Below are 56,953 nucleotides of genomic sequence, written 5' to 3'. Positions count from 1 at the left end.
CAGGATGGTGGACGGACCGCGGCCGGCGCGGGCGTAGACATGGGCCGCCATTTGGAAATCCCCTTTGCGCAGGCGCGATATATAGGCGGCCTCGGACATTTCGACGATATTCACCTTCAGGCCGATGTCGCGCAGCGCGCTTTGCAGCATCTGCGCCATGGCGCCAATCTGCGGCTCGGACTGACTGCGCGACATCAGCGATATTTCCGCCCCGGCGGCGCCCGCCTGCTGGATCAGCTGTTTAGCCTGGGCCAGATCGAAGGTACAGGCGTTTTCATGCCCCGCCGCCTCGCGCTGGCTAAAATGCGGCCAGGGCAGGCATTTCACCCGGGCGTCCGGGCCGGCGATATCATGGGCGATACGCGCGCGATCCAGCGCCAGGCCGATGGCGCGCCGCACTTCGGGCTTATCCAGCGGCGGGGTTCGGGTATTCAGCGTAATATCCAGCACCCGTCCCTCCACGGTGGCGGCGCCGGTGGCGAAACCGGCCGCGGCCAGCTGTTCGGCGGCTTCCCGGTCCAAAGACGGCAAAAAATCCACCGTGCCGGCGCGCAGCTGCATCACCCCGGACTGCTGATCGGGAATCACTTTCAGGGTGATTTTCTTTAGCGCCGGACGCGGCCCCCAGTAGGCCTCGTTACGCACAAACACCGCGTCCTCGCCCGGCAGGTAGCGGCTCAGTTTAAACGGACCGGTGCCGTTGCCGCCGGTTTTGATTTTTTTAGGCGCGCTGCCGTCGATAATAAACGCCAGATCCAGTAAATCGAAGATTGCGTCCGAGGCGCCGGCAAAATGCAGTATCACGGTGCGATCGTCGGGCGTATCGATACTGCCGATCATTTTGGCCAGCGGCAGGATATTGGCGCCGTTAACCGGATCGCGGGCATAGTTCAGGCTGAACGCCACATCCCTGGCGGTAAACGGCCGGCCGTCATGGAACGTCACGCCGTCCGCCAGTTTAAGCGTCAGCGTTTTGCCGTCGTCGGAGCGGGTCCAGGACCGCGCCAGCTCCGGCTGCGGACGGCCGTCGGCATCCAGGCGGATCAGCGTGTTATACAGCAGATGCGTCAGCACAAAGGTGCCCATGCGCAGTTCCGTCGGATCAAAGGAGGTGATATCGGCGCTTTGTCCAATCACCAGGGTATCGCGCGCCGCCGCCAGGGCCTTGCCGCCCGCCAATGCCAAGCTTAACAGCAGCGCCAGCAGCAGGCCGCCGGCGCGGGCACGGCCGCTGAACATCTTTAACGTCATACTATCCCTCATACTCGCTTCAACGATGGACCAACCAACGGCAATGCGTTATTTGATCAAATTATTGTCTGTTGTTGTCCGAATACTATTGAATAAAGCCGATTTATAACAGAAAATAACTCCACATCTCATATGATTTGATCAAATATCGTTATGCGAAAAATAGATAAGCCCATCCACGACGGCGAACCGGACATTACCGACCGGCTCCGGGACGCCATCATCAACCGGCAGGAGTTCGACGCCGGGGCGCCGCTGCGCATCGACGCGCTGGCCACGCGTTTCGGCGTGTCCCATATGCCGATACGGGCGGCGCTGCAGCGGCTGGAAAGCGAAGGGCTGATCGTCGCCCAGCCCAATAAGGGCGCGCGGGTGGCGGCGGTGGATGAGACCTTCGTGGCCGAATTGCTGGATGTGCGCATGTTGATTGAAAGCTACCTGGCGCGCCGCGCCGCCGGGCGCATGACGCCGCAGTGGCTGGAACAATTGGAAACGCTGCGGGCGCGGCACGAAGAGGCGGTTGCCCGCGGCGACGCCGCCGAGGCGCTTACCGCCAATCGCGATTTTCACGCCGCCATTCATCACATTGCCGCCAACCGCGACGCCAGCCTGATTCTCGAGCGGCATTGGCGGCTGATCCGCGCCCTGTGGAAACGCTACGGTTATCAAGCCGACCGTTTTGCCGGCGTGGTGGCCGATCACCGGCTCTTGCTGGCGGCCTTCGCCGCCGGCGACGGTGAAGCGGCGGCGGCCGTAACCGCCGCCCATACCGCGCGCGCAAAGCTGGTGCTGCTCAACCGGATGCGTGAGCATGCCCCGCATGCGGACGGGTCGCAAACCTTTGACGCCGCCACGAAGGAACCCCATGAATAATTCGCGCATCGCCGCGCTGGAACTGGTGCATTGTCCGGTCACGACCAAAACCACCTGGTCATTTATCCGCCTGGCGCGGGCGGACGGCGCATGCGGCTGGGGCGAGGCCAGCTGGGTGCGCGAGCCGGGGGCGCTCGACGCCTGCCATGACGCCGCCCGGCGATATCTGCTGGGACAGCCCTGGGAGGCGCTTGCCGCCTATATTGCCCGGGAAACCCGCGGCGTACCCCAGGCGGCGATGGCCAGCGCCCTGGAACAGGCGATGTGGGATATCCGGGGCAAAGATAGGGGCGACTACGCGGCATCGCTGGCGGGCGGCGGCTACCGCACCCGCATCCCGTTGTATGCCAATATCAATCGCAGCATCGTCCAGCGCGACGGGGCGGGTTTCGCCCGGGCGGCGCAACGTGCGCGCGCGGCGGGATTTAACCGTATCAAGATAGCGCCTTTCGACGGCCTGACCCCCGATATCCGCCTGACGCCGCTGGGCCGGCGGCGGCTGGACGATGGGCTGGCGCGCGTGGCGGCCACCCGCGCGGCCATCGGACCCGCCGCCGAGCTGTATGTGGATTGCCACTGGCGCTTCGACCCGCCGGGCGCGTCGGCGGTATTACCGGAACTGGCGGCGCTTGGCGTCAGCTGGTTCGAGTGCCCGCTGGCGGAAACGCCGGAAAATATCCCCGCCCTGAAACACCTGCGCGGCGCAGCCAATACCCTGGGCATGCGCCTGGCCGGCCTGGAGGAACTGACGCATCCCGCCGCGTTTCTTCCCTGGCTCGCCGCCGGCGCTTACGATGTGGTGATGCCGGATGTCAAATATGCGCGCGGCATCACCGGCGTGCTGGAGGTGGCAACGCTTGCGGCCGCCCACGGCGCCGGCTGCGCGCCGCATAACCCCAGCGGACCGATTGCGCATGCCGCCAGCCTGGTGGCCTGCGCCATCAGCGAGGGCATTGAGCAGTTGGAGCATCAATTTGATGAAACGCCGGCCTTCTGGCGCCTGGCGGCCGCCGATTTCCCGCGCCCGGCGAACGGGGCCAGCCTGACGCCCACGCTTGCGGGGCTGGGCACGGCGCTCAGGCGGTAAATGGCGGGCCGGGTGCCGTATCACCGGCGGCCCGCCCCGTTCAGGAGGCGATGCCCAGGCCGACGATATTGGCCGCCAGGATAATCACCATCGCGCCGAGGCTCAGCACCCGCACCGGTTTTTTGCCCACGGCCAGCCACTCCTTGAGCAGCAGGCCGACGATGCCGCCGCACAGCACATAAAAGCTCATATGCAGCATCCAGCTGACATAACGGTATTGTTCCGGAATATTGGCGTGTCCCCAGGCATAGAAGAAAAATTGCAGATACCACATGACGCCGCCGAGGATGGCGAACAGCGCATTGGCTATCAGCAGGGATTTCCCCACGGATAAATCCGCTTTTATCGACAGTTCGGGCCTGGTGGCCAACCGGAAAAAACAGTAGGCCAGATTGACGATAGCCCCGCCGCCCATGATGATCACATAGCTGGGCAGCGCCACGTACAGCGGGCTGATGCCGATATTTTTGGCGGCGATATGCATCGGCACCGCGGCATCCATGGCAAAGGACATGCCGGCGGAGAAGATCCCGCACAGCACGGCCAGGATCAGGCCCTTCTTAAGACTGAACTCCTGGGCGCTGACGCCGAGCGCTTTTTCCTTCATTACCCCGGCATAGCTGACGATGCCGACGCCTATCAGGGCGACGAATACGCCCAGCAAGGTGATCTGGCCGCCGGTCGAGCCGGCCATGGCGCCGAACTTCCCTTGCAGGATAGGCGTCATCAGCGTGCCGACAATCAGGGTGATGCCGATGGCAATGCCGATCCCCATGGACATGCCGAGATAGCGCATCGTCAGGCCGTAATTAACATTTCCCACGCCCCACATGGCGCCAAACAGAAATACCGGCAGCAATGTCGACCAGGAAAACGCGCCGAAATAGCCCCAGAAATCGGGGAGCAGGATGGCGCTGACGGTCCAGGGCAACACCACCCAGGAAAAGAACCCGCCCAGCGACCACATGGTCTCCCAGCTCCAGCGCCGGACCTGCTTGAACGGCGCGTAAAAACAGGCGGCGGAAGCGGCGCCGACGAAATGCCATAATATACCGAGGAAAATTGAGCTGCCCATTTACAATTCCTTAGAAAATAATTTGCATAAAGTGATAGGGACACATGCCGGAAAATGAATGCCAATGTAATTTTGTATTCTAAGCATCGGACTGAGCCTTACCTTCATATCCACGCCATTCAGATCGTCACCCTGGCACGCATATAAAGAGGGATGTGATGAGTATCACAAAAACATAATTGATTTATTTGCGGCAGGTTCTCATAAGCTTATTTCTATCGCTCAAAAAAAATGTATTATTAATAAAAAAAATCGGCACGACGTTTCATTTTTTTTATTATTCGCGCTCATTTATCGACAATAGTCTTAATTATCGTAAAATAAAGTATATAATTTATGCCATGCTCATTTAAATTAATGCGTTGTTTTTAAATCTAAAAAAGATAAAAGCATTCTTTTTTAAGGCTGAATTTTTCACACCTATAACCGATTTTTACCACTCCCGCGGCATCTTTACATGATTGCCATCTTTTGTCCGGTACTGGCAATGGGCGGAAGGTCCTGGGGCGGCGCTTGCGTTACGATACCGGCAAAGATCAATCCACAGGCGATATTTCGCCTGTTATTACGCCATGCGCATAAAACAAGACGTGTTACTTCTTACTAACAATTCTGAAATCAACCGAAGGTTATCATTATGACTAATCGTATGATCTTAAATCAAACCGCCTATTTTGGCCGGGGCGCTATTTCGCATATTATCGATGAAGCAAAGGCCCACGGTTATAAAAAGGCGCTGATTGTTACCGACCAGGAGTTAATCCGCGTTAAGGTGGCCACCCGGGTATTCGCGTTACTTGATCAGGCGGGTTTTGCCTTCGACGTTTTTGATGAAGTGATGCCAAACCCCACGGTCTCCGTCGTCAAACGCGGCGTAAGCGCCTTTAAAGAGGCCCAGGCGGATTTTCTTATCGCCATCGGCGGCGGTTCGCCGCAGGATACCAGCAAGGCCATCGGCATTATCATCACTAATCCCGGCTTCGCCGATGTGCTTAGCCTGGAAGGCGTGGCCGCCACCACCGCGGCCAGCGTACCGGTGATCGCCATACCCACCACGGCCGGCACCGCGGCCGAAGTGACGATTAACTACGTGATTACCGATGAGGACAAACGGCGTAAATTCGTCTGTGTCGATCCCCACGATATTCCGCTGGTGGCGATTATCGACCCGGACATGATGTCCAGCATGCCCGCGTCCCTGAAAGCCGCCACGGGCGTAGACGCCTTGACGCACGCCATTGAGGGCTACACCACCCGGGCGGCCTGGGAACTCACCGATATGTTTCACCTGAAGGCCATTGAAATCATCGCCCGCTCGCTGCGCGCGTCGGTTCAGGGCGATGCCAGGGGCGTGGACGACATGGCGTTGGGGCAATATATCGCCGGCATGGGATTTTCCAACGTCGGCCTGGGGCTGGTGCACGGCATGGCGCATCCGCTGGGGGCGTATTACAACACTCCGCACGGCGTCGCCAATGCCATTCTTCTGCCGCATATTATGGTATACAACGCGGCGCAAACCGGTGAAAAATTCCGGGCGATCGCCGTGGCGATGGGCGTTGAAAACGCGGCCGCCATGCCGCTTGAGCAGGCGAGGACGGCGGCCATCGACGCGGTGAAGGCGCTTTGCCGCGAGGTGGGCATTCCCGCGCGGCTGCGCGAAGTCGGCCTGAGGGAACAGGACATCCCGGCGCTGGCGCAGGCGGCGCTTGACGACGTCTGTACCGGCGGCAACCCCCGGCAAACCAGCCTGGAGGATATCAAGGCGTTATATCAGGCCATCTTCTAATCTCCCTCCGTCCCGGTAAAGACCTTGCCGGCGCGGCGGGAAGACATCCCCGCCGCCCGGTTTCCCCACTCCCCCGGGTCGTTTCTACCGGCTGAAAATCATTTTTGCGCCCTGGATCACATTATGGTTTCGCAGTGAGAATCTAACATTAGGTAATCGATTACCTAATGCGAATAAACATGCAAAAACCCATAGCTATCCGTGATGTCGCCCAGGCGGCGGGCGTCTCCACCGCCACGGTATCACGTTATATGAACGGCAAGTTTCATGCGATGAGCGCGGACACCCGATTGCGCATTGAAAGCGTGATTGACGCTATGGGCTATAAACCGAACGATGTGGCGCGCACGCTGCGCAGCACCAAAAGCAACACCATCGCGGTGATCGTGTCCGATATCCTCAATCCCTATTCCATCGCCATCCTGCAAGGGATCGAGGAAGCCTGCGCGGCGTTCGGCTATACCATATTCGTCTGCAATTCCAGGGAACTGCCGGTAAAGGAGAAAGAATTTATCGAGATGATGCTGGCGAAACGGGTCGATGGTTTTGTGATAAATACCACCGGCGGCAATGATGGTCTTATCGCCAGCCTGGCCGAGCGGACCCCCGTGGTGCTGGTCGGACGTAAAATCAGCCAGGGGGCGGTGCAGGCCATTACCGTGAATAACGCGCAGGGCATGGCCCTGGCGGTGGACCATTTGCGGGCGCAGGGCTGCCGTTCCCTGGCATTGCTCAGCCCGCCCACCACCGGGATCAGCCCGCGCATGGAACGCGTTGAGGCTTTCCGCGCGCACGCCGCCCGCGCCGGGGCCGACGGCATCATCAGCGCTATCCAGATTATCGGCCGTGTCCAGGTCGAGCCGGTCGCCGACGCCCTGCAACATATCATGGCGCGGCGCGACCCGCGGCAACGGCTGGGCATTATCGCCACCAACGGCATGCTGGCGCTGGCGGTGCTCAAGGCCGCCAAGGTCCTGGGATACGCCATTCCCGCCGATTTCCTGTTTATCGGTTTTGACGATACCGAATGGGCCTCGGTCAGTTATCCCAGCCTGACGGTGGTCGCGCAACCGACCTACGAGGTCGGCGCCGCCGCGGCGAAAAGACTGATCGCCCATTTGATTAAAAAAGAACCGCAAAATGGACCGGACGCCATTGAATTACCGGTGAAACTGATCCCGAGAGACTCAACCCTGACTTAATTTTTACCGCCAGGGTAATCGGTTACCCTGCTGGACCGGAGGCAGCGATGCACATTCAAGATATCAAGACTTACGTGGTGGTACAAAAACTGGATACACAGTTCGGCATGTCCCAGTGGTTATGGGATAGCCGGGCCAGCTGCCTGTTGGAAATCATCACCGACGAGGGCGTGATCGGCTGGGGCGAGTGTTTTGGCCCGGCCAGGGCCAATGCCGCGCTGATCAATGAATTATTCGCCCCGCTGCTGATCGGGCAGGATCCGCTGCAGCGCGCGCCGTTATGGGAAACCCTCTACAACCGCACCCGAGAATTCGGCCGCAAAGGCATCGCGGTTTCCGCGCTGTCCGGTATCGATATCGCCCTATGGGATATCGCCGGCAAAATCATGGGGCAGCCTATCGCGGCATTGCTGGGCGGCGCCGCCGCGGTGCCGGTCACCGCCTATGCGTCGTCTTTTTATTATTCCGGCGACGCGCGCTATACGCTGGAAAAAGACGCTGAAGAGGCGCTGAACCAGGGATTCCGGGCCTTTAAAATGAAAGTGGGCGGCCTGGGGCTTCGCCAGGATGCGCAACGGGTGGCGCGGGTGCGGCAGTTGATCGGCCCCGATGCCGGCCTGGCGGTGGATGCCAATCGAGCCTATACCGCGCGCGAGGCCATCCAGTTGGGCAGGATGATTGAAGAACAGGACATCTCCTGGTTCGAGGAGCCGGTGCTGCCGGATGATTTCACCGGCTATCGCGAGGTGAGAAGCGCGTTGCATATGCGCATCGCCGGCGGCGAATCGGAATTTACCCGCTTTGGCTTCCGGCCGTTCCTGGAACAACGCTGCGTGGACATCGCCCAGCCGGATGTCGCCGCCTGCGGCGGCTTGGGCGAAGCGTGGCATATCGCCGTGATGGCCACCGCCTTCGGCGTCGATTGTTATCCCCATCTATGGGGTTCCGCCATCTCCTTGGCCGCCACGCTGCATTTAATCTCCGCCATTCCGGTGGCGGTGCCCTCGATGGTAAAGGCGCGGCCGCTGCTGGAGCTGGATCGGGCGCCCAACGTCTTTCGCGAACAGCTTTCCGACTTAGTCATCGGGCCGTCGATGCCGGTGCCGGATAAACCGGGGCTGGGCATTGAAATCGACCGGAGCCTTATCCGGCGCTACGCGCAATAACACGGCCGGCACGTTCGCCAGGCCACGTCACCCTACGATGGAATCATTAAAATAAACACAGAATGGGACAGGATATGAGTCATGCAAAATGGTACCGGATTGGCGGCACATTGATGATTGGGCTATTTGTCGCTTATCTCGATCGTTCAAACCTCTCCATTGCGCTGCCCGGCATGGAACGCGATCTGGGTTTTTCCGGCGCGGCGACCAAAAGCCTGGCCTTGACCGGCTTTCTTATCGGCTATGCGGTGGCGAATTTTTTCGGCGGCTTCCTTACCTACAAACTGAACCCCAAAACCACCATCGTCAGCATGGTGCTGATCTGGTCGCTGGCCCAGGTGATGACCGCCTGGGTCACCTCGCCCACGCTGTTGATTATCTACCGCATTATTCTCGGCATCGCGGAAGGCATTTACTGGCCGCAGCAATTCCGTTTCGCCCGCGCCTGGTTTACCAAAGATGAAATCACGCGCGGCACCAATCTTATCCAGTTTTACGGCCAGTTCCTGGCGCTGGCGCTGGGGTTCCTGATCCTGACGCCCATTTACGACGCCCTGGGCTGGGAATGGATTTTTTATATCACCGGCGGGCTGGGCCTGGCGATCGTGGTGCCGTTATTTTTGCTTTTCCTGAAAAACGCACCGGATGGCGGCAGCGGGGCGGCGGCCGAAGAGGCGCGTCCCGCCGGGAAACTGACTTTCCAGGCGCTCGGCGGTTATCCCTTCCTGTTATTGATATTCAGTTATTTCGCCAACGGCATGCTGTTTTGGGGCATTACGCTGTTTATTCCGATGCTGGTTCATTCGCTGGGCTTTACCGGCCTGTGGCAGGGGTTTGCCAGTTCCCTGCCCTATATGCTGGCGATTGTGTTCGCCATTCCGATGGCCTATATCAGCGATCGTACCCAGAAACGCGGGCTGATCGCCGCCTCGGGACTGGCCGTCGCCGGCATACTGCTGGTCATGTTGCCCGTTATTGATAATCCGGTGGCGAAAATGGCGTTGATTACCCTGGCCATCGCTTATTTCACCAGTAGCTACACCACCAATATCTGGTCGATTATCACCTCAAGCGTCCAGCCCGAAGCGGTAGGCCCGGCGGCCGGGGTGATTAACGGCATCGGCGCGGGCGGCGGCGGCACCACCGCCGGTTTTGTCGTTGGCGTGCTGTACAGCAACACCGGCTCCTATCTGGCGGGATTCAGCGTTATCGGCGCGGTAGCCATCCTGGGCGGGCTGGCCGTCTATCTTTATACCAAAATCCAGCGCACGGACGTGAGCGCGCAATAACGTGGCCGCGCCCCCAGCCTTTGCCGCGGTCAATGCGCCGGGGGCGCCGCCGCCGGCTTGGTTATTTTCTTCATCAGCGGCACCATGGCGGTGGCGATGATAAAGCACCACATGATCGCCATAAACGTATCGCTGAAGGTTAACGTGCGCGCCTCGCGGTAAGCCAGCGACCACAGCTGGCGCAACGCGGCGGCGGCGGCGGAGGACGGATCGTAGCCGAGCCGGGTAAATTGCCCGGCCAGCGTATCCAGCATGGCGTTCATCGCCTCGTTGGACGCCGTCAGGGATTCCGCCAGGCGGGAATAATGCAGGTTGGTGCGATCGTTGAGCAACGTCGCGCACCAGGCAATGCCGATGGCGCCGCCCAGGTTGCGCATCAGGTTGAAGAGCCCCGAGGCCATTTTCAGTCGTTCCGGCGCCAGGCTGCCCAGGGTCAGCGTGACGACCGGGGCGACGGAAAACTGCTGCGCCATGCCGCGGAACGCCTGGGGTATCAGCAGTTCCCGCGCCCCCCAGTCATGGGTAATCGGCATAAAATTCCACATGGAGAAAGCAAAGCAGGCAAGGCCGAACATCAGCAGCCAGCGCAGATCGATACGGTTGGCAAAAAAGGAATAAACCGGAATGGACAAGACCTGGAAGATGCCGGTGGAAAATACCGCCATACCGATCTGCAGCGCGCTGAATCCCCGGACCTGGCCGAGGAACAGCGGCGTCAGGTAGATAGTGGCGAAGATGCCGACGCCGGTGATAAAGGAGAAAAAACAGCCAAGGGCGAAGTTGCGCTCTTTTAACGCGCGCAGATCGACAATCGGCCGGGCAAAGGTTAGCGAGCGCCAGAGAAACAATACGCCCGCCACGGCGGAAATCCAGGCGGTGGCCAGGATAACGCCATCACCAAACCAATCCCAGCGCGGCCCCTCCTCCAAAGTGTACTCAAGGCAGCCCAGGCAGAGCGCCAGCAGCACAATGCCAAGGTAATCGGCGCCGCGCAGCAGCGCCAGGTTGGCGCGGTCAATCCTGACCATAAGCGGCACGGCGACGGCAACAAAAATCCCCGGCACTAAATTGATAAAAAAGAGCCAGTGCCAGGAATAGTTTTCGGTAATCCAGCCGCCCACCGTCGGCCCAAGCGTCGGCGCCAGCGACGCGATGCCGCCGACGGTGGCGGCGGCGAACACCCGCTGCGGCCCGGCAAAAAAGATAAAGGCGGTGGTAAACACCAGCGGGATCATCGAACCGCCGAGAAAACCCTGCATCGCCCGGAACAGGATCATGCTCTGGATATTCCACGCCCAGCCGCACAGCAGGCTCGATAAGGTAAAGCCAATGGCGGAAACGCAGAACAGCCAGCGGGTCGACATCACATGCGCCAGCCAGCCCGAAAGCGGTATGACGATGATCTCGGCGATCAGATAGGCGGTCTGGACCCAGACGGTTTCATCGGTGCCCGCCGACAGGCCGCCGCCGATATCCTTTAACGACGCCGAGACAATTTGTATATCCAGCAAGGCGATGAACATGCCGACGCACATGGTGGCAAAGGCGAAGATACGGGTGGGCAGCGTCATGCCGGCCGGCAGGGCCGCCACCGATGAATGCGCGGCCGGCGCGGCGGCGGCGCTCACGGGCGTTCCGCTTCGCGGCTGTCGATGGCGGCGGTTACCGACAGCCCCGGGCGCAGCAGGCCCAGCGTGCCGTCGTCGCGATCAAGATTGATGCGCACCGGGACGCGCTGGACGATTTTGGTGAAATTGCCGGTGGCGTTTTCCGTCGGCAGCACGCTGAACTGCGCGCCGGTCGCCGGCGCCAGGCTGCTGACCGTACCGTGGAACACCCGCCCGGGCTGGATATCGGCCCGCACCGTGGCGCGCTGTCCCGGCCGCATATCCGCCAGCTGATCTTCTTTAAAATTGGCGTCCACCCACAAGCCCGTGGCCGGGATAATGACCAACAGCTGGCTGCCGGCGCCGGCCCAGGCGCCCAACCTGGCCCGCCGGTTGCCCACCACGCCGTTAATCGGCGCGCGGATCTGGCTGTACTCCACATTAAGCCGCGCGAGATCGCGCCCGGCAACGGCCTGATCCAGCGCGGCCTTGATCTGGCCTTTTTCGCTATCGGTGACCGCCAACTGACGCTGTGCCGCCAGGAGCGCCGCGCGGGCCTGCTGGCCATCGGCCACCGCCTGCCGGTAGTCGGCCTCGGCTTTTTGCAGGCTTTGCACGGAGACGGCGGCGGACATCTGCAGTTTTTGGTAGCGATCCAGGTCATGGCGGGTGCGTTCCGTTTGCGCGTCGTAACCGGCGATGGCGGCCTTGGCCTGCTCGATCAGCGCTTCCTTTAAACTGCGCGTCGAGGCCAGATTGACCAGCGCGGCCTGCTGCGCGGCGATTTCGCTTTCCGTTTTCGCCAGTTCGGCCCGGTAATCCCGATCGTCAAGGCGCACCAGCACATCGCCGGCATGCACCGCCTGGTTATCGGTGACCTCGACGCTTGCGACATATCCCGCCACTTTGGCGCTGATGGTGGTGATGTCGCCGCCGATATACGCATCGTCGGTGGTCTGCATAAAGCGGCTTTGAGTCCACCAAAAATAGCCGTAACCGGTAAGTATCGCCGCGCCGGCCGTCAAGGCCATAAGCATCAGGACGCGGCTTTTTTTCATGCCGCGCGGCGGCGCGTCGCTTGCGCTGAGAGGCGTGTTCATCGGGCTATCCTGTTAAGCACATTTTTTAGCGGGCGGGTTAAAACGCAGGTTGTCATCCCCGGTCGTTTCTTTTAGCTGCAAAAATGCCATGCGGTAGCGCATTTGCTCGCTGGCCATCGGTCCCGGGCCTACCCGATAGGCCGCGTCGGTCATTTTTTCACCGGTTACGGCATCCACCAGTATCGGCTGCGCCGGCACGTTAGTTTCCCGGTTGACCAGCTGTGTCGCGATGCCTTCGGGGGCGAAATGGGCGTTGCCCCAGGCCAGCAACGCCCATAATACCGGCTGGAAATCGCGTCCGGCCTCGGTCAAGTGATATTCGTGGCGGGGAGGCTTATCGCTGTACTGCCTGCGCTCCAGCAGGCCGTTTTCCACCAGTTCGGTTAACCGGCGCGTCAGCATATTGGGGGCGATCTTCAGACTGGCCTCGAATTCATAAAACCGCGTCAGGCCGTAGAAGGCGTCGCGCAGGATCAGCATGCTCCACCATTCCCCTACCCGTCCCAGGCTGCGGGCGATGGGACAGGGCATGGCGCTGAAATCGGTCTTGGTCATGGGCGGGCGCTCCGGCTGGTAACTATCAAGTTGAAAGTAGCATACCGCCAGTGACTATCATTATGCAAGTCTATGCCTAAAAAAAGGCCCATAGGGTATAGTCAAAGCGGGCACTCTCGCGCCGCATGCCGCGCGTAGGGTTTTTGACCGGCCGCCGGCGCGGCATTCTCAATCAAGGCAGGTGTTGCATGTCAGATCATCAGCATAGCGTTTCCCAGGCCGCCACCCTGCGCGTCTGCCGCCCCTGGCCCGGGATCATGGCCTTTTACGACGGGCGCATCCCCCATAAGAGACTTTACGGCGCGCAAGCTAACTGGCTCGATGACGGCGCCTTCTCTCTCGGCACCGCCACCTACGCCATCATCGCGGGCCACGAGGCGGTGGTGTACGATACCCACATGACGCTCGATCACGCCGCGGCGATCCGCGCCATCCTGGAAGAAGAGGGCGTCACCGCCATCAGGGTGATCATGAGCCATTGGCATACCGATCATGTCGCGGGCAACGCGGCGTTCGCCGATTGCGAAATCATCGCCTGCGACCTGACCCGGCAATTGCTGATAGAACACCGCGAAGAGCTGGAAAACGGCGCCCCGCCCATTACGCCGCTGGTCCTGCCCACCACCACCTTTACCGATCGCCTGGACCTGACCGTCGGCGCCCTCTCCCTGGAGCTGCGCCAGTACGATATCCACAGCGCGGACGGCCTGGTGGTGCGCATCCCTTCGCTGGGGCTGTTGTTGGCCGGCGACACGCTGGAGGATACCCTGACCTATGTCGCCGAACCCGGACGGCTCGCGATACACCTGCGCGAGCTGGCCCGCCTCGGGCAGTGGGATTTCCAGCGGATCCTGCCGAACCACGGCCGCTTAGAGATGATTGCCGCCGGCGGCTACCCGCGCGACCTGATCGCCGCCACGCAGCGGTATGTGGAACAGCTGCTCCGGCTGCCGGCACACCCGGAATTAGCCGCTTTGCCGCTGGTGGAGTTTGCCGCCGCCTCGCTGGCGACCGGCGCGGTGGCCTGGTTCGAGCCCTATGAGGCGGTGCACCGGCATAATATCGCCAGCGTGCTGAAGGCGGCCGGCGCCGATTGCCGGCCACAGCCTGGCTGAGTGAGGATCAGCCGCGCGGGCGTTCGCCGCGATTTTCGCGGCAAGGGGGCTGCGGCGCGCGGCTGGACTGCTGCGGGTGGACGTCACGCCGGTTTGCCCGCCGCCATCAGACCAGGGCGATCAGTTCGCGCCGCTGCCGCGGCGTCAGCGCCGGTCCGGTCGCCGCCGCCGCGTTTTCCGCCATGTACCTGGGATTGCCCGTGCCCGGTATGGCGCAGGTGACGGCGGAATTGGCGAGCACGAACTTCAGCGCCAGCTGCGCCCAGGACGCGGCGCCGGCGTCTGCGGCCCAGCCGGGCAGCGGCGTCGCCCCCAGGCGCCTGAGCAGCCCGCCGCCGCCAAACGGCGTGTTGCAGATAACGGCCACCCCTTTGTCACGCGCCAGGGGGAGCAGCCGTTGTTCGGCCGCGCGATCGTCCAGGGCATAGTTAATCTGCAGGAAATCCAGCGGCGTGGCGTTGATGAGGCTCTCCAGCGCATCGTACGCCGCAGGGGTATAGTGCGTGACGCCGATATAGCGAATGCGTCCCGCCGCTTTCATCGCGCGCAGGGTGGGCAGGTGCGTTTGCCAGTCCAGCAGATTATGGATTTGCATCAGATCGATGCGATCGGTTTGCAGTAAACGGAACGACGCCTCCATTTGCCGGATGCCGGCCTCGCGTCCGGAGGTCCATACCTTGGTGGCGAGAAAGGCCCGGGGCCGCAGCCGCCGCGCCCCCAGCAGTTCGCCGGTGGTGCGCTCCGCCCGGCCGTACATGGGCGAACTGTCGATAACCGTGCCGCCGGCGGCAAACAACGCATCCAGCACCGCGGGAAGCCGCGCATACTGACTGTCGCCGGGCGCGACATCAAAGCCGCGATAGGTGCCAAGGCCGATAACCGGCAGCGCTTCGCGCGAGGAAGGGATAGGACGGGTCGGCATAGGCGATGCTCCTGGCGCAGGCGGCCGCGGGGATACCGGCGGCGCGCCGAATGAAACCCTGGCGCCCAGGGTGCTCCAGGCCGCCCATCCGGCGCCGAGGCGCAAGAGCCGGCGGCGGGATAACGGCGCCATCGTCAGCCCGCCAGGCCGGGATACCGCCCGGGCGCGATAGACGGCGCACGCCGCAAGGCGCGGCAGGCCCCGGGGTAGCCTGGTGATAGAGATTGACCGCCGATACCCAGGTCGAGCCGTTTTTGCATCCCACGATCCCCCCGTACTGTTTGGTCGCCGTTATTACCGAATATAGCTTATCGTATTACTATAAGCCGGCGCCAGCCGACATAACGGCAATAGCGGGTGCATCATCCCTTTAGACTTACCGGCAATTGTAATATATTCAGCTAAGCTATTTGATAAAACGGTCAATATCCTATGTCGCTCACCCATATCCTCCATGCCGGTCAGCCGGTAAATCAGCAGATTTACCGTTTCCTGCGCCAGGAGATTGTCACCTGCATAATCCCGCCGGGTTCGCTGCTTTCCGAAAAAGAAATCTCCGCGCGGTTTAATGTCTCGCGCCAACCCGTGCGCGAAGCTTTCATTAAACTGGCGGAAACCGGGCTGGTCCAGGTATTGCCCCAGCGCGGCACCTTTGTGCGTAAAATCTCCGCCAGGCTGGTGGAGGACGGGCGTTTTATCCGTGAATCGCTGGAAAGCGCCGTGGTACGCCGCGCCGCCAGGCAGGCCCGCCCGGAGTATCTGGAGCGGCTGGAATATAATCTGGAGCTGCAATCGCGCTCGGCGCAAAAACACGATAGCTTTGAGTTCCTGCGGCTTGATGATGATTTTCACCGGCTTATCGCCGGCAGCATTGATTGCGCCCTGGCCTGGGAAACGGTGGAAAATATCAAGGCGGCGATGGACCGGGTGCGTTTTCTGACCTTAAGCGAAGTATCGCCGCCGGACCGGCTTATCGAACAGCATCATCATATTCTCCGCGCCATTAAAGCCCAAGACGCCGACGCCGCCGAACAGGCGATGCGTCTCCATTTGCAGGAAATGATTTTCTCCATTACGCCTATTAGCGAGCGCAACGGCGAATGGTTTGAGGATGACTGAATAGCGCGTCATGGGCGTACGGAACGCGGCCGGTGCTACCGGCCGCGGGGATGGCGGAGTGAGAAACAGCGGCGCGCGGCGCCGGGAAGCCGTCCGGCCGCCGCGGCGCATTAGCCCTTTACGCCGTCTCCGGCGCGGCCGCCGGCGCCACTTCCGGCACGGTATCAGGCCAGACCCTATCATAACTATAGCCGGTCAGGTCTTCGACGACGGCCCGGGTGCGCGGGTCGACCTGGCGTTTATCGCCGTTGTTCTTCAGCCGCTCGATGTCCTGCACCAGAATGGTATGGGTGCGTTTATTCAGTCTGAACGTCAGCGCGACGCACAGCGCCAGCACCAGCAGGCCGCCGGTGCCGATAAACAGCAGCATGGCGATGGTCGTTACCGCCTGCGGGGACTGCACGGCGCTGCCGGTAATAAACCCCCCTTCCTGCAAAATCACGCCGACAAAAAAGGTGGCGATGGCAACACTTGTCTTGCGGGAAAAGGTCATCACCGCGGCAAACAGCCCTTCGCGGCGTTTTTTGGTCACCATCTCGTCGATATCGGGAATAAACGGAAAGACGTTCCAGGGGGTAAATTCCAACAGGCAGCGTCCTATCTGGTAGGTGATGGCGATAGCGTAAAGCATCAGGACCTTGGCCGGCGGATTATTCAGGTACACCGCAAGCAGCGCCCCCAGGCAAACCAGCATAATGGTATAGCCGCAAATATACAGGCGGGAGGGACCGTATTTAATAATCGCCATGCCCGCCAATAATGTCACCGGCAGGCCGATAATACTCAGGGAAAGCAGGCCCGCGGCAAATGACGCGGAGACGCTCAGGCAATACACGCAGAAAAAGACAAAGACGGTATTAAAGATATCCTTGGCGGTAAAAGACAGCAGGTAAATGGCGATATGTTTACGAAAAGCGCGTATTTTCAGCGTCGAGCCATACTCTATCCATAGCCGGCCAAAGCGCTTTAATTGATCGCCAACGCTGTGTTTATCGGTGGATTTAGCGCGATCCAGATCCGCCAGCATGGCCGGCGTCAGCGCCCGCTCCCAGGTCACGCTATACGAGACCATGATGCATACCGCGAACAGCACGGCAAAAAACAGGCCGTTAACCAAATAGGCCGTAGGGTTGTTTTCCCCGAAATGGCCAATCAGCAATCCCGGAATGAAGGTTGCCAGGAACGTGCCCATCGCCGAGAGGAACATGCGGCAGGTCGATAATTTGGTGCGCTGGTTAAAGTCCTTGGTCATTTCCGACGGCAGGGTTTCCCAGGGGATCAGCACCATCGCGGCAATGATTTCAAATAATAAATACACCGACAGATAAAACCAATAATTCATGCCGTTAAGCCACAATAAGGCATAGACCAGCATGAGCGGCGAACCGATTAATAAAAAGAAGCGCCGGCGGCCAAATTTTTTACCAAAATAGTTTTTGTAAAAATGGTCGGTAAAACTTCCCATAAACAGGCTGACGATAGCATCGACAATACGCGCGATACCCACAATCGACGCCGCCTGTATCGGCGACAGGCCGACAAAGGTCGTATAGTAGAACAACAGCCAGGCGCCGATAACGGTAAACGCCCCCCCGCCCATGATATCGGTAAGGCCATAGCCGATACCGATAGGTATTGTGACTTTCCTCGACATAACGTTAAGCCTCTATTTTAAATTTTATGCGGCGAGACAATAGATAATTATTCGCTGCATTTAAAAAATGACGATAAAGTCAAAAATAATATTATGTCTCAAATATTAAATCTGACTCATGCAATAACAGCGATCGCTAAAAATCAAAATAAACCTTGGCATTCTGATAACAAATATTACCGATAAGTTTTTCCAGCAAGGCCTGGTCGGCGGGAATATGTCCCGCCGTGACCCACTCGCCAATCAGATCACATAAAATGCGGCGAAAATAATCATGCCGGGTGTAGGAAATAAAGCTGCGCGAGTCGGTAAGCATACCGACAAAATTCATTAACAGTCCGTGGTCGGCCAGCGTGGTCAGCTGGCGGATCATGCCGCGCCGGGTATCGTTAAACCACCAGCCGGCGCCGAACTGCATGTTCGATTTAACCCCGCCCCCGGTTTGGAAATTGGCCAGCGTGGAGGCCACCACGTCATTGAGCGACGGATCCAGGTTATAAACGATGATTTTCGGCAGGGCGTCCCGTTGCGCCATGGCGTCGAACAGCCGGTTAAGATGCGGCGCGATGTCGGACTGATCGCAAATGGAATCGTAACCGACATTCGCGCCGAGCTGCTGAAACATGCGGGTATTGGCGTTACGCAGCGCGCCAAAATGGATCTGCATGGTCCAGCCGCGTTTGGCGTAAAAGCCGGCCAGCGCCAGCAGCACCGCGGATTGGTAACGGACCTGGTCGTCGCCCGCGAGCGCGTCGCCCGCCCTTTTCCGCTGGAACAGCGCTTCCTGTTCCATTGGCGTGGACGGTAAATAGGCAATACGCGTCAGGCCGTGATCGGAAAGCCTGCCGCCATGCTGGTGGAAATAGCCGACGCGGGCATCCAGCGCCGCCAGGTAGTCGTCAAAACGGTGAATGGCGGCGCCGTTGAGTTGCTCAAGACGGGCGATAAAGCGCCGGAAGACGTCGCCGTCGGCCTCCAGCGCCTCGTCGGGCCTGAACGTCGGCAGCACCCGGGTGGCAAAATCCGCGTCATCGCGCAACGCCTGATGGTATTCCAGGGAATCGGTCGGGGCATCGGTGGTACAAATGACCTCGACATTGGATTGACGTATCAATCCGCGCGGTGAAAACGATGGCTGTTGCAATAGCGGATTGACCCGATCCCAAACGCCCCGCCAGTTTTGACCGTTCAGGGGCTCGGTGATACCGAAATAGAATTTAAGCTCCAGATGGGTCCAGTGGTAGAGCGGATTGCCGACACAAGCCTCGACGGTCTGCGCCCAGGCCTGGAATTTTTCCATCGCACAGGCGTTGCCGGTAATGAATTCCTCGGGTATGCCGTTGGCGCGCATGGCGCGCCATTTATAATGATCCCCGGCCAGCCAGAGTTCGGTCAGGTTGGCAAAAGGACGATCCTCGGCGATAACCCGGGGATCAAGATGGCAGTGGTAGTCGATAATAGGCGCAAGCGCGGCGACCTGATGATAAAGCTCGCGCGCGCAATCGCTCTTTAACAAAAAATCCCGGTCGATAAATGCCATTTCACACCTGCTGATGATAAACAATGCGCACTACCATACTAGATGGTTCAACATGGTGTTTTGAACGCAGTCACACTTCTTGGGCAGGCGGCAAAATATCCCTATCGCGGCGCCGGTTATGACGAAACCTCTCTTAGCGCGCGCATTACGATAAGCCCCCGCCGGCGCTGCGGCGCAGGCCGTCCCGGGGCTGTTTTGTTAGCCAAATGCCATTATTCAGGCGCTTTTTAAGCTAAAATAGCGTCATCAGGGCAGTGAATGCCCGGCTGGCCCTGCGCTGACATGGGCTGAATCTTGTGCCTTTCTCCTCCACCTCTCCAGGGAGTTTTCATCATGACCACAAAAAAGATTTTGCTGCTGGTCGGCGATTACGTCGAAGATTATGAAGCCATGGTGCCGTTCCAGGCATTGCAGATGCTGGGCCATCGCGTGGACGCCGTCTGCCCCGATAAAGGCAAGGGCGAATACGTGCTGACCGCGATCCATGATTTTGACGGCGCGCAGACCTATAGCGAGAAACCGGGCCATCGCTTTGTGCTTAACGCCGATTTTGCCGCCGCGCGGGCGCAGGACTATGACGCCCTGGTGATCCCGGGCGGCCGGGCGCCGGAATATCTGCGGCTCAATCCCGCGGTGATCGCCTTGGTGCAGGAATTTGACGCCGCCGATAAACCCATTGCCGCCGTATGCCACGGACCGCAGATCCTGGCGGCGGCCGGCGTGCTGAAGGGCCGCACCTGCAGCGCCTACCCGGCCTGCGCGCCCGAGATTCGCCTAGGGGGCGGCCAGTATGCCGATATCGGCGTCGATCAGGCCTGGGTGGACGATAACCTGGTCACCGCGCCGGCCTGGCCCGCCCACCCGCAATGGCTGGCAAAATTCGTCGAGCTGCTCGGCCGCTAGCCCTAGCCCCTGAGGCGCTACCGGCGCCATGCCGGCCGCGCCTCAGTCGATTTCTCCGCGGATAATTTCGGCCAGCAGCGCGGCCCGCAGCGGGATATCGGCGATAATGATATGTTCATGGCGGGCATGGATGCCGGCCCCGGTGGCGCCCAGGCCGTCAAGGGTGGCGATGCCCAGCGCGGAGGTGAAATTGCCGTCGCTGCCGCCGCCCACCGCCTTGCCCGCCAGCGCGACGCCCAGCCGTTGCGCGGCGCGTTGCGCCTGGCTAAACAAGGCCATGTTTTGCGGCGTTTGTTCCATCGGCGGCCGGGACATGCCGCCGGTTATCTCGATGCTGATCCCCGGCAGTGTCGCGCAGATGCCGTGAATCGCCGCCAGCAGGCGTTCCGCCTCCGCCATATGCGTGACGCGCAAATCCACGCCAAGGTAGGCCTGGTCGGCCACCACGTTGATTTTGCCGCCGCCCTGCGCCGCCCCGACGTTAACCGTGGTGCCCATCTGCGGCGCGTTCAGGCTGTGCAGATACAGGATTTGATGCGCCATTTCCTGGATGGCGCTGACGCCCTCCTCCGGATTATTGCCGGCATGGGCGGCGCGTCCGGTAATTCTGATATCAAAGCGGCCCACGCCCTTGCGGGCGATTTTCGCCTCATGGGTATGGGCAACGGCTGGTTCCGCCACCAGCACGCGATCGGCGCCGGCCGCCTGCCGCTCTATCCATTGACGCGAGCTGGGGCTGCCCAGCTCCTCATCCGACGGGCATATAAAGACGACCCGTTGGCCGTGCAGCAACCCGCATTGTTGCAAGGCGCGCACCGCCCAGATCGCCTGGACCAGTCCCGCTTTCATATCCAGCACGCCAGGACCGAAAAGCTTGCCGTCCCGTTCAGCCATCTCCAGTTCGTCGAGTTCCCACACGGTATCGAAGTGGCCGAGAATGCAGGTCAGCCCGGGCCCCTCGCCGACGGAAAAGGACAGGTGATCGCCCAGCGTCTCCTGCCGGTATACCTGCGCGTCCGCGCCCAGGCGCTCGACCGCCATGCTTTGCAGCACCGCGCCGCACCGGTCCACCGCGGTTTTATTTAACGACGGCGACTGCGCCTGTACCAGGCGCTTGATATCGCCAAGGAGTTCGCAAGCGTGTCGTTGCAGGTAGTCATAGGGAGTTGGCATGGGTCGGTTTCCTGTCCGGGAGAGCGGGTGGGTGATGACGGATATCTATAACGTACTCTGCATCACATTTCCATACCGGTGTGAGTGAGAACGGCGCAAGCGCCCGCGCGATGGCGGCGACGGCATGGCCAAGACCGCCGCCGCTGACCCGTACGGCTTTGCCGCTGGGTTTTATCGTCCTCTTCTCCAGGGCTAATGATGGCGCAGGCCGCTGCGCAGGGTTTCGCCATAGGCCAGCGCGGCGATGAGCGACGCGCCGGCGGCGGCGATGACAAACCAGGCGGGCGACTGCAAATCCCCGGTGGCGCTCACCAGCCAGGTGGCGATAAAAGGCGCGGTACCCCCCAGCAGAGTGACGGGAATATTCAGGCTGACGGACAGCCCGGTATAGCGGATGCGGGTAGGCATGATTTCCGCCATGGCGCAGAGCGCGGTGGCCGAATGCGGGGCAAACGCCAGGCTCATCAGGCACAGCCCCAGCACCGTCTGGTTAAAATTGCCGGCGTTAAGCAGATGAAACGCCGGATAAGTGACCAGCGCAATGGCCAGCGAACTGGCGATCATCAGCGGGCGCCGGCCGATGATATCGCTCAGCCAGGCGAACCCGGGCAGCAGGCAGCAATAGAACGCCAGACTGTACAGATTGGCGCGCTGCGCCTGCGCCAGGGAGAACCCCAGCACCACCGACAGATAGGTGGGCGAATAAATATAATAGATATAAATACAGGCGGAAGGCGCCGCGATCAGCCCCATGCCGATCAGGATGGCGCGCCATTCCTGGCGTAATCCCGTCAGCAGCGGGGCTTTTTCCACCCCGGCGGATTTTTTCACCTTGGCGAAATGCGGCGTTTCCTCCAGCTTCAGGCGCAGATAAAGCCCGACGAACCCCAGGGGCAGCCCCGCCAGGAACGGCAGGCGCCAGCCCCAGGCATGCAGGTCTTCGGCGGACAGCAGGGCGGTCAGCGCCGTCGCCACCCCGCCGCCGGCCAGCAGCGCCAGGCCGATGGTGAAGGTTTGCCAGCCGGTATATAACCCCCGCCGGTGCGGCGGCGCGTATTCGGAAATAAACGACGTGGCGCCGCCGTATTCGCCGCCCACCGAGATTCCCTGGATCAAGCGGGCCAGCGTCAGGATCACCGGCGCGGCCAGGCCGATGGTGTCGTAGGTCGGCATTAAACCGATGACCGTGGTGGAGCCGGCTATCAGCATAATCGCAATCGACAGCGGTATTTTGCGGCCGTAGCGATCGCCCAGATGGCCGAAGATAATACCGCCCAGGGGACGGGAGGCGTAGCTGATGGCAAACACCGCAAAGGTGAGCAGCAGGCTGGCGGCCTGGTTTTCCGCCGGGAAAAACAGCCGGGCGATCACCGAGGCGAAATAGCCGTAAATCACAAAGTCAAAATACTCGATGAAATTACCGATGCAGGCGGCGACCAGCGCCCGTTTATGCTGCGCGGTCACCCGCGGCGCATACTGCGCCGTGATAATTTTTGAACTCATGGTGCATCTCCTCCAGGGGGATGGGATCAGGCCACGGTGCCGCCGCCGTCTACGACCAGCGACGCGCCGTTGATATGACTGGACGCCGGTGACAGTAAAAACGACACCATCTGCGCCACATCGTCGGGGGTGCCGTACGGCGCCGTCGTCGCCCGTTTGATGCCGCCGCCCGGCGCCTGTTCGGCCGCCATGCGATCGATGGCCTCGATCATGGCGGTTTGCGTGGGACCGGGCAGTACGGCGTTGACCCGCACTTGGCTGCCGACGCATTCCAGCGCGCTGCTCCTGACCAGGCCCAGCACCGCGTGTTTACTGGCGACATAACCGGCCATGTTGGCACGGCCGCGTATCGCCGACGTGGAGGCGATGGCCACGAAACTGCCGCCCTGCCGGCGCAGCAGCGGCAACGCGTACTTCAGGCAATAAAAGGTGCCGCAGGTATTTACCGCCAGCACCTGGCGAAACATGTCGCCGGGGTAGTCGCTTATCTCCCGCACGGCGCCCGCCATGCCCGCGCAGCTGACAAACCCCTGGCATCCGCCGTAGAGACGGGCGGCGGCGCCGGCCAGCGCCGCCACATCGCGCTCGCTGCCGATATCGCCGGCCACAGCCGTCGTTTCGGCGCCGAGCGACGCGCACGCGCGCCGGCACGCCTCAAGCGCCTGCGCCTCCTGTTCCGCCAGCACCAGGCGCCATCCCTGCCGCGCCAGGGTTAACGCCACCGCGCGGCCGATGCCGCCGCCCGCGCCGGTAATAATCGCCACCGGATCTGTCATCATGGTGCTCTCCGCGATCAGGGATAAAGACGCGCCAGCAGGCGGCGATCTTCCACGGCGAACCCGCCGCCATACACATCCGAGGTCATGAAATGCGCGCTCAGCACCTCAGGCTCCAGCGCCGCGATGGGATCAAACGGGCTGGCGTGCAATGTCCAGTCGATATGGCCGCGTACCGGCGCCGAATAGCGCAGCGGCGTGCGGCGATAGACCACATCGGCATAGGCGGTGGCCGGTTTTTCCGGATCGGGCAGGCGGCGCACATGAATTTCGCCCGCCGGCTGTTCCGCCTCGTCGGTGAGCAGCACCAGCGGCGCCGCGGCGTCGGGAGTAAAATGGAAATCCGCCAGCGGCACGTTGCGCCGCCGCACCCAGCCGCTGATTCGGCCGTCGTCGGTTTCACGGAAGGCGTAGTGGGTATCCTTTTTGGTGTAGCCGAACAGCTCGCGGCCGGCGCAGATGCCCATCGGGTCGCTGCAATACATGAAGATATGGGTTTGGGTAAACAACGACTGGTAACGCACCGGCACCGTGACCATCAAATCAAACATTTCCCCGCTGTGTAGTGCCAGGGTATGGCCGGGCGAAAGCATAAAACGGAACGCCACCCGGTCGTTGACCAGTTCGAAAGGGGTATCGCGCAGCAACGCCTCTACCTTGCGCCGTTCGACCCGGGTCACCACTTCCAGCGTGCGCAGCGGACATTCCCATTCCACGGGGTAGGCCGGCGCGTAGGGAGGATTGACGCCGCTGTCGGGATGCATTTTGTAATCGCCAAACATATAACACTCCTTTCCAGGATCCAGGGTTGATGTTCAGGGCGCCTCGGCGATGGACCGAAGCGCGGGGGTACGCGGCGCCGGCGCCGAGGCGACGGCAGGCCAGGGATAATCGACAATGGCGTCCGGACCAAGCTGCTCGAGGGCGGTGACGCCGCACAGCGCCATGGTCGCTTCCAGCTCCTTGCGCAGTATGTCAAGGCACAGGGCCACGCCCTGCTCGCCCAAGGCGCCGAGACCGTACAGAAAAGCGCGTCCGATCATCACGCTGTCCGCCCCCAATGCCAGGGCGCGCAGCATGTCCTGGCCGCTGCGGATGCCGCCGTCCATGATGATTTCGCCGGCATCCCCGACGCTGTCGGCAATCGCCCGCAGCGCGCTGATGCTGGACGGCGCGCCGTCCAGTTGCCTGCCGCCGTGGTTGGAAACGACAATGGCGTCGGCGCCGGCGCCGAACGCCCGGCGGGCGTCGCCGGCGTCCATGATGCCTTTAACAATCAGCCTGCCGCCCCAGCGCTGCTTCACCCAGTCGATATCGTCCCAGGTAACGGTACGGTCGAACTGACGGCTGACCCACTCGGCAAAACCCAGGGTATCGGTGACTCCCCGCGCATGGCCGACGATATTGCCGAACGTCCGGCGCGGCGTTCTGAGCATGGCGGCGCACCAGCGCGGGCGCGACAGCATGGACAGGATGCCGGACGCGGTCAGCGCCGGCGGCACCGACAGGCCGTTGCGGATATCCTTATGGCGCTGCCCCTGGATCGGCAAATCCAGCGTCAGCACCAGGGCGGAACAGCTTGCCGCGCGGGCGCGGGCGATCAGATCGGCGATAAACCCCCGATCCTTCATCATATACAGCTGTAGCCAGAACGGCTGCGCGAGCCGGGCGGCCAGATCCTCGATGCTGCAGATGCTGACGGTGGACAGGGTGTAGGGCACGCCGGCCGCCGCCGCCGCGCGGGCGGCCAGAATTTCGCCATCCGGCCAGATCATGCCGGTCAGGCCGGCGGGCGCCAGCGCCAGCGGCAGCGCAGCCGGCTGACCCAAAATAGTGGCGCGGGTACTGATATCGGCGACATTGCGCCCGACCTGCTGGCGGAAATGCAGCCGCGCCAGATCGAGGCTATTGGCGCGGTAGGTGGACTCGGTCCAGGATCCGCTGTCGACATAATCGTAAAATAATCCCGGCACGCGCCGCCGTGCCAGGCGGCGGAGATCGTCCACGCAGGTGATGACCGGCTTCATAAGCCCGCCCCGGCCGCGACGACGGGATTATCCTGCTCGCCCAGCCCGCCGATGCCCGCCCTTACCCGCTGGCCGGGCGCCAGATAGACCGGCGGCCGTAATCCCATGCCCACGCCCGCCGGGGTGCCGGTGGCGATAATATCCCCCGCCTGCAGGCTCATAAACCGGCTGACATAGGCCAGCAGTTCCGCCACGCCGAAAATCATATCGCGGGTGGAGCCGTCTTGGCGGCGCACGCCGTCCACCTCCAGCCACAGCGGGAGATCCTGCACGTCGGTAATCTCATCCGGCGTCACCAGATACGGCCCGAGGGGCGCAAAAGTATCGGCGCATTTGCCTTTATCCCACTGGCCGCCGCGCTCCAGCTGATAGGCGCGCTCCGACACATCGTTGAACAGGCAGTAGCCCGCCACGTGTTCCATCACCCGCCCCGGCTCCAGGTAACGTCCGTCCTGGCCGATAACAATCCCCAGCTCCACTTCCCAGTCGACCTTGGCCGCCCCGGGAGGAATTTCGATCGCGTCAAAAGGACCGGTGATGGCGCTGGCCGCTTTTAAAAACAGGATAGGCTCGGTGGGCAACGCCATCCCGGCCTCCCGGGCGTGGTCGCGATAATTCAGTCCGACGCAAATGATTTTACCCACCCCGGCGATACAGGGCCCCAAACGCGCCTGCGCCGGAACCCGCGGCAATGTGCGCGCATCCAGGCCGTGCAGCCGCCGCAGCTGGCCGGAGGAAAGCGCGGCCCCGCGCCAGTCGTCGATTACGCCGCCCAGATCGCGCCGCTCTCCCTGACGGTCAATCATGCCGGGCCGTTCCCGCCCGGCGTCTCCCCACCGAAATATCTTCATCCGTCTTCCCCTTGCCCGGCCATCACCGGCTGGCGACGGCGCAGGCATTAATATGTACTTTGCATACAAAACACATTTATTTAAGGCGAAATGCATCAACATGTCAAAAAAAAGTAAACGAAATGATAAATCCGTCACTTTTTATGCCCTGGATGTGAGAGCGCTCACGTAAGGAGTTTGATGCGTTGGGACGGCATAATGAAAAACGATGCCGCTAGCCGATGGCGGCGATTTGATTGTGATATGCTGATAAACAGGTACTCATTGAAATGATTAAGCTATGTCGGAATCTACGGATAAACACTCTATTCAGCATCGCGCCTATCAGCTGTTGAAATCCATGATCGACGACGGCCGGCTCTCTCCGGGCGAAAGACTGCTGGAGGTGCATGTGGCCAAGGCGTTCGGCATCAGCCGTTCCCCGGCGCGCCATGCGCTGAAAAGACTCTGCGAGCAACAGCTTATCCAGGAAGTCGAGGGACGCGGTTATGAAGTGGCCGGCGCGCGCGCGACGGACGGCGTGGCGCACCATGCCAATCTGGATATGATCAAAATCCCGGCCGTAGCGCGCTGGGAAAGCATGTACGGCCAGCTGGAACAGGCGCTGTGCGCCAGTATTATTTTCACGTCCGTGCGTATTATCGAAGAACGCGTGGCGGAACATTTTAACGTTAGCCGCACGGTGGTAAGGGATGTGCTGGCCCGGATGCACAGCGTCGGGCTGGTCAGCAAAGACGCGCCCGGCCGCTGGATTGCGCCCCAGGTGACGCCGGAACGAACGCATCATCTCTACGAAATCCGCTGGCTGCTCGAGCCGCCGGCCCTGCTGCAGGCCGCGCCCCGGGCGCCAAGGCTTCATATGGAGCAGGCGCGCAACCGGGTAAAACAATCGCTGGGCGGCTTTCCGCGCGACGGGTTTAACATGGATGTGGTCGAAAACGATTTGCACGACATTTTATTGTCGTATTGCCCCAATAAAGAAATCCTGCAGACGCTGGCGCGCACACGGATTTTATTTGTTCCCACCCGCTATTTATTTGATCCGGTGCTGCAAATCCCGCTATCGTTAATCGAGGATGCCCTGCACGAGCACCTGCACATCTACGATCTGCTGCTGGCCCATGACCATCAGGGGGCGGCGGATACCCTGTGCCGCCATCTCCAGCGTGCGGATGAACGCTGGCTGCAGCGGTTCAGCAGCGCTTTCGGGCTGCCCAAGGTGCAAATACCCGCCTATCTGGTGCCGCTGTGACGTCCGGGCCCCTTTTCGCTGACCTCCCGGCCGCGGCGCCGGGACGTCGGTACGGGGATCTCTTTTTATCACGGCCTACACCGTGGCAACCGGCGTGACGGGCGAGCCTACCGCGCCCGGCAGCCGCAATGGCGGCGCGGTCAGCAAGAACGCGTGGCGTTGATGGGCGCAAAGCCAATCGGCGAGTTCGCTTAAATGCCACAGCTCGCCCAGGTAAACGCCCAGCCGGAACAGGCACAGATCGTGCAGGGGATGCGAGGGATAAAAATCCTGGTGCAACGGGCGCGCCGGCAATATTTCCACGGCCGGATTGTCGGCGATTAACGCTACCACGCCGCATTCTGCAACCCATTGGCGCAGCGCCGGATCGCCGCCGTCCAGGCCGGCAAAATGATGTGCGAGATAATCCGCGTCCGGGGCGCCGCCCATGGCAAATATAGCCTCATCCATACCGGTACGGAAACACACCATATCCCCGGGCCGGATGACGATATTGTCCGCCGCCAGGATCTGTTGCAGCTGCGCATAGCCAAAGGCAAAGCGCCGGATGCCGAAATGCTTTTTGATGTCGATCATCACCGCCCGGCCCTGGACGCCATGCCGCGCCATATTTTCAATACCCAGCCGCTTTGCGCCCTGGTGGCCGCCCTGGCCGCAGCCGCAGCCGGGCCGGAAATCACGCTCGCCGATGATATCCACACCGGCGCGGTAGCCGTTATAGAACACCATTTCGGGCGTGCCGTCGCCGCGCACGTCGAACCATTGGCCCATATGCGCCAGGCTGTCCCACTGCGTGGAATATTGCAGCGCCAGCGTCACGCTGTCGTCGCAGATGATATCGGTCAGGCGGGCGTCATCGCGCGACAGTGGATAGGTCATGTTGGGATGCTCGCCGCGCCGCGTGGCGTCAAGCCTGGGCGGCGGCCGCCTGGGATTCATCGCCGTGCCGCCGGGCAGATCCAGCGGCAGGCTCAGGCAAAAGGTGCGGCCGGTTTTTACCTCGGCCACGCCCTCGCGCACTTTCTCAGGCGTCAGCAAATTAAGCCGGCCCAACTGATCGTCGGGGCCAAAATCGCCCCAGGTGGCGTATTCCGGACGCCGGGTCCAGCGCGTTTGTTCGCTCATCGTCCTCTCCTTACGCCTGCGGGGTTAAGCGCATCGGCTCGACCCTGGGCAGCCACACGGCATAAATCAACGCGCCGAACAGCCCCACGATCCCCGCCAGCACCAGGGGAATCACAAAAGAATGGGTAAACTGCATCAGCACGCCTATCAGTATCGGTGAAATAATGCCGGCGAGATTGGCCGCCATATTCTGGATGCCGCCGATGGTGGCGACATTGGCGCGGTTGGGGGCCACGTCCGAGGGCAGCGCCCATAGCGCCGCCGAGGCGAAGGTCGCGGCAAAGTTGGCGAAGCAGAGCGCGGACAGCGCCAGGGTGACGGTAGGTGAAAAAGCGGCCAGGCCAATCACCGAGCTGCCCAGCATACCGCCCACCAGCGGAATTTTACGCGCCACCGACAGCGAAACGCCGCGCCTTACCAGGCTGTCCGACAGCAGCCCCCCGCACCAGCCGCCGACAATGGCGGCGATACCGGGCAACATGCCCAGCAGGCCGAACTTCATCAGCGAAAGATGGAAGGTTTCCACCAGATAGGTGGGAAACCAGGTAAAAAAGAAATAGGAAACAAAGTTGATACAGAAAAAGCCGGCCATCATGGCCTGCACGGTACGCTGCGCCATGAGCTGGCGCACGCTCATCGGCGCGCCGGTGGCCTGCTCCTGGTTGGCCTCGATAAACGCCACCTCCTCCCGCGACACCGTGCCGTGCTGGCGGGGGTCGCGATACCACAGGTACCAGCCTGCCGCCCAGATGACGGCCACCAGGCCGGAAATGACAAAGGTCATGCGCCAGCCCACCCCGGCTATCAGGAACGAGATCAACGGGATAGCCAGGGTGCCGCCGATTTTGCTGCCGTTATTAAAGGTGGCGGCGGCAAAACTGCGCTCCTGGCGCGGAAACCAGCGGGTGACGGTCGCCGCGCTGGCGGGATAGCTGGGGGCCTCGACGGCGCCGAGCACAAAACGGAACCCCACCAGGGCGCCGATGCCGTGCGCCAGGCCGCAGGCGGCGGTAGCCAGGCCCCAGCCCAGGCTGCTGATGGCGAAGGTTACCCGCGGTCCCCACTTATCCACCAGCCAGCCGCCGGGCAGTTGAAATAACACATAGCTCCAGAAAAAGGCGGACAACAGCAGGCCGCTGTCGGTGCTGGATAAATGCAATTCCTCCGACATAAACGGCATCGCCACGCTCATGGCGGCGCGATCGATATAATTGATCGCGATGCCGACGGACAGTACGGTGAGAATAAGAAAGCGCATTTTTCCCATAGCCCTCGCGTTAACGACGGTCTCGGGCACAGCCGCGCTGTTATTGGAATCAAGCGACATAAAGCCTCCATAACATGAGGGTTAACGGCAGGTATCCGAACACACATCATCGCGCCGGCGGCGGCCGGGCGATGATGTACGGCAGGCTAGGCACGGCTGCGCAGGGACACCGGCCGTTTGCCCGCCGGGGCGTCTTCGACGATGGGCTCCACCTTCCCCATCAGGAACAGGTAGTTGATAATGCCGAGCACCACCAGCCCGGCGGAGAACACCAGCGCAAAGGTAAACGAGCCGGTGGCCGCCACAATGGCGCCGGTCACGATGGGACCGATGGCGCCCCCGAGGTTGGAGACGGTATTTTGCAGGCCGGCGACGATGGAGACGCTGTTTTTCGGTGCCACATCGCCGGGCAGCGCCCAGACCTGCGAAGCCGCGACGGTGGTGCCGGATTTCGCCACGCACAGCAGCAGCACGGTCATGAAAATGGAATCCGTAAACGGGGCGAAACCGATACACAGCGCCATCAGCAGGCCGACTGTCAGGAACAGCTTGCGCGTGGCGGTCAATGACAGGCGCCCGCTCTCCACCACGCGATCCGAGGCCCAGCCGGCGACCACTTCAATCACCATGCCGCAGATCAGCGGCAGCGCGGCTACCATGCCCATCTTGATAAAATCCATGCCCTTTTCCTGCACCAGATAGGTCGGCAGCCAGGTGATAAAGAAATAGGAGGTATAGTTTATGGTGAAAAAGCCCAGGCACATGGCCCAGATATTGCGATAGCGCAGCAGCTTGTACCACCGCATCGGCAGCACGGATTTGTCGCCGTGTTTCTGCACCTGTCCGTCCAGGATATAGCTGACTTCCTGCGCGCTGATGCGTTTATGATCCGCCGGGTTTTCGGTATAGATGAAATACCAGGCGATCACCCACAGTATGCCGATGCCGCCGATGATCATAAACGTCAGCCGCCAGTCCACCATATAAATCATCCATACGATAAGCGGCATGGCCACGGCGCCGCCGAACTTCGAGGCGCTGTCGAACAGGCCGGAGACGGTGGCGCGTTCCTTATCGGGGAACCAGCGCGCGGTAATGCCGGCGTTGCTGGGATACGCCGCGGCCTCGCCGACGCCCAATGCCAGGCGCAGCGCCAGCAGGGATTTAAACCCGGTGGCCAGCCCCATGACCGAGGTGGCGATGGACCACCAGGCCACCGCCAGGCCGAGCCCCTTTTTCTGGCCGAAACGGTCGGCAAACCAGCCGGCCGGAATTTGCAGCAGCGAATAGGACCAGAAAAACGCGGCCATGATAAAGCCCATCATTTCCGCGTTCAGGCTGAGTTCTTTGATCAGGTGCGGTGCGGCGGCGGAGAGTACGGTGCGATCAATATAGTTAATGGCAATGGCCAGCCACATCAGTCCGGCGACCCACCAGCGAATGCGCGATTTAGCAGCTATTGTATTCATCGTCAACGAGCCTGTAGAGGAGAGGTTTAAGTCGCCGGATAACGTATTATCCGGCATTGCATACCAGGCGGCGGCCGCGCCCGTTATTTTTCGACGCCGTTATAGCGCGTTCATGATATTCACCGGCCGCTCATGCTGGCAGACGCACTGGATAATCTGCTGTACGCAGCGTTCGCCGATGGCGCTGATGGCGCCGTCGGTATAGCCGGCGATATGGGATGTCGGCAGGAAATTAGCCAGCGTAAACAGCGGATGGGCGGCGAGCGGCTCCTGGGTAAACACATCGGCGGCCGCGCCGGCGATGACCCCGTCGCTGAGCGCCGCATACAAGTCCTGTTCGTTAACCACGCCGCCGCGCGCCACGTTGATCAGGAACGCCGAGGACTTCATGCGCTTGATGCGCGCCGCGTCGAATAAATTGCGCGTCTCATCGGTCAGCGGCGTATGCAGGGTAATAAAATCGCTTTCGGCGGTCAGCCTGTCCAGCGTGACGAATTCGACGCCGTGTTCGGCGGCAAAACGTTCGTCCGGGTAAAAATCAAACGCCAGCACGCGCATAGCGAATCCCCGCGCCCGCAGGGCCACCTGCTTGCCGATATTGCCCAGGCCGACAATGCCTAAGGTCTTGCCGTAGACGTCGGTGGCAAAAATACGCGGCCAATCGCCCGCGCGCGTGCCGGCCACCGCCTGCGTCACCTGGCGCGCGCCGCTCAGCATCAGGGAAAAGGCAAAGTCGGCGACGGCATGCTTATTGGCGTCGGGTACGTTGGTGACGTAAATGCCGCGCGCGCGCGTGGCGTCCAGATCGATATTATCGACGCCGACGCCATGTTTGCAGACGATCTTCAGGCCGGGCGCCGCGTCGAGCAACGCGGCGTTGACCTCGGTAAAGGCGACGATCATCGCCACCGTGTCCGCCAGATGCGGCTCAAGGGCGGCAAGGGGCGCGTCCGCGGGTAACATTATCAGTTCAAAACCCTGTGCTTGCAGCCGGTCGATGGGGGAAGCATCGTATTTGGCAAACGAGGGCGAGGTGCAGATCACTTTCATCGTAGCGTCCTGGTAGGTCACAAGGCGGCACCCGGGTGCCGCGCCGCCATCACTGCAGATATTGATTCACGATCTGGCGAATCTTCTGCTCTTGTTCCGCGCTGAACCGGACGGCATAACGGCTTTCGCCCACGTCATGGCCCATCAACGCCACCGCTTTTTTCACCGCCGCCGGAGAAAAGGCCACGCTGTAAAGATCGGTGCGCAACCCTGTCACGTTTTCCTGCGCCCGGCGCGAACCCGCGATATCGCCGGTATGGAACAATGACCAGATGGCGTTGATTTCACGGGGCGCGACGTTGGCCAGCCCGGAAATGCAGGCGGTGCAGCCGTCGACAAAACCTTGGTGAATCAGGGAGTCAGGGCCGTTCAGCACGTTAAAACCGTCGATGTCCGCGGCGACTGCCAGGAAACCGCTCAGGCTTTCGTAGCTGCCCGCGCTGTCCTTGATACCGATAATATTGGGGTGCTGCGCCAGGGCGCGCACGGTATCCGGCTGTAACGTATTGCCGGTGCGCGCCGGAATATTGTAGAGGAATACCGGCACCTCGAGGGCGTCCGCCACCGCCCGGTAGTGAGACATTAATTCATCCTGTTTCAGCGGCACAAAATACGGCGTGATCACCGAAACCGCGTCGACCCCCAGTTTGGCCACCTGCCGGCCAAGGCGAATGGTATCGCGCGTGGATATTTCACCGATATGGGCCACCACCGCCGCCTGGCCCGCCGTTTCATCGACGCAGGTTTCGGTAACCGCCAGCTTTTCACGCTCGTTAAGCACGAAGAACTCGCCGTTGGTGCCGCCGCAGAAAATCCCGTTGCCGGCGTCCAGCTGGCGCCGGATCTGCGCGCGCATCGCCTTGGGATGGTATTCGCCCTGAGGGTCGAAGGTGGTGACGATGGCGGTCAGTACGCCTTGAATAGTATGGCTCATAATATCCTCTTGATTAATCAATAATTCTTTTGCGGAAATAACGCCAGGTAGATGCCGCGGACATCCGCCGCGCTCACGGGCGCGGGGACATTTTTCATCAGCCGCTGTACATCCAGCGCCGCCGTCACCAGATAAGAGAGATTATCGGCGGCGATCCCCAGCTCATCCAGGCTGGCGGGAAGCCGCAGACGTTTTACCAGCGCGGCGAAATAGTCCACCAGCGCGTGTGATTTCTCTTCCTCGTCAAGCGACGTATCGGCCGTGGGCAGCAGATCGTAGGCCCGGGCGAATTTCTTTACCGCCGCCGGCCGTACGAAGCGCATGCAGGGAGCGAGCAGGATAGCGTTGGCCACGCCGTGCGGAATATGGTACTTGCCGCCCAACGGGTAGGACATGGCGTGGACCAAATGGGTGCCGGCGTGGGCAATCGCCGCGCCGCCGTAATAGGATGCCCACAGCATATCCAGACGCGCTCCCAGGTTGGCGGGCTCGGCCACCGCGGTTTCCAGGCTGGCGAACAGTTTTTTCAGGCCGATCAGGGCATAGTTATCGCTGACCGGGTTGGCGACGGTGGCGGTAAAACATTCGATTAAGTGGCATAACGCATCGATGCCGGTGGAGGCGGCGATATGCGCGGGCATGCTGGTGGTGAGTTCCGGCGCCAGCGCCACGATATCGGGCAGCATGATCGGCGAAATGATGCCGACTTTGGTCTCTTGTTCCGGAATGGCCAGTATGGCGTTGGGCGTGGCTTCCGAGCCGGTGCCGGCGGTGGTGGGGATCAGCATCGAGGCGACGCGGGCGCGCGGTTTTTCGCCGGCCAGCAGCGCGTCAAGCGTCGGCGCGCCGGGCACGCACAGCACCGACAACAGTTTCGCCACATCCAGCACGCTGCCGCCGCCGATGCCGATAACCATATCGACGTCCCGCACCTCCAGCGACGCCAGGATACGCGCGACGTCATGCTGACTCGGCTCCGGCGGCACGCTGTCGATAATATCCACCCGGCGGTCCGGGCTGCGCGCCTGTGCCATCACCGCGCGCACCGCGGGTACGGCGGCGATATTTTTATCCGTCACCAGCAGCACGCGCCGCTTATCCTTAATGAGGTAGCCGATGTCGCTAAGCGCCTGGTAACCGCTGATAACGGTGCTATTGATATTCATTATTCCCGCCTCGCCTCCGACGCCCTGTTCTGATGTCGTTATATTGATTATATTTTGTCATTTTGACCGCATTACTCTTGCCTGTCTTGGCTATTTTATAGGTTATATGCGCCATGATTACCTTGATCATGCTCACATTTAATCAATTATGATTTTATATAATCACAAACAATCATTTTGTCGCCGGCGGGGTAAGCGCCGGGTCAAAGGCCTGCGGAGGGTGGTAACGAGAAAGGCCAGCGGGAACGCTGGCGGGCGATATTGACGTGACAGGGTGTCACTTTTTAATCCGGCCCGGGGTCGGCCGGCGTTCAACGTCTATAAAGGAAAGATCCAGACCTGTCCGGCGGGCAATGACAGCCGGCACAGCCCGTCGCGCGCGGCGGTATCCCCATAGGCGCGCACCGGTATGCCCTCGGCGGCGGTGCGGAACAGGTATTCCCAGCGGTTGCCAAGGTACATGCGGGTCAGCAGCGGCAGTGAAAGCGTATTATCCCCGGCATCGGCGGCCCCGTCGGCAAAGCGCACCTGTTCCACCCGGATAACGGCCGCCGCCTCCTGCCCGACCGCCAGCCCCGCGCCGGCGCCGCCCCACAGCGACCAGTCCTGGCCGTCGATGCGCGCCCGCCCCTCGCGCAGTTCCATCACGCGGCCGTTCAGGCGGTTGTTGCTGCCCATAAACTCGGCGGTAAACAGGGTCGCCGGCGCGCCGTACATTTCCTGCGGGGTGCCCTGCTGCTCTATCCTGCCGTTATTGAGCAATAAAATCCGGTCTGAAATGGCCATCGCCTCGTGCTGGTCATGGGTGACCATCAGCGCCGACAGGCCGAGCCGGATAATCAGCTCGCGCAGGAACACCCGCGCCTCCTCGCGCAGTTTGGCGTCCAGGTTGGAGAGCGGTTCGTCGAGCAGGATAATGGGCGGGTTATAGACCAGCGCCCGGCCGATGGCCACCCGCTGTTGCTGTCCGCCCGAGAGCTGGTGGGGGTGGCGTTGGCCCAGATGCCCCAGGCCCAGCTGATCGAGTACCGCCTGCACGCGCCGGGTCAGCTCCGCGGACGGCACCTTACGCAGTTTAAGGGGGTAAGCGACGTTGTCAAATACCGTTTTGTGCGGCCAGAGCGCGTAGGACTGGAATACCAGCCCCAGGTTGCGTTCCTCCGCCGGCAGCTCGACGCCGGCGGCGCCGTCGTACAGTAGGGTATCGCCGATGGCGATGCGGCCCTCGGTGGGTTTTTCCAGCCCGGCCACCGCCCGCAGCAGGGTGGTCTTGCCGCTGCCTGAAGGCCCCAGCAGCGACACCACCTCCCCCTGCGCCAGCTGCATCGATACCCCGCGCAAAACCGAATTATCGCCGTACTTCAGGTGCAGGTTCTCCACCGACAGCTCAATCATACATTTTCACTCCAAAACGTAAGGCGACGCCCAGTCCGAGCACGACAATCAAAATATTGATAAACGACAGCGCCGCCACGATGTCGATGGCCCCCGCCGCCCACAACGACACCAGCATCGAACCGATGGTTTCAGTGCCGGGGGAGAGCAGGTATACGCCGGTGGAATATTCACGCTCGAAGATCAGGAACATCAGCAGCCAGGAGCCGATCAGGCCGTAGCGGGATAACGGAATGGTGACATGGCGGGTGACCTGGCCCTGGCTCGCGCCGGTGCTGCGCGCGGCTTCTTCCAGCTCCGGCCCCACCTGTAGCAGCGTCGAGGAGATCAGCCGCAGCCCGTACGCCATCCAAACCACCGTGTATGCCAGCCATACGCTGAAAATGGTGTTGCGCAAGGATCGCAGCCAGACGATAAAATGCTCGCGCAGCCCGTCGGCAAACGGCAGCGCCGATAATAATCCGTCTTTCAGGGAGCGATCCAGCCACATGGGAATAAACAGGAACACCCATAAAAACGCCAGCCCCGCGAGCAGGCCGGGCACCGCCCTGGGCACCAGCACGCTGTAATCCATAAAACGGGTGACGCCGTCCGGTTTGCGATGCAGCGCCAGGCCGATAAACAGATAACACATTACCGCGATGGCGCCGCCAATCACGCCGATGCTGATGGAATTGACAATGGCGCGCATCAGATTGGTCTGCCCGAGGATGAGGCGGAATGTCTTGAGCGACAGCTGCGCCCAAATATCCACCCCCACCCCCCAGTTGGTGATAAACGCGCGCAGCATGACGCCCGCCAGCGGTACGCCGATGGTGACCGTCAGCCACGCCACCACCACCACGCCCGCCACCCAGCGCCATTTACCCAACGGCAGCAGCCTGGCCTGCGCGGCTTTGCCTTTGACGGTGACAAAGCGGTTCGCGGTGCGCATCAGCCGCCGCTGCAGCATGACCAGGGGCACGGTGAGGCAAATCAGCACTACCGCCACCGCCGCCATCAGATGATAGGACGGCGTGCCGAGCTTATTGGTCAGTTGGAACAGATAGGTGGCCAGCACCAGGTTGCCTTCGGGATCGCCGAGCACCAGCATCAGGCCGAACACTTCCAGCCCGAGGAAAAACAGCAGCACGCAGGCGTAGAGGATCGCCGGGCGCACCATCGGCAGGCTGACCGAGAGCATCACCTGCAGCGGGGTGGCGCCCACCGTGCGCGCCGCCTCCTCCACATCCGATCCCACGCTCCTGAGCGCCGAGGAAATGTACAGATAGGCGTGCGGCACGTGGGTCAGACCGGCAATGACCACGATGCTGCTCATGGCGTAGATATCCCACGGAATAAAGCCCACCAGGCTTTGCGCCCAGAGCGAGAAAAAGCCTACCGGCCCCGCCGCCACCACGTATCCGAACGCCAGCACCATCGGCGAGACAAACACCGGCACCAGGATCAGCGGCTCGATAAACCGGCGGCCCGGCAGGTCGGTCCTGATCATCAGGAACGCCAGGATGCCGCCGAGCGGGATGGCGATGGCCACCAGGCCGAAGGCCAGGATAAAGCCGTTGCGCAGGGCTTTATAGAAGTCGGGATCGGTGAAGATAAAGCGGAACGCCCCCAGGCTGAACACCTTTGAGGGTGAAAAGAACGGGGCGGACAAGAAGCTTTGGATAATGATAAATGACAGCGGTACATAGATAACCAGCGCGGTTAACAGCACGACCACGCCTCTCGGCAAACGCCGCCAGGTAGTGCGCAATGTCTTCATAATGATCCCTGACGGCCGGTTATTTGTTCACCGCGGCGCGGAATTGTTTGATGAACTCCAGCCGTTTATTTTGTTCCAGGTATTCCAGCAGGGTTTCATCTACCGGGATCGGCTTGAGCGCGCCGCCCAATTTTTTGGTCATGCCGTCAAGATCGTTGTCGCCGGCGATATCATTGCGCAGCGAGGTGATATCGGCCTTATTGGCCAGTACGTCCTGCCCTTGCGGCGACAGGACATAATCCAGCCAGAGTTTGGCGGCATTTTTATTTTGCGCCTCGCTGCTGATGAACATGACCCGCGAGAGCACCAGGATATAGTCGTTGGGATAAGAAACGCCCATGGAGGGGTCGGTCTTGATGCGGGCGTCGGCATAGGATCCGAGGATGTTATAGCCGATCAGGTTTTCCCCGGAGGAGACCCGTTCCAGCATGGTGCCGGTGGACGACTGTACCGACAGTCCTCCTTTGGCCGTCTGGGCCAGGGTGTCGAAGTAATGCGGGTCGGCCTTCATATCCTGTACCGACAGCATGAATCCGAGGGCGGATTTTTCGATGTCGTAGGTGGTGACCTTGTTTTTGAATCGGTCCGGCTGGCTTTGGATTAATTTGGCCAGCGCGGCATGGGACGCGGGAACTTCATTGGCCGCAATCAGCCGTTTGTTGTAGATAAATACCAGCGGCTCGAAGGTGGTGCCATAGGCCTTTTCCTTCCATACCGACCATTTGGGCAGGTTTTTCACTTCCGGCGAGGCGTATTGCAGCGCATAGTCGGTAGCCAGTTTGAGCGCGGTATCCATGGACGAGCTCCAGATAACGTCGCCGCTGTTGCCGCCCGCCGCCTGCTCGCTGATATACCGGTTATACAGTTCGGTGCTGTTCATATCGTTATATTCCACTTTTATTCCGGGATACGCCGCCTCGAATCCCTGGATCAGGGGCCCCGCGGCCTGGGTATCGGTTGTGGAATAGATAACAACCTTGCCTTCCTTTTTCGCGCCGTCCACCACTTGCTGGTAGCCGGCCGGGTAGCCCGCCGGCAGCGCCAGTGCCGGGGCGGCTGCGCCCAGTAAAACAGCCATACCGACCATAGGAATACTGAATTTCGTCGACATGCGTTATGTCCCATAACAATTATTGTAAGAAAAATTAACATATAGTTAAAGAATCCACCGGCGCAATAGCGCCTTTTCGTTATCTTCTTAATTTGTGAGTAGGCGCATATAAAAAAATTGCGCGGCGGTGAGGGGGGACTGCACCATTTTGAGGCGCGCCGGCGGGGCGTAGATCGCGGACGGAGGAGACCGCCGGCCAGGTGCGGGCCGGCGGGAAGCGTGGCTTAGAGGGCGGGGATCATGCCGCCGTCGACGCGGATTACGCCGCCGGTCATATAAGAGGCCTGGCGGCTGGCGAGGAATGCCGCCACCGCGCCGTATTCTTCGGGTTTGCCGTAGCGACCGGCCGGGATCGTCGCCGCGCTTTTAGCCGCTATCTGTTCGACGCTGAGGTCTTCCCGTGCGGCGCGGGCGGCGTCCAGCTGCCCTACCCGTCGGGTGGCGATGCGGCCCGGCACCATGACGTTTACCGTGATGCCGTCGCGGGCCACTTCAGCGGCGAGGGTTTTCGACCAGCCGGCCAGCGCGAGGCGTAGGGTGTTGGAGATGCCGAGATTGGCAATGGGCGCCACGATGCCGGACGAGGTGCTGGTGATAATGCGGCCCCAGCCCGCCGCGCGCATGTCCGGCAACACTTTGTCGGTCAGCAGGATGAGCGATCCGACCATGGCGGAAAACTGGGCGTTCCAGAGTTCCGGCGCCACGCCCGCGGCCCCGCTGGGCTGTGGGCCGCCGGAGTTATTGACCAGGATGGCTACCGGCCCGAGGGCGGCGCGGATATCGGCCAGGATGGCGTCAAAGGCGTCCTGGCGGGTGAGATCCAGTGTCCAGGCGCGGGCGCTGCCGCCCTGCGCGTTAATCAGCGCCACGGTTTCATCAAGCGTGTTTTGCGTGCGTCCGCAGACCGCCACCTTGGCGCCTTCCGCCGCCAATGCCAGCGCGATGGCGCGCCCGAGGCCGCCGCCCGCGCCGCTGACCAGCGCTACGCGCCCCTGAATGCCAAAATCCATTACCGACTCCTGTTTGATTGAAATAATGATTTAACAGCGGTGTATTCCGCCTGGTGTTAGCGCAATGTTGGCGTGCCATGAAGCGCTCGGTCGGGCGGGAACACCACGCCCGATTTGACCCCATTGGCACGGTCTCCCTTGAACAGGTCTGCTTTGAGTCCTGTGTTGGCGGGCCTACCGTGCCATGGGGTGCTCGGTCGGGCGGGAACACCACGCCCGATTCGACCCCATTGGCACGGTCTCCCTTGAACACGTCTGCTTTGAACCCGGTGTTGGCGGGCCTACCGTGCCATGGGGCTCGGTTTGGCGGGGACACCACGCCCGATTCGACCCCATTGGCACGCTCTCCCTTGAACACGTCTGCTTTGAGCCCGGTGTTGGCGGGCCGCCTTAATCCGGCTTGCTGCTTTTACTGACCTTAGTGCGTCCGTTTTCGTAGGCGGATTGCAGATGACGGCGCATGATTTCCGCGGCTTCGGCCATGTGTCCTTCCAGGACGGCGTCGATGATCGCCACATGTTCGCCGCACCATTCGCGCACCCGCTGCTTATTGGTATAGCTGCCAAATTCCAGCAGACGACGCAGACGGTTCTGCTGTACGATGGCCTGCAGGATAAAAATATTGCCGCTTAATTCCGCCAGCGTTTCATGGAAGCTGGCGTCGGTGTCGAAAATCTGCCGCCCGTCGACGCTTAAGATATCCGGGTGTGAAATCAGGAACATATGCTGCTGGCGCAGGCGCCTGAGCGTGTTTTTATCCGCCTGGAAGCCGGGGGACAGCAGCGCGCCCGGCTCAATCATCAGCCGGAACCGGTAACCGTTGCTGAACGCCACGTCGGTATTGAGCGTCGGCAGGAACGACCAGCCGTGGCCTTTATTGCGCGCAATCAGTCCGTCCTCGGACAAGCGCAGCAGCGTGCGCGCCAGGACATTGCGATCGACGTCATAGCGCTGCGAGATCTCGGTTTGGGTCAGGGATTCCGGCAGTTTGCCGGCGATACGGTCCCGGACCAGCTGTTCATACAGGTCTTGATCGCTGCTGGCGGGTACATCAATGCTGATGCGCTGGATTTCATCATAGGGCTTAACCAGGAAAAATCCCTGGTTGCGCCGCGTTTCGATGATGCCCAGTTCGCACAGCAGTTTCATGGCCGCGCGCACCGGGGTGCGGGAGACGCCCGCCATATCCGCCAGTTGCTGTTCGCGCAGGTGATGCCCCGGCTCGAATTTCGCCTCGCGTATCAGATCCAGGATTTGATTTGCCAGTCGCCGTCCGCTGGCCGTCGCCGTTTGAGTCATGGAGTGCCGCATCCAAAAAGTATTTGTTGCATACTATTATACAATAACCCATTAAACAATAACACCTTCAAATAGCGTGCAAGCCCTTATATAGTGCAGAATGTGCACCAAAAAAGAGCCTTGACAACCCCTTTCAATTGTATTTAATGATACACAAAGAGCAATTACGCTCATCACCCCCGGAGCCTGACATGTCTAAAAACTTGTTTTTGCGTCGCTATGCCGTCGTTACCCTGGCCGCGTTATGTCTGGGCGCCCCCCTGATGAGCCAGGCGGCGCCTGAGCTGGTCAGTAAGGGCGAGCTGACCTATGGCACCGCCGCCACCTTTATGCCGTTTGAATACATGAAGGACGGCAAGCTGACCGGCTTTGATATCGACCTGATCAACGCCCTGTCGGCCAAGCTGGCGCTGAAACCGCAGCCGATGTCCATGGAGTTCAAGGGATTGATCCCGGCATTGCAGGGTAAGCGTCTGGATATCATCAACTCGGCAATGTATATCAACCCGGTGCGTTCCGAGCAGGTGGAATTTGTGCCTTACCTGAAAATCGGCAGCCGGGTGGTGGTCGCCAAGGGTAATCCGGAGAAGATTACCGGCCGCGACCTGTCGCTGTGCGGCAAGAGCATCGCCGTGACCCTCGGCGGCATTGAGGAAAGCCAGGCGCGCGTGAGCAGCAAAGCGTGCCAGGACGGCGGCAAGGCGGCCATTAACGTCATGACCTTCCCGGCGGCCACCGACTCGGCGGTGGCGGTGGCGCAAAAGCGGGCCGATGCTGAATTTCTTTCCACCCCGGGCGCCGTGGCGCTGCTGAGCGAAAAAGGCGATACCTTCGAAACCACCGGCGATGAATTCGAGGCCGATACCCATATCGGCATTGCGCTGCGCAAAGGCGACGCGCAGATGAAAACCCTGATTGAAACCGGCCTGAAAGAACTTGTTGCCGACGGCACCTACCAGAAATTGATCGCGAAATGGCAGTTCCCCGCGTCGGTGGCTATTTTTTGATCATCACCACGTTTTCCGACCGGTCCCGGCGTTTAAGGAAAGTCCATGTCCCTTGATCTTGTTTGGCAGTACCTGCTCTCCCCGGCGTTCTTCCAGGGCGCGTTAATGACCCTGCTGTTGACGGTGTGCTCGTTGTTTTTCGGCATCATCATGGGATTGGTGCTGGCCCTGTTACAGGAGTCCCGGTTACGTATCTGCACGGGGCTGGCCTTCTTTTATCTCTGGCTGTTTCGCGGCACGCCGGTGCTGTTCCAAATCATTTTTGTCTATAACGTCCTGCCCGGTTTCGGCGTGCGGTTCTCGGCGTTTACCTGCGCGATCCTGGCGCTGTCGCTGAACGAGGGCGCGTATATGGCCGAAATCCTGCGCTCCGGATTGCAGGCGGTACGCAGCGGACAGCGCACCGCGGGCATGGCGCTGGGCATGACCGGCGGGCAGATCATGCGCAAGATCGTGCTGCCGCAGGCGGCGCGGATTGTGTTGCCGCCGATGGGCAACCAGATGATCAGCATGCTCAAGTCCAGCGCCCTGGTCTCGGTGATTGCGGTGCAGGAACTGCTTCTTATCGCCAACCAGACCGCCAGCGCCAGCTTCCGCTATTTCGAGGCCCTGTGCGCCGCCGGTATCTATTATCTGGTGCTGACCACCCTCTTTATGCTGGGCCAGGCCTGGCTGGAGCGTTACCTCGACCCGAAAAAACGCAGGAAGCCGGCGTTGTCATTCACCGAACGCCTGTTGCGCGGCAGCACCGGCACGACACACTGAGGGAAAAATGATGAAAAGCACAAAACCGGTTCTGGAGATCATCGGCGTCGATAAACATTTCGGCGCGCAGCATGTGCTGAAAAACTGTTCGCTCAACGTGGCCGAGGGCGACACTGTGGTGCTGATAGGCCCCTCCGGCTCGGGCAAATCCACCCTGCTGCGCTGCGTCAATCTGCTGGAACCCATCGAAGGCGGCGCCATTTTTTTCCGCAACCAGGATATTACCCATGCCGATATCAAGCCGCACCGGCTGCGCCAGGACATCGGCATGGTGTTTCAAAGCTATGAGCTGTTTTCCCATCTCACCGCCGCGGAAAACATTATGCTCGCGCCGATGACGGTGCGCGGCGTCAGCCGCGCCGAGGCCCAGGCCCAGGCGCTGGAACTGCTGGGCAAGGTGCGCATACCGGACAAGGCCGACGCGTTTCCCGACGAGCTGTCCGGCGGCCAGCAGCAGCGGGTGGCCATTGCCCGCGCCCTGGCGATGAAACCCAAGCTGATGCTGTTCGACGAGCCGACCTCGGCGCTGGATCCGGAAATGATCCGCGAGGTGCTCGACGTCATGGCCGATCTGAGCGCCGAGGGCATGACCAGTATCGTGGTCACCCACGAGATGGGGTTTGCCCGGCGCGCCGCCAACCATATCGTTTTTATGGAAAACGGCGAAATCATTGAAAACGCCCCGAGCGAGAAGTTTTTCGGCGGCGATGTGAGCGAGCGGGCGCAGCGCTTCCTCGACCAGATATTGCACTGATAGTTAGTGCCAATCATGCATGCCCTCGTCAGGGCGTTTATTCACCTCAGGAGATGTCGATGAGTCTTTCATCGCCCGATATCGGCAGGATGAAACGCGATCTTGCCGCGCTGGTCGCAATCAATACCGAAAACCCGCCGGGGCGCGAGCGCGAAGCGGCGGAACATATCAGCCGGCTGCTGGCCGATGCCGGTTTTGACCTGACGCTTAGCGAATACCTCCCTGGCCGCACCAATGTCATTGCGCGCCTGGAAAATGGCGCCGGTCCCTGCTTCGCCTTTAACACCCATATCGATGTGGTGCCGGCGGGCGACGGCTGGAGCCAGGATCCCTTTACGCTTACCGAGCGCGACGGCAAATTGTATGGCCGCGGCTCCTGCGACGCCAAAGGGCCGCTGGTGGCGATGCTTGAGGCGATGCGCATGCTGGCGGCGCATCGCGACGGCTGGCGCGGCACCCTGATGGGGATTTTCGTCGCCGACGAGGAGGTGGCCAGCGAAGGCGCCAAATTCTACGTGCGCGAGGCGCCGGCGAAAATCGACTACGCGGTGATTGGCGAACCGACCTCTAACAGCACTTATTCCGCCCATAAAGGCAGCCTGCGTCCGCTGGTGCGGGTGCACGGCGTTACCGCGCACTCCGGCACGCCGGAGCTGGGCGAAAACGCCATCTTCCGCGCGGCGCAGCTGCTGGGTCTGGTGGAACATGCCCACGAACACAGCGTGCGCTGCCATTGCCACCCGCTGGTGGGATCCGCCAGCCTGACGGTGACGCGCATCAACGGCGGCCATGCGGATAACGTGCTGCCGGACAGCTGCGAGCTGCTGCTGGACCGGCGCATGGTGCCGGGGGAAGACGAAGAGCAGGTTAAACAAGAGATCCGCGATCTGCTTACGCTGGCGCGGGAAAAGTTCGGCGTGCGCAGCGACATCGTCACCTTTAAACCGACCACCGGCGGCGCGACGGAAACCGACTCCGGCGATCCCATCGTACTGGCGGGCCTGGATGCTTGTCGCGCCCACGGCAATGCGGAGCCGGGGCCGTTCGGCTTCCAGGGCGGCTGCGATCTGGTGCATTTTCGCAGTCTCGGCACCAAGGGCATCGTTATCGGCCCGGGATCCCTTGCCGACGCGCACAAACCCGATGAGTTCGTGCCCATCGATGAATTTATTGCCGCCAGCGAGATCTATCGCGACGTGGCGCTGGCGATGATGAGCCGCTAAGGAGCCCGGGTGAAAGCCACTTTGTATCGCGCCGCGCTGCGCTACCCGCATCTACGGCTGTATACCGCCTCCTCGGGCAGCGTGGCGGCGCTGGACGAGCTTTACCTGCTGCTGGAGGATCAGGCCTTCCAGGGCCTGGGCGAGGTGCGGGTGAATATCGCCTACCTGAACGGCTACAGCCCGCAGCAGGTGCTGGACGACGTCCTCCGCTGCCTGCGCCGGCTGGATCTTGCCCTGGACCCCGCGCAACTGCTGGCCGGGCTGGATACCTGGGCGGCAGGAATTCTGGCGCCGACGCGCATGCTGCTTGATGTGGCGCTGCATGACCTGCTTGCCCGGCGTCAAGGCATCAGCGTCGCCGGGTCGCTGGCGCGTCCCCGGGACGCGGGCGGCGCCGTGCCGCCAGGCGGGGAAACGGCGCGGGAGCGGCACCCCGTGGCCATTGCGCCGGCGCAGGACGGCGCGTCTTCGCCGGTGGTGAGCTATCGCACTAACCAGACGCTGTTCTGGTCCTCGCGCGAGCAAATGCTGCAACAGGCCGAGGCGTATGTGGACCGGGGTTTCACCGAGTTGAAACTGCGGGTCGGCGTGGCCGGATTTGACCAGGACCTGGACCGCGTCGCCGCCCTGCGCCGCCGTTTTGGCGCAGGCATCAGCCTGGCGGCGGACGCCAACGGCCAGTGGCCGGCGCGCGAGGCCCTGGCGCGCCTGCGGGCCCTGGCCGCCTACGATTTACGTTATATGGAGCAGCCGATTGCCGATGGCGCGGCCGACGACCCGGAACACGGCTACGCGGCGCTGGCCGCCGCCAGCCCGATCCCGCTGATGCTCGACGAAAGCATGAGCAGCGAGGCGGATCTGGCCCGCGTCATCGGCCTGGGCGGCAAGGTTTGGGCGCACCTGAAGCTGGTGAAAATGGGCGGCATCGGCCCGGCCCTTGCCGCCGCGCGGCGGCTTAACGCCGCCGGCGTGCCTTTTATGATAGGCCAAATGAATGAAGGCGCGGCGGCCACCGCCGCCGCGCTGCATGTCGCCTGCGCCTCCCGCCCGGCCTATGCCGAACTGTATGGCGCCGACGGGCTGGGCAACGATCCGGTCGCCGGACTTATCTATCAGCAAGGGCTGGTCTGCAGCCCTTGCGCGTCCGGGTTGGGGGTCGGTTTTGACCCCGCCCGGGCGGAATTCATCCAGGAGTTCTGTAAATGACAAACCCAAGCGCAGTAAACAAGACCCCGTTGCCCGATCTGGGCCGCGTGACGCCGGGCGGCGAATCCGCCTTTGGCGAAGAGGAATACCGCGGACGCGTCGAGCGCGCGCGCGCCCTGCTCACCCAGGCCGGGCTGGACGTCATGGTCATCACCGGTCCGGAAAATATTTTCTATCTCACCGGCCAGCAGACGCCGGGATATTACACCTTTCAGGCCCTGGTGCTGCCGGTGGAGGGCGATCCGGTATTCGTTATCCGCCAGTTGGAATATTTTAACTTTATTTCCAACACCTTTATCCGCGACGCCGCCATTTATACCGACGGCGATAATCCGGTGAATTTTCTGCTGGGCGTGCTGAAGGACCGCGGCTGGACCCGGCGCCGCATCGGCATTGATAAACGCGGCTGGTTTCTGCCGATTGCCGTTTACGAAGCGTTGCAAGCCGAGCTGGGCGTTATCCACGACGCGGCGGGCGTGATTGAACAGCTGCGCGCGGTGAAATCCGCCGCCGAGCTGGAAAAAATGGCCCACGCCGCCCGCTATGTCGACGCGGGCATGCTGGCCGGGCGCGCGGCCATCCGGGCCGGCGCCACCGAGAACGACCTGGTCGCCGCCATGATGGGCGCGGCCATCGCCGCCGGATCCGAATATATGGGCATGGAACCGCTGGTCTCCTCCGGCCCGCGTACCGGCGTGCCGCACGGCACCTGGCGCCGGCGCAAAATCCAGGACGGCGATCCTATCTTCCTGGAAATGGCCGCCACCCACGATCGCTATCACGCGGCGCTGATGCGCTCGGCGTGGCTGGGCAAACCGCCCGCCGTGGCGCTGGAAATGGAAAAAACCTGTCAGGAAGCCCTGCAGGCGGCCCTTGACGCCATCCGCCCCGGCGCCACCTGCGAGGCCCCGCATCTCGCCTGCCAGAAAGTGATCGACCGCGCCGGGTATACCGATAACTTTAAAAAACGCACCGGCTATTCCATCGGCGTGTCGTTCGCGCCGGACTGGGGCGAAGGCGCAATCCTCAGTCTTTACAGCGGCATCACCACCGAACTGCAACCGGGCATGACCTTCCATATTCCGCCCGCGCTGAGAATCTACGGTGAATTCACCGTCGGCGTCAGCGAAACCATCGTGGTGACGGAAACCGGCTGCCGGGCCCTCGGGGCGGTGGATCGGCCGTTATACCGTCTTTAGCCGGGCGCTGTATGCGCCCGCCGGCCAGGCAGGCGCCCGCCAAGGCGGCCAGGCCGCGCCGGCAATGCTCCGCCCCGGCGGCGCAATCTCTCCCACGCGCCCGGCCCCATGGCCGGGCTGCGGTATCGGTTCTTCGTTATCAGGTCAGACAGGAAAGCATAGTTATGAAAGACATCAGTGAAAGCCAGGCACGCCTGCGCGGTATTTTTAATATCACCGTTACCCCGTTTACCGCCGACGGCGCATTTGATTTCGCGGGACTGGCGCGCAATATCGAGCGGGTCATCGGGCAGGGCTACGACGGCGTGCTGATCGGCGGCACCTACGGTGAATTCCCGGCGATGAGCGCCGATGAGCGCGCCCGGTTATTTCGCCACGTCATGGACGTGGTGGGCGACCGGGTGCCGGTGATGCTGTGCAGCGCCGGTTCCGACGCGCGCACGGTGCGCGATTTAACGGCGCTTGCCGGCGAACTGGGCGGCCTGCCGATGGTGACGCCGCCGTTTGTCTCCGAAGTGACCGACGCGCAGATCGTGAGTTTTTTTAAACAAATGGCCCCGCTTTCACGCACCGGCATCCTGGTGTATAACGCGCCGGGCATTGGCATCACGCTGCCGCCGGCGGTACTGGAACAGCTGGCGGATATCGGGGGCGTGGTGGGCATTAAGCAAGGCGATCTGAATCCGACCGCCATCGACCAGATCGCCAACCGCCTGTCCGGCCGCCTGCGGCTGTTCTGCGCCTCCGATCTGGCGTTCCTCGGGCCGATGATGTGCGGCTTTGACGGCATCAGCAGCACCAACAGCTGCGCGCTGCCGGAAATCATTCTGGCCGCCTATCGCGCGCTTGAGCGCGGCGACGCCGCCACCGCCCGCGATCTGCATAGCCTGTGGTATCCCTACCGCGCCCTGGCCCGCCGCCACGGCCAGCCGCAACTGGTCAAGGCCGCCATGAACCTGCGCGGCTTCGACGGCGGCCATGTGCGCGCGCCGCTTCTCGATCTGGAAGCGGACGTCATCGCCCAGGTGGCGGCTGAACTGGCGCGCCTGGCCGCCGACCCGCGCGCCGGCGTGTCGCCGGCGTTATAGCCCCGCCTCCCGCCGCCGCGCCGCCGCGGTTAAAAACGCCATCAGCAGCGGATGCGGCCGGCGGCGGGAAGACGAGAGCTCGGGGTGGCCCTGTACCCCCAGATAAAATACATGGCGGGTAAATTCTATACCGTCGGTAATGGCGCCGCTGGCATCGGTGGCGCTGAGGCGCAGGCCGGCGATGTCCAGATCCCGCTTCAGCGCCGGGTTAAGGTGGAAACGGTGGTTATAGCGCAGGGTTGACCGGTCGCCGAGCAACTGGTGCATACGGCTGCCGGGCTCGCTCACCATCATATGGTCGCCCAGGCGGTGCCGGGGAAGACCGGCCGTTTCCGCCAGCGGAACAAAGGATTTTACCGGCGCCAGGGGATCGGCCTCGGCCAGATTCACCCCGGTGGAGCCCAGCATGCGCTGGGCCACCGCCGTCGCCATGGTTTGCATACCCAGGCATAAGCCCAGGGTGGGAACAGCGTTATCCAGGGTATAACGCGCCGCGGTTATCTGCCCGGCCACGTTGGCCATGGCGGCGCCGCCGGGCAACAGGACGCCGTGCGCGCGTTTGATGATATCGCCGCAAGGCTCCTGCGGCGAGGCAAACAGGATATTAAGCCGCAGCGCCAGGGCGTCGGCGGCATCACCGAGCGCGGCGACGGCGGCGGGATAGGCCTCCAGCTGATCCCGCCGCGCGCCGAGCAAAACGATGGCCAGCGGCGAAGCGGCGGCCCCGGCCAGGCTGTGGGGCGCGGCGGCGGGAGCATCCCGCCCGTTGCCCAGGCCGGGGTCGACGGCGGGTAACGCCCCGGTCGGGGCCACGCGAGGCACGATCGCGATAGCGTCGTCAGGGGAAGTTTCCCGCCAGCGGCCAAAGCCGTCGCGGCGCCATTGCCCCCAGGCGCTTTCGATGGCGCCGTTGCGGCGAAAAACCAGGCCCCGCGGCGACATGTCCACCCGGATCAGCTGATAGTCCACGGCAAGACGGCTTAGCGCCCGCAGCCGGCCGGGCAACCCGGCCAGCTGCGCCGGACCGAGCGGGATCACCCAGTCCCGGCCGGCCGGCAAGGCCGCCAGTTCAGACCAGCGCTTCGGCGTATCTATGGCGTCGCCGCTCAGGCGTTCGTGCCATATCAGTCCGCTGGTGACCAACGCGCCGGCGGCTATCGCGTGCTGGCAGGCGTCGGGATACAGGGCGGTATCCCATGCAATGGCCAGGTGCGCCAGCGGCAGGCGCAGCCGACGCGCCAGGATGGCGGCCATGGCCCCATAGAGCGCCGGTTCCGGCGTGTCGTGCGCAACAAAGAGCAATGTCATGGCGATAAGTCCTTAATGGTCGGAACACGGCAAAAAAAGTCTGGGCAATTCGCCTGGAGACGTGATAGCTTAAATTGATTTTATTGTATCACATAATACAATTTTATTATTTCATAGATAGGGGAAATGATGTCAGTTGAATTACTTGCGCCTCGCTTACGCCGGGTGAGACCTTCGCCGACCGCGGCGATTTCCGATCAGGTCCGCGCGTTAACCGCCGCCGGCGTGGATGTGATTAACCTCGGTGAAGGCGAGCTCGACTTCGATACACCGGCGCATATCAAACAGGCCGGCATAGATGCGATTGTACAAGGTGAAACAAAATACACAGCCGTTCCCGGCACGGCGGCCCTGAAAAAAGCCATCATCGCCAAATTCAGCCGCGAAAACGGCGTCGACTACGCGCCCCATGAGGTGATCGCGGGCAGCGGCGCCAAGCAGCTGATCTTCAATGCCCTGCTGGCGACGGTCTCGGCCGGCGACGAAGTGATCATCCCCGCCCCATATTGGGTATCCTATCCGGATATGGTGGCGCTGGCCGAAGGCGAAGCCCGCATCGTACCCTGCACCGAGGCCCACGGCTGGAAACTGCGCCCGGCCGATCTGGCCGCTGCCATTACGGCCAGGACCCGCTGGCTGATACTGAACTCCCCCAACAACCCCACCGGCGCGGTTTACTCGCGCGCCGAGCTGAAGGCGCTGGCCGCGGTGCTGCTCGACAATCCGCAGGTGCTGATCATGGCCGATGATATCTACGAGCATATCTGCCATGCGGCGGGCGAATTCGTTACCCTGGCGCAGGTAGAGCCCCGGCTGAAAGATCGGGTGCTGACGGTAAACGGTGTGTCGAAAGGCTATTCGATGACCGGCTGGCGGCTGGGCTATGCCGGCGGTCCGGACTGGCTGGTGGCGGCCATGCAGATATTGCAATCGCAAAGCACCTCCAATCCCAGCTCCATTTCACAGGCCGCGACGGTGGCGGCGCTGGAGCAGGGCCTGGGATTTATGGACGCATGGATGGCGACCCTGGCCAAGCGCCGCGCCGTCATCATGGCCTGCGTCAACGCCATCGACGGCCTGGAGGCGGCGGTACCGCCGGGGGCATTCTATGTGTTCGCCAACTGCGCCGGCATGATCGGCAAAAAAACACCGGCGGGCGCCACCCTCGCCAGCGACAGCGATTTTGCCGCCTATCTCCTGGACGCCGGCCATGTCGCTACCCTGCAAGGCTCGGCCTTCGGCGCGTCGCCTTACCTGCGCATCGCCTACGCCATCGACGATAGCCGCCTGAGCGAGGCCTGCGAACGCATTACCCGCGCGTGTCGCGCCTTACGCTGAAGACACGGCGCGTCGTCCTCCTTGCCAGCGCCCCGTTGCGCCGGGCGCTGGCTTTTATCCCCCGTCCCCGTCCCGGCAAAGGCCGGTTAACCCGCCGGCAGCCGGTCCAGTATCGCCTGGGCGGTGTTCACATCGGTCACCAGGGAATTGATCATGCCCGATCGCACCGCGCCGATAATGCCGGCGGCCTTTTCCGGCGTGGCGGCCACTCCGATGGTCAGCGGCGTGCGCCTGAGCTGTTCCGGCGAGGCGGCGATCATGCGCGCCTCCCCTTCCCAGTGCAGCACCTCGCCGGTCTCGGTCACGTAATGACGCAGCACGTCGCCGGCGGCCCGGCTCAGCGTCTTTTCATCGGCGATGGCGGTGGTGGATTCGCCGGGTTTGGGCGCATGGGTCAGCCCGATGCCGACAATCGCCACATCCAGCCGATCCCATAACGAAATAATATCCTGCACGCTGCGATCGGCGAGAAACGCGTCGCGCAGCTCGGCGGACGATATATAGGGCGCATGCAGGAAATAGGGCTTGCCTTCCATTTGCTCGGCGGCGCGCCGGACGAACTCCGTAATCTGGAAATGGGGAGCGGCCTGCTGCATACCGCCGTTCAGCGCCACGGTCAGGATGCCCGGCAACCGCGGCATGCCCGTCAGGGTCACCTCCCGCACCGCCCTGCCCCAGCCGATGCCCAGCACCGATCCGGCGCCCAGCCCCGCCTGTTCCAGCAGCGACGCCAGCGGCGCGGCCAGCGAGCCCAGGACATTGGCCGGCGGCGCGTCGACGACAAAGGCCTTTTTTAATCCCAGGCGCTTAATCAGGTCCGCCGTCATATTCTCGGGCGAAGAGAGCGCCACCACCTCGATGCGCACGATGCCGGCGGCACGCGCCTTGTTCAGCAGCCGCGAAATGGTGGCGGTGGAGACATCGAACTTGCGCGCAATTTCCACCTGGGGCATGTCGGACTCGTAATGCAGCTTCGCCACCATATGCATCATGGCGCGAGTAGCTGCAAGATCTTGCAAAATTGGCTCTTTCAGCTTGAAATTCCTTTCTGTAATGTATTACACTCACCTCTGTCGATGGGGAATTATTGCGCAATATGCGAGAAATTGCAATCGTTCCCCAGGGAGAAACCCCTTATAAACCGCAGCATTGGGACCATTTTCTCCCATTTAATCAAGGACGATGATGACAAAGGGTAACAACGTATCACCGCGTTTTTTGTCTGTAATAAATTTCAGGTAAAGGAGAAATTCATGTCAAAAATGTCCACCTCAGAATTACGCAGCTATCAACAAATCTGTGGCAGCAACGGCGCCATGTTGGTTATCGCCTGCGATCAGCGAGGTGCCATGCGCAGCCTGCTATCCAACGATCCCGCCCGGCAGGCGCAGATTTCCGAACACGAACTGGGACTGATCAAGGCCGATATCACCCGTTACCTGGCAAGCAAGGCGTCATGCGTGCTGGTCGATCCGGTCTGCGCCGTGCCGCAGCTGGTGGACGACGGCATCATTGCGCGCGACACGGCGCTGCTGATAGGCCTCGACGCCTCCGGGTTCGACACCACGCCCGAAGGCTACCGGCTGTCGCGGCTGGTTGACCATATCAACGCCCGGCGGGTGCGCGAGCTCGGCGCCACCGGCGGCAAAATCATGGTGTATCTGCGCTCGGATCGCGCCGGGGCGAACCAGCACAATATCGCTATACTGCGCCGATGCATCGAGGATTTCACCCGCGAGGATTTATTGTTGGTGGTTGAGTTCCTGACGTATAAACTCGATGATGAAACGGACGAGGAATATAAGCAGAAAATCCCGGAGCTTATCTATGGCGGCACGAAAATCTGCCTGGAATGCGGGGCCAAGGTGCTGAAATTACCCTATCCCGGTTCGCCGCAGGCCTGTGCGGACATCACCCGGCTTGCCGGCGACGTGCCCTGGGCCGTGCTCTCGGCGGGCGTCGATCACGCCACCTTCCTGACCCAGGTGGCGGACGCCATGAGCGAGGGCGCCTCCGGCGTCATTGCGGGCCGTTCGTTATGGAAAGATTGTATTTCCCTGGACCGTGAGGCCACCCGGCAAAAACTGGAAACGCTGGCTATTCCCCGGCTGAACGAAATTCAGGCCGTGATTAAACAATATTTTCACGCGACCCGGCCGACGAGAGACGCGTTAACGGAGCAGGTAAAACATGTCTGACAAGGGCGCGGCGACCGACAGCATCCGGTTTTCTCCTGCTAATGGCGCCCAGGCGTCGCATCAGGACCGGCCGGAAAGTGACAACGGCAAGCGGATTATCATGATCAACGGTATCCCCGCCTCCGGTAAAAGCACCCTCGCCGCAGGCCTCTCCCGGCAGTCCGGCTGGCTTTCGTTATCCCTGGACGGGATCAAAAACCCGTTTCTGCAGCATCTGGGCGGTGTCGACCGCACGATGAACCGTACCCTTGGCAAAGCCAGTTACCAGGTCATCTGGTCCATCGTGGCGCAGGCCCCGGCGGGAAGCACCTTTATCATAGACGCCTGGTTTGGCTTCCAGCCCCGGGAGCTATTAGCGCATTATCTGGCGCACGCCGGCGTGACGCGCCTGGTCGAAGTGTGGTGCCGGATTTCCGCGCAACTGGCGGCCGCCCGCTATGCCGCGCGCCTGGCGGACAGATTGCCCGGCCATCCCGGCGCGGAATATCTACCCGAACTGCGGGCGCTGGCGGAACGCGCCGGACCGATGGCATTAGGGCCGGTCTTTAGCGTCGACCAGGACCAACCGCAGGATACCCGCGTTATTTACGACTGGATAATGCAAACATTGCCGCGCGCCGCGGTGATATAACCACAAACTGTAAGGAGATAACTCACACCTGACCGAATATAATAGAACATTGCTGCTTAAAAAGGCCTTCTTCATATATAAAGAAAGCCCGTAATAGTATTTGGCATTATTTTTCAAAACAACTCTTTATTATTATTTACAATATTGTAGAAATAGATAAAGATGGATCACAGTTTTTATAAGGAAACAGAAACATACTAGTATATATCTATACCTAGCTAAAAAGGGTCTTTATGTTAACGGACTGGATTAACGAAAGTAACGTTCGCTTAATTAATCAGGCGAAAGACTGGCAAAGCGCAGTGGCGTTATCGGTGCAGCCGCTTATCGATCAGCATGCGGTTGAGAGCCGTTATCTCCAGGCTATTTACGCCATGCATGAACAAATAGGCCCTTACTATGTCTTGGGCGAAGGCATTGCCATGCCCCATGCCCGGCCGGAGGAAGGGGTAATTAAAACCGCCTTGTCCTTGGTTATCGTTTCGCAAGGCGTGACCTTCGGCAGCGAAGATAACGATCCGGTGTACGTTATTTTTGCCCTGGCGGCCGTCGACAGCCATTCACATATTGAAATGATTGCGAGCCTGTCAAAATTATTTTGCGATGAGGAGGCGGTAAATACCTTAAAACATGCGCGGGATGAACAAGAGATTTTGGCCATACTGCGCCATTTTTAACGTATCACCCTAAGGGGCGATAACCATCAACCCAGGCGGCCATCAACGTCGGTGGGCCAGGCGCATGGCCGGTTAATGGCTATTCAGGATGGGCAGGCCGCAGGCTGTCCGCCGGAAGCGGTATTGAGCTATCGTCATCGGCGTCATGCCGGCCCGATGGCGGCGGTTACCCTACAGATGAATCACTTAAGGAACCTGTATTATGAAAAAATTATCAATTCTGGCGGTATGCGGGGCGGGACTGGGCAGCAGTTTTGCGTGCGAAATGAGTATTGAGGCCGCGTTGAAAGATCTGGGCGTGGATGCCGATTTGTCTCATTGTGATATTTCCAGCGCCACGTCAAGCAGGGCGGATATAATAATGACCGGCGAAAACTTCCGATCACAGTTCCAGCATTATACGATAAATGCCACTATTATTTACCTTAAAAGATTGGTTGATAAAAACGAAATAAAAGAAAAACTAACGCCAGTATTACAGGAAAAAGGCTACCTGGCTTGATATTGATTGATTGATAATCCGATTGTTGCAAACCCTACAGGGGACTTATTATGTCTTTCCTCCATTTTATTGTCAACGATGTGCTCGGCCAGGCGTCGATACTGATATCATTGATCGCCATGATTGGGCTTATCGCGCAAAAAAAGAGCCCCGGCCAGGTTATTACCGGCACGCTTAAAACGCTATTAGGATTTTTAGTCCTGCTGTCCGGCGCCAATATTATCGTCAATGCGTTAAACTTCCTCGGCGATGTTTTCCAGAAAGGATTCCATATGCGCGGGGTGGTCACCGACGTGGGTTCCATTGCCGGCATCGCCCAACAAACCCTGGGACGGGAAACCGCCCTGATCATGGTTCTGGCGTTTGTAATTAATATTCTTATCGCCCGTTTCACCCGTTATAAATATATTTTCCTCACCGGCCAGGCCTCGCTCTGGATGGCCACGGTATGCTCGGTTATCGGTTACATGGGCGGGCTGCGGGGGACGGAATTAATCCTTATCGGCGGCGTTATCGCCGGCGTCATGGCGGTCGGCATGCCGGTGCTGGCGCAGCCCATTGTGCGCAAGATAACGGGGTCGGACGATATTGCGCTGGGCCATTTCTGCACTATTGGTTATATCGTGCAGGCCGGCGTGGCGAAGCTTACCGGTGATGTCGGCAAAAGTACCGAGGATCTGGAGCTGCCCCAGTCGTTTTCCTTTCTCCAGGACACGTATCTCTCCATGATGGTGGTGATGATCCCGGTCTACCTGATTCCGTCCATCGCCGCGGGCCCCTTGGTGATCGCCCCTTATGCCCACGGCGTTAACTACCTGGTCTATGCCTTCCTGCAATCGGTACAGTTCGTGGTCGGGGTTTATGTCCTGCTGGCGGGCGTCAGGCTGCTGCTGGCGGAAATCGTACCGGCGTTTCGCGGCATCGCGCTGCGCATCGTGCCCAACGCCATTCCGGCGCTGGACTGCCCGGTGCTGTTCCCCTATGCCCCCAACGCGGTGATTATCGGTTTTATTTCCACCACCATCGGCTCGGTTATCGGCATGTTCCTGTTCCCAAGCATGGGACTGGCGATGATCCTGCCGGGCATGCTGACCAATTTTTTTGCCGGCGGCACCGCGGGTATTTTCGGCAATGCCGTCGGCGGACGGCGCGGCGCCATCATCGGCGGCGTGTTCCATGGGTTGTTTATTACCCTGCTGCCCGCGTTGCTATTGCCCCTGCTCGGCCAGTATGGGTTTTCCAACGTCACGTTCAGTGATTCGGATGTCATCAGCGTCGGACTGGTGTTCGGCCATATTCTTAACTTTTTCCATTAACCGTACGCGGAGGATCCATGGTCTCGTCTATTGATACTATCCTGGCGCAGGGGCTGGCGCCGAAAGAATGCGCCAAAGCGCTTAACGAACTGGGCAAGACGCTGTTTGAGCGGCAGGACACGGACGCCGCCATCGCCTGCTGGGAAAAGAGCGTCGCGTGCTACGGCAAGCCCGGCCCCGCCCAGGCGCAGCTGATGAAAGCCTACAACCTGAAACGGCGCCAGTGCTCGGAGCGCGGCGACAGCGCGGGCATCGAGGCGTTTTCCCAGAAAATCGATGCGCTGATGCAGCAAAGCAAGGACGCCATCCGTTATGGTTTTTAAC

51 protein-coding genes (1 of these 51 running past the window's edge) are annotated in these 56,953 nt (G+C 61.1%); 24 read left to right on the top strand and 27 right to left on the bottom strand.

Features of this window, described 5'->3' with window-relative positions; all coding sequences use genetic code 11:
• Window positions 1-1,251, bottom strand: partial view of an ABC transporter substrate-binding protein gene (locus ACL2XG_RS00490; RefSeq protein ID WP_413723182.1) — the 5' portion only. It extends 270 nt beyond the left edge of the window; only the first 1,251 of its 1,521 coding nucleotides appear in the window; the start codon lies at window positions 1,249-1,251; its stop codon lies off the left edge, out of view.
• Between the two features lie 153 nt (window positions 1,252-1,404).
• Between ACL2XG_RS00490 and ACL2XG_RS00485 the strand changes: the two genes are divergently transcribed.
• Together ACL2XG_RS00485 and ACL2XG_RS00480 are read left to right on the top strand one after the other, a co-directional pair.
• Window positions 1,405-2,124, top strand: coding sequence for a GntR family transcriptional regulator (locus ACL2XG_RS00485; RefSeq protein WP_413723183.1), 720 nt, complete (start codon window positions 1,405-1,407; stop codon window positions 2,122-2,124).
• Window positions 2,117-3,211: an enolase C-terminal domain-like protein gene (locus tag ACL2XG_RS00480; protein ID WP_410014480.1), complete on the top strand. Its 1,095-nt coding sequence runs from the start codon at window positions 2,117-2,119 to the stop codon at window positions 3,209-3,211. The genes ACL2XG_RS00485 and ACL2XG_RS00480 overlap by 8 nt, the downstream gene beginning before the upstream one ends.
• A 40-nt stretch (window positions 3,212-3,251) precedes the next feature.
• On the opposite strand, the gene rhaT is transcribed toward ACL2XG_RS00480, so the two are convergent.
• Window positions 3,252-4,286, bottom strand: a complete 1,035-nt coding sequence (gene rhaT / locus ACL2XG_RS00475; RefSeq protein ID WP_413723184.1) for an L-rhamnose/proton symporter RhaT — start codon at window positions 4,284-4,286, stop codon at window positions 3,252-3,254.
• A 637-nt stretch (window positions 4,287-4,923) separates the two neighbouring features.
• On the opposite strand from rhaT, the gene fucO reads away from it, so the two are divergent.
• The 4 genes from fucO to ACL2XG_RS00455 all read left to right on the top strand — a co-directional run bounded on the left by fucO (window position 4,924) and on the right by ACL2XG_RS00455 (window position 9,732).
• On the top strand, window positions 4,924-6,075 hold the full coding sequence (gene fucO, locus ACL2XG_RS00470; protein WP_413723185.1) for a lactaldehyde reductase: 1,152 nt from the start codon (window positions 4,924-4,926) through the stop codon (window positions 6,073-6,075).
• A gap of 179 nt (window positions 6,076-6,254) precedes the next feature.
• Window positions 6,255-7,277, top strand: coding sequence for a LacI family DNA-binding transcriptional regulator (locus tag ACL2XG_RS00465; protein ID WP_413723186.1), 1,023 nt, complete (start codon window positions 6,255-6,257; stop codon window positions 7,275-7,277).
• A 47-nt stretch (window positions 7,278-7,324) separates the two neighbouring features.
• Complete coding sequence (locus ACL2XG_RS00460; protein WP_413723187.1) at window positions 7,325-8,443, top strand: mandelate racemase/muconate lactonizing enzyme family protein; 1,119 nt, start codon at window positions 7,325-7,327, stop codon at window positions 8,441-8,443.
• 74 nt (window positions 8,444-8,517) lie between these two features.
• On the top strand, window positions 8,518-9,732 hold the full coding sequence (locus ACL2XG_RS00455; protein ID WP_413723188.1) for an MFS transporter: 1,215 nt from the start codon (window positions 8,518-8,520) through the stop codon (window positions 9,730-9,732).
• A 29-nt stretch (window positions 9,733-9,761) separates the two neighbouring features.
• Here the strand turns inward: ACL2XG_RS00455 and ACL2XG_RS00450 are convergent, their stop codons facing one another.
• From ACL2XG_RS00450 to ACL2XG_RS00440, 3 genes are read right to left on the bottom strand one after another with little or no spacing between them, the layout of a single operon-like run.
• Window positions 9,762-11,303 (bottom strand): DHA2 family efflux MFS transporter permease subunit, encoded by a 1,542-nt coding sequence (locus ACL2XG_RS00450; protein ID WP_410016782.1) that lies wholly within the window; start codon window positions 11,301-11,303, stop codon window positions 9,762-9,764.
• Between the two features lie 53 nt (window positions 11,304-11,356).
• Window positions 11,357-12,439: an HlyD family secretion protein gene (locus ACL2XG_RS00445; protein WP_410014469.1), complete on the bottom strand. Its 1,083-nt coding sequence runs from the start codon at window positions 12,437-12,439 to the stop codon at window positions 11,357-11,359.
• 12 nt (window positions 12,440-12,451) lie between these two features.
• Window positions 12,452-12,994 carry a winged helix-turn-helix transcriptional regulator gene (locus ACL2XG_RS00440; RefSeq protein WP_413723189.1) on the bottom strand — a complete coding sequence of 181 codons (543 nt, stop codon included), beginning with the start codon at window positions 12,992-12,994 and terminating at the stop codon, window positions 12,452-12,454.
• Window positions 12,995-13,182: 188 nt separating this feature from the next.
• Here ACL2XG_RS00440 and ACL2XG_RS00435 point away from each other — a divergent pair, with 188 nt between their 5' ends.
• Window positions 13,183-14,109: an MBL fold metallo-hydrolase gene (locus ACL2XG_RS00435; protein WP_413723190.1), complete on the top strand. Its 927-nt coding sequence runs from the start codon at window positions 13,183-13,185 to the stop codon at window positions 14,107-14,109.
• Window positions 14,110-14,215: 106 nt separating this feature from the next.
• On the opposite strand, the gene ACL2XG_RS00430 is transcribed toward ACL2XG_RS00435, so the two are convergent.
• Entirely contained in the window at window positions 14,216-15,031 is an 816-nt protein-coding gene (locus ACL2XG_RS00430) for an aldo/keto reductase (RefSeq protein WP_413723191.1), read from the bottom strand.
• A 432-nt stretch (window positions 15,032-15,463) separates the two neighbouring features.
• Here ACL2XG_RS00430 and ACL2XG_RS00425 point away from each other — a divergent pair, with 432 nt between their 5' ends.
• Window positions 15,464-16,150 carry a GntR family transcriptional regulator gene (locus ACL2XG_RS00425; protein ID WP_413723192.1) on the top strand — a complete coding sequence of 229 codons (687 nt, stop codon included), beginning with the start codon at window positions 15,464-15,466 and terminating at the stop codon, window positions 16,148-16,150.
• Window positions 16,151-16,268: 118 nt separating this feature from the next.
• On the opposite strand, the gene ACL2XG_RS00420 is transcribed toward ACL2XG_RS00425, so the two are convergent.
• Complete coding sequence (locus tag ACL2XG_RS00420; protein WP_413723193.1) at window positions 16,269-17,804, bottom strand: MFS transporter; 1,536 nt, start codon at window positions 17,802-17,804, stop codon at window positions 16,269-16,271.
• Between the two features lie 136 nt (window positions 17,805-17,940).
• Window positions 17,941-19,344 carry a glucuronate isomerase gene (gene uxaC, locus ACL2XG_RS00415; protein WP_413723194.1) on the bottom strand — a complete coding sequence of 468 codons (1,404 nt, stop codon included), beginning with the start codon at window positions 19,342-19,344 and terminating at the stop codon, window positions 17,941-17,943.
• Window positions 19,345-19,677: 333 nt separating this feature from the next.
• Here uxaC and ACL2XG_RS00410 point away from each other — a divergent pair, with 333 nt between their 5' ends.
• Entirely contained in the window at window positions 19,678-20,247 is a 570-nt protein-coding gene (locus ACL2XG_RS00410; protein ID WP_410014462.1) for a DJ-1/PfpI family protein, read from the top strand.
• A gap of 42 nt (window positions 20,248-20,289) precedes the next feature.
• Here the strand turns inward: ACL2XG_RS00410 and ACL2XG_RS00405 are convergent, their stop codons facing one another.
• The 6 genes from ACL2XG_RS00405 to ACL2XG_RS00380 all read right to left on the bottom strand — a co-directional run bounded on the left by ACL2XG_RS00405 (window position 20,290) and on the right by ACL2XG_RS00380 (window position 26,577).
• Window positions 20,290-21,420: a M20 family metallopeptidase gene (locus tag ACL2XG_RS00405; protein ID WP_410014461.1), complete on the bottom strand. Its 1,131-nt coding sequence runs from the start codon at window positions 21,418-21,420 to the stop codon at window positions 20,290-20,292.
• A gap of 192 nt (window positions 21,421-21,612) precedes the next feature.
• Window positions 21,613-22,923 carry an MFS transporter gene (locus tag ACL2XG_RS00400; RefSeq protein WP_410014460.1) on the bottom strand — a complete coding sequence of 437 codons (1,311 nt, stop codon included), beginning with the start codon at window positions 22,921-22,923 and terminating at the stop codon, window positions 21,613-21,615.
• A gap of 26 nt (window positions 22,924-22,949) precedes the next feature.
• Window positions 22,950-23,702 carry an SDR family NAD(P)-dependent oxidoreductase gene (locus tag ACL2XG_RS00395; RefSeq protein ID WP_410014459.1) on the bottom strand — a complete coding sequence of 251 codons (753 nt, stop codon included), beginning with the start codon at window positions 23,700-23,702 and terminating at the stop codon, window positions 22,950-22,952.
• 14 nt (window positions 23,703-23,716) lie between these two features.
• Window positions 23,717-24,481: an acetoacetate decarboxylase family protein gene (locus tag ACL2XG_RS00390; protein WP_410014458.1), complete on the bottom strand. Its 765-nt coding sequence runs from the start codon at window positions 24,479-24,481 to the stop codon at window positions 23,717-23,719.
• A 33-nt stretch (window positions 24,482-24,514) separates the two neighbouring features.
• On the bottom strand, window positions 24,515-25,726 hold the full coding sequence (locus ACL2XG_RS00385; protein WP_410014457.1) for an alpha-hydroxy acid oxidase: 1,212 nt from the start codon (window positions 25,724-25,726) through the stop codon (window positions 24,515-24,517).
• On the bottom strand, window positions 25,723-26,577 hold the full coding sequence (locus ACL2XG_RS00380; RefSeq protein ID WP_413723195.1) for a fumarylacetoacetate hydrolase family protein: 855 nt from the start codon (window positions 26,575-26,577) through the stop codon (window positions 25,723-25,725). Before ACL2XG_RS00380 ends, ACL2XG_RS00385 begins: the two co-directional genes overlap by 4 nt.
• Window positions 26,578-26,857: 280 nt before the next feature.
• On the opposite strand from ACL2XG_RS00380, the gene ACL2XG_RS00375 reads away from it, so the two are divergent.
• The gene (locus ACL2XG_RS00375) at window positions 26,858-27,829 is read left to right on the top strand and encodes a GntR family transcriptional regulator (protein WP_410014455.1); all 972 of its coding nucleotides are present in this window, start codon (window positions 26,858-26,860) and stop codon (window positions 27,827-27,829) included.
• A 75-nt stretch (window positions 27,830-27,904) separates the two neighbouring features.
• On the opposite strand, the gene ACL2XG_RS00370 is transcribed toward ACL2XG_RS00375, so the two are convergent.
• From ACL2XG_RS00370 to ACL2XG_RS00320, 11 genes are all read right to left on the bottom strand, one after another.
• Entirely contained in the window at window positions 27,905-28,954 is a 1,050-nt protein-coding gene (locus ACL2XG_RS00370) for a cyclase family protein (RefSeq protein ID WP_413723196.1), read from the bottom strand.
• 10 nt (window positions 28,955-28,964) lie between these two features.
• Entirely contained in the window at window positions 28,965-30,281 is a 1,317-nt protein-coding gene (locus tag ACL2XG_RS00365; protein WP_413723197.1) for an MFS transporter, read from the bottom strand.
• An 86-nt stretch (window positions 30,282-30,367) separates the two neighbouring features.
• Window positions 30,368-31,690, bottom strand: a complete 1,323-nt coding sequence (locus ACL2XG_RS00360; RefSeq protein WP_413723198.1) for an MFS transporter — start codon at window positions 31,688-31,690, stop codon at window positions 30,368-30,370.
• 99 nt (window positions 31,691-31,789) lie between these two features.
• Window positions 31,790-32,740 (bottom strand): phosphoglycerate dehydrogenase, encoded by a 951-nt coding sequence (locus ACL2XG_RS00355; protein WP_410014451.1) that lies wholly within the window; start codon window positions 32,738-32,740, stop codon window positions 31,790-31,792.
• A gap of 49 nt (window positions 32,741-32,789) precedes the next feature.
• On the bottom strand, window positions 32,790-33,674 hold the full coding sequence (locus tag ACL2XG_RS00350; protein WP_413723199.1) for a dihydrodipicolinate synthase family protein: 885 nt from the start codon (window positions 33,672-33,674) through the stop codon (window positions 32,790-32,792).
• A 17-nt stretch (window positions 33,675-33,691) separates the two neighbouring features.
• A complete protein-coding gene (locus ACL2XG_RS00345) occupies window positions 33,692-34,840 on the bottom strand; it encodes an iron-containing alcohol dehydrogenase (RefSeq protein ID WP_413723200.1) in 1,149 nt (382 codons plus the stop codon).
• A 318-nt stretch (window positions 34,841-35,158) separates the two neighbouring features.
• Window positions 35,159-36,235, bottom strand: a complete 1,077-nt coding sequence (locus ACL2XG_RS00340) for an ABC transporter ATP-binding protein (protein WP_410014448.1) — start codon at window positions 36,233-36,235, stop codon at window positions 35,159-35,161.
• A complete protein-coding gene (locus tag ACL2XG_RS00335) occupies window positions 36,228-37,997 on the bottom strand; it encodes an ABC transporter permease (RefSeq protein ID WP_410014447.1) in 1,770 nt (589 codons plus the stop codon). The genes ACL2XG_RS00340 and ACL2XG_RS00335 overlap by 8 nt, the downstream gene beginning before the upstream one ends.
• Before the next feature lie 19 nt (window positions 37,998-38,016).
• Window positions 38,017-39,084, bottom strand: a complete 1,068-nt coding sequence (locus ACL2XG_RS00330) for an ABC transporter substrate-binding protein (protein WP_410016781.1) — start codon at window positions 39,082-39,084, stop codon at window positions 38,017-38,019.
• Window positions 39,085-39,332: 248 nt separating this feature from the next.
• Window positions 39,333-40,118 carry an SDR family oxidoreductase gene (locus ACL2XG_RS00325; RefSeq protein WP_410014446.1) on the bottom strand — a complete coding sequence of 262 codons (786 nt, stop codon included), beginning with the start codon at window positions 40,116-40,118 and terminating at the stop codon, window positions 39,333-39,335.
• A gap of 390 nt (window positions 40,119-40,508) precedes the next feature.
• Complete coding sequence (locus ACL2XG_RS00320) at window positions 40,509-41,417, bottom strand: GntR family transcriptional regulator (protein ID WP_410014445.1); 909 nt, start codon at window positions 41,415-41,417, stop codon at window positions 40,509-40,511.
• Window positions 41,418-41,608: 191 nt separating this feature from the next.
• Here ACL2XG_RS00320 and ACL2XG_RS00315 point away from each other — a divergent pair, with 191 nt between their 5' ends.
• The 7 genes from ACL2XG_RS00315 to ACL2XG_RS00285 all read left to right on the top strand — a co-directional run bounded on the left by ACL2XG_RS00315 (window position 41,609) and on the right by ACL2XG_RS00285 (window position 48,659).
• Complete coding sequence (locus ACL2XG_RS00315) at window positions 41,609-42,424, top strand: ABC transporter substrate-binding protein (protein WP_410014444.1); 816 nt, start codon at window positions 41,609-41,611, stop codon at window positions 42,422-42,424.
• Window positions 42,425-42,469: 45 nt separating this feature from the next.
• A complete protein-coding gene (locus ACL2XG_RS00310) occupies window positions 42,470-43,189 on the top strand; it encodes an amino acid ABC transporter permease (protein ID WP_410014443.1) in 720 nt (239 codons plus the stop codon).
• 10 nt (window positions 43,190-43,199) lie between these two features.
• Window positions 43,200-43,943: an amino acid ABC transporter ATP-binding protein gene (locus ACL2XG_RS00305; RefSeq protein ID WP_410016780.1), complete on the top strand. Its 744-nt coding sequence runs from the start codon at window positions 43,200-43,202 to the stop codon at window positions 43,941-43,943.
• A 59-nt stretch (window positions 43,944-44,002) separates the two neighbouring features.
• The gene (locus ACL2XG_RS00300; RefSeq protein ID WP_410014442.1) at window positions 44,003-45,166 is read left to right on the top strand and encodes a M20 family metallopeptidase; all 1,164 of its coding nucleotides are present in this window, start codon (window positions 44,003-44,005) and stop codon (window positions 45,164-45,166) included.
• Window positions 45,167-45,175: 9 nt separating this feature from the next.
• Window positions 45,176-46,372: a mandelate racemase/muconate lactonizing enzyme family protein gene (locus tag ACL2XG_RS00295; protein ID WP_413723201.1), complete on the top strand. Its 1,197-nt coding sequence runs from the start codon at window positions 45,176-45,178 to the stop codon at window positions 46,370-46,372.
• Window positions 46,369-47,571 (top strand): M24 family metallopeptidase, encoded by a 1,203-nt coding sequence (locus tag ACL2XG_RS00290; RefSeq protein WP_410014440.1) that lies wholly within the window; start codon window positions 46,369-46,371, stop codon window positions 47,569-47,571. The genes ACL2XG_RS00295 and ACL2XG_RS00290 overlap by 4 nt, the downstream gene beginning before the upstream one ends.
• Window positions 47,572-47,735: 164 nt before the next feature.
• Window positions 47,736-48,659: a dihydrodipicolinate synthase family protein gene (locus tag ACL2XG_RS00285; RefSeq protein ID WP_413723202.1), complete on the top strand. Its 924-nt coding sequence runs from the start codon at window positions 47,736-47,738 to the stop codon at window positions 48,657-48,659.
• On the opposite strand, the gene ACL2XG_RS00280 is transcribed toward ACL2XG_RS00285, so the two are convergent.
• Complete coding sequence (locus ACL2XG_RS00280; protein WP_413723203.1) at window positions 48,654-49,967, bottom strand: glutamine amidotransferase-related protein; 1,314 nt, start codon at window positions 49,965-49,967, stop codon at window positions 48,654-48,656. The two genes, ACL2XG_RS00285 and ACL2XG_RS00280, sit on opposite strands and share 6 nt — an antisense overlap.
• 129 nt (window positions 49,968-50,096) lie before the next feature.
• Here ACL2XG_RS00280 and ACL2XG_RS00275 point away from each other — a divergent pair, with 129 nt between their 5' ends.
• A complete protein-coding gene (locus ACL2XG_RS00275) occupies window positions 50,097-51,305 on the top strand; it encodes an aminotransferase class I/II-fold pyridoxal phosphate-dependent enzyme (protein ID WP_413723466.1) in 1,209 nt (402 codons plus the stop codon).
• An 86-nt stretch (window positions 51,306-51,391) separates the two neighbouring features.
• Here ACL2XG_RS00275 and ACL2XG_RS00270 read toward each other — a convergent pair whose 3' ends face one another.
• Window positions 51,392-52,324, bottom strand: a complete 933-nt coding sequence (locus ACL2XG_RS00270; protein WP_410014437.1) for a sugar-binding transcriptional regulator — start codon at window positions 52,322-52,324, stop codon at window positions 51,392-51,394.
• Between the two features lie 234 nt (window positions 52,325-52,558).
• On the opposite strand from ACL2XG_RS00270, the gene ACL2XG_RS00265 reads away from it, so the two are divergent.
• The 6 genes from ACL2XG_RS00265 to ACL2XG_RS00240 all read left to right on the top strand — a co-directional run bounded on the left by ACL2XG_RS00265 (window position 52,559) and on the right by ACL2XG_RS00240 (window position 56,952).
• Window positions 52,559-53,503, top strand: a complete 945-nt coding sequence (locus ACL2XG_RS00265) for a tagatose-bisphosphate aldolase (protein ID WP_413723204.1) — start codon at window positions 52,559-52,561, stop codon at window positions 53,501-53,503.
• Between the two features lie 100 nt (window positions 53,504-53,603).
• The gene (locus ACL2XG_RS00260; RefSeq protein ID WP_413723467.1) at window positions 53,604-54,134 is read left to right on the top strand and encodes an AAA family ATPase; all 531 of its coding nucleotides are present in this window, start codon (window positions 53,604-53,606) and stop codon (window positions 54,132-54,134) included.
• Window positions 54,135-54,367: 233 nt separating this feature from the next.
• The gene (locus ACL2XG_RS00255) at window positions 54,368-54,811 is read left to right on the top strand and encodes a PTS sugar transporter subunit IIA (RefSeq protein WP_410014435.1); all 444 of its coding nucleotides are present in this window, start codon (window positions 54,368-54,370) and stop codon (window positions 54,809-54,811) included.
• Window positions 54,812-55,013: 202 nt separating this feature from the next.
• The gene (locus ACL2XG_RS00250) at window positions 55,014-55,313 is read left to right on the top strand and encodes a PTS sugar transporter subunit IIB (RefSeq protein WP_410014434.1); all 300 of its coding nucleotides are present in this window, start codon (window positions 55,014-55,016) and stop codon (window positions 55,311-55,313) included.
• 50 nt (window positions 55,314-55,363) lie between these two features.
• A complete protein-coding gene (locus ACL2XG_RS00245) occupies window positions 55,364-56,629 on the top strand; it encodes a PTS sugar transporter subunit IIC (protein WP_410014433.1) in 1,266 nt (421 codons plus the stop codon).
• Between the two features lie 17 nt (window positions 56,630-56,646).
• Window positions 56,647-56,952, top strand: coding sequence for a hypothetical protein (locus ACL2XG_RS00240; RefSeq protein ID WP_410014432.1), 306 nt, complete (start codon window positions 56,647-56,649; stop codon window positions 56,950-56,952).
• Window position 56,953: the final 1 nt, after the last annotated feature.

The organism is Sodalis sp. RH24 (genome assembly GCF_047324145.1).
GTDB lineage: Bacteria > Pseudomonadota > Gammaproteobacteria > Enterobacterales > Enterobacteriaceae > Acerihabitans.
The sequence above is the reverse complement of the archived record's forward strand: the minus strand, read 5'-3'. Positions and strand labels throughout refer to the sequence as shown.

Coding starts and splice junctions, on each gene's coding strand:
- ACL2XG_RS00310 (WP_410014443.1), top strand. CDS start 42,470: ATGTCCCTTGATCTTGTTTGGCAGTACCTGCTCTCCCCGGCGTTCTTC.
- ACL2XG_RS00400 (WP_410014460.1), bottom strand. CDS start 22,923: ATGAGTTCAAAAATTATCACGGCGCAGTATGCGCCGCGGGTGACCGCG.
- ACL2XG_RS00265 (WP_413723204.1), top strand. CDS start 52,559: ATGTCAAAAATGTCCACCTCAGAATTACGCAGCTATCAACAAATCTGT.
- ACL2XG_RS00375 (WP_410014455.1), top strand. CDS start 26,858: ATGTCGGAATCTACGGATAAACACTCTATTCAGCATCGCGCCTATCAG.
- ACL2XG_RS00465 (WP_413723186.1), top strand. CDS start 6,255: ATGCAAAAACCCATAGCTATCCGTGATGTCGCCCAGGCGGCGGGCGTC.
- ACL2XG_RS00485 (WP_413723183.1), top strand. CDS start 1,405: ATGCGAAAAATAGATAAGCCCATCCACGACGGCGAACCGGACATTACC.
- ACL2XG_RS00365 (WP_413723197.1), bottom strand. CDS start 30,281: ATGTCGCTTGATTCCAATAACAGCGCGGCTGTGCCCGAGACCGTCGTT.
- ACL2XG_RS00395 (WP_410014459.1), bottom strand. CDS start 23,702: ATGATGACAGATCCGGTGGCGATTATTACCGGCGCGGGCGGCGGCATC.
- fucO (WP_413723185.1), top strand. CDS start 4,924: ATGACTAATCGTATGATCTTAAATCAAACCGCCTATTTTGGCCGGGGC.
- rhaT (WP_413723184.1), bottom strand. CDS start 4,286: ATGGGCAGCTCAATTTTCCTCGGTATATTATGGCATTTCGTCGGCGCC.
- ACL2XG_RS00480 (WP_410014480.1), top strand. CDS start 2,117: ATGAATAATTCGCGCATCGCCGCGCTGGAACTGGTGCATTGTCCGGTC.
- ACL2XG_RS00300 (WP_410014442.1), top strand. CDS start 44,003: ATGAGTCTTTCATCGCCCGATATCGGCAGGATGAAACGCGATCTTGCC.
- ACL2XG_RS00245 (WP_410014433.1), top strand. CDS start 55,364: ATGTCTTTCCTCCATTTTATTGTCAACGATGTGCTCGGCCAGGCGTCG.
- ACL2XG_RS00455 (WP_413723188.1), top strand. CDS start 8,518: ATGAGTCATGCAAAATGGTACCGGATTGGCGGCACATTGATGATTGGG.
- ACL2XG_RS00320 (WP_410014445.1), bottom strand. CDS start 41,417: ATGACTCAAACGGCGACGGCCAGCGGACGGCGACTGGCAAATCAAATC.
- ACL2XG_RS00370 (WP_413723196.1), bottom strand. CDS start 28,954: ATGAGCGAACAAACGCGCTGGACCCGGCGTCCGGAATACGCCACCTGG.
- ACL2XG_RS00440 (WP_413723189.1), bottom strand. CDS start 12,994: ATGACCAAGACCGATTTCAGCGCCATGCCCTGTCCCATCGCCCGCAGC.
- ACL2XG_RS00350 (WP_413723199.1), bottom strand. CDS start 33,674: ATGAGCCATACTATTCAAGGCGTACTGACCGCCATCGTCACCACCTTC.
- ACL2XG_RS00435 (WP_413723190.1), top strand. CDS start 13,183: ATGTCAGATCATCAGCATAGCGTTTCCCAGGCCGCCACCCTGCGCGTC.
- ACL2XG_RS00385 (WP_410014457.1), bottom strand. CDS start 25,726: ATGAAGCCGGTCATCACCTGCGTGGACGATCTCCGCCGCCTGGCACGG.
- ACL2XG_RS00390 (WP_410014458.1), bottom strand. CDS start 24,481: ATGTTTGGCGATTACAAAATGCATCCCGACAGCGGCGTCAATCCTCCC.
- ACL2XG_RS00425 (WP_413723192.1), top strand. CDS start 15,464: ATGTCGCTCACCCATATCCTCCATGCCGGTCAGCCGGTAAATCAGCAG.
- ACL2XG_RS00325 (WP_410014446.1), bottom strand. CDS start 40,118: ATGGATTTTGGCATTCAGGGGCGCGTAGCGCTGGTCAGCGGCGCGGGC.
- ACL2XG_RS00360 (WP_413723198.1), bottom strand. CDS start 31,690: ATGAATACAATAGCTGCTAAATCGCGCATTCGCTGGTGGGTCGCCGGA.
- ACL2XG_RS00340 (WP_410014448.1), bottom strand. CDS start 36,235: ATGATTGAGCTGTCGGTGGAGAACCTGCACCTGAAGTACGGCGATAAT.
- ACL2XG_RS00345 (WP_413723200.1), bottom strand. CDS start 34,840: ATGAATATCAATAGCACCGTTATCAGCGGTTACCAGGCGCTTAGCGAC.
- ACL2XG_RS00460 (WP_413723187.1), top strand. CDS start 7,325: ATGCACATTCAAGATATCAAGACTTACGTGGTGGTACAAAAACTGGAT.
- uxaC (WP_413723194.1), bottom strand. CDS start 19,344: ATGGCATTTATCGACCGGGATTTTTTGTTAAAGAGCGATTGCGCGCGC.
- ACL2XG_RS00240 (WP_410014432.1), top strand. CDS start 56,647: ATGGTCTCGTCTATTGATACTATCCTGGCGCAGGGGCTGGCGCCGAAA.
- ACL2XG_RS00255 (WP_410014435.1), top strand. CDS start 54,368: ATGTTAACGGACTGGATTAACGAAAGTAACGTTCGCTTAATTAATCAG.
- ACL2XG_RS00450 (WP_410016782.1), bottom strand. CDS start 11,303: ATGACGCTGCCCACCCGTATCTTCGCCTTTGCCACCATGTGCGTCGGC.
- ACL2XG_RS00305 (WP_410016780.1), top strand. CDS start 43,200: ATGAAAAGCACAAAACCGGTTCTGGAGATCATCGGCGTCGATAAACAT.
- ACL2XG_RS00335 (WP_410014447.1), bottom strand. CDS start 37,997: ATGAAGACATTGCGCACTACCTGGCGGCGTTTGCCGAGAGGCGTGGTC.
- ACL2XG_RS00420 (WP_413723193.1), bottom strand. CDS start 17,804: ATGTCGAGGAAAGTCACAATACCTATCGGTATCGGCTATGGCCTTACC.
- ACL2XG_RS00280 (WP_413723203.1), bottom strand. CDS start 49,967: ATGACATTGCTCTTTGTTGCGCACGACACGCCGGAACCGGCGCTCTAT.
- ACL2XG_RS00290 (WP_410014440.1), top strand. CDS start 46,369: ATGACAAACCCAAGCGCAGTAAACAAGACCCCGTTGCCCGATCTGGGC.
- ACL2XG_RS00410 (WP_410014462.1), top strand. CDS start 19,678: ATGACCACAAAAAAGATTTTGCTGCTGGTCGGCGATTACGTCGAAGAT.
- ACL2XG_RS00355 (WP_410014451.1), bottom strand. CDS start 32,740: ATGAAAGTGATCTGCACCTCGCCCTCGTTTGCCAAATACGATGCTTCC.
- ACL2XG_RS00260 (WP_413723467.1), top strand. CDS start 53,604: ATGATCAACGGTATCCCCGCCTCCGGTAAAAGCACCCTCGCCGCAGGC.
- ACL2XG_RS00445 (WP_410014469.1), bottom strand. CDS start 12,439: ATGAACACGCCTCTCAGCGCAAGCGACGCGCCGCCGCGCGGCATGAAA.
- ACL2XG_RS00275 (WP_413723466.1), top strand. CDS start 50,097: ATGTCAGTTGAATTACTTGCGCCTCGCTTACGCCGGGTGAGACCTTCG.
- ACL2XG_RS00430 (WP_413723191.1), bottom strand. CDS start 15,031: ATGCCGACCCGTCCTATCCCTTCCTCGCGCGAAGCGCTGCCGGTTATC.
- ACL2XG_RS00315 (WP_410014444.1), top strand. CDS start 41,609: ATGTCTAAAAACTTGTTTTTGCGTCGCTATGCCGTCGTTACCCTGGCC.
- ACL2XG_RS00405 (WP_410014461.1), bottom strand. CDS start 21,420: ATGCCAACTCCCTATGACTACCTGCAACGACACGCTTGCGAACTCCTT.
- ACL2XG_RS00380 (WP_413723195.1), bottom strand. CDS start 26,577: ATGAAGATATTTCGGTGGGGAGACGCCGGGCGGGAACGGCCCGGCATG.
- ACL2XG_RS00330 (WP_410016781.1), bottom strand. CDS start 39,084: ATGGTCGGTATGGCTGTTTTACTGGGCGCAGCCGCCCCGGCACTGGCG.
- ACL2XG_RS00250 (WP_410014434.1), top strand. CDS start 55,014: ATGAAAAAATTATCAATTCTGGCGGTATGCGGGGCGGGACTGGGCAGC.
- ACL2XG_RS00285 (WP_413723202.1), top strand. CDS start 47,736: ATGAAAGACATCAGTGAAAGCCAGGCACGCCTGCGCGGTATTTTTAAT.